The 57671-nt window shown below is 43.8% G+C and carries 53 protein-coding genes (2 of these 53 cut by a window edge); 20 read left to right on the top strand and 33 right to left on the bottom strand.

Features of this window, described 5'->3' with window-relative positions; genetic code table 11:
• The 4 genes from AC1DV1_RS05975 to AC1DV1_RS05960 form a co-directional block, all read left to right on the top strand.
• Positions 1 to 298, top strand: partial view of a BT_3928 family protein gene (locus AC1DV1_RS05975; RefSeq protein ID WP_477356548.1) — the 3' end only. 854 nt of this gene lie to the left of the window's left edge; the window shows 298 of its 1152 coding nt (coding positions 855-1152); its start codon lies beyond the left edge, outside the window; the stop codon is at positions 296 to 298.
• Between the two features lie 2 nt (positions 299 to 300).
• Positions 301 to 1359 carry an ABC transporter permease gene (locus AC1DV1_RS05970; protein ID WP_477356546.1) on the top strand — a complete coding sequence of 353 codons (1059 nt, stop codon included), beginning with the start codon at positions 301 to 303 and terminating at the stop codon, positions 1357 to 1359.
• A 150-nt stretch (positions 1360 to 1509) separates the two neighbouring features.
• Positions 1510 to 2022 (top strand): shikimate kinase, encoded by a 513-nt coding sequence (locus AC1DV1_RS05965; protein WP_477356543.1) that lies wholly within the window; start codon positions 1510 to 1512, stop codon positions 2020 to 2022.
• Between the two features lie 206 nt (positions 2023 to 2228).
• Positions 2229 to 3062, top strand: a complete 834-nt coding sequence (locus AC1DV1_RS05960) for a maleylpyruvate isomerase N-terminal domain-containing protein (protein ID WP_477356541.1) — start codon at positions 2229 to 2231, stop codon at positions 3060 to 3062.
• A 109-nt stretch (positions 3063 to 3171) separates the two neighbouring features.
• Here the strand turns inward: AC1DV1_RS05960 and AC1DV1_RS05955 are convergent, their stop codons facing one another.
• Complete coding sequence (locus AC1DV1_RS05955; RefSeq protein WP_477356539.1) at positions 3172 to 3357, bottom strand: hypothetical protein; 186 nt, start codon at positions 3355 to 3357, stop codon at positions 3172 to 3174.
• A 91-nt stretch (positions 3358 to 3448) separates the two neighbouring features.
• Between AC1DV1_RS05955 and AC1DV1_RS05950 the strand changes: the two genes are divergently transcribed.
• Both AC1DV1_RS05950 and AC1DV1_RS05945 read left to right on the top strand, forming a co-directional pair.
• Entirely contained in the window at positions 3449 to 4387 is a 939-nt protein-coding gene (locus AC1DV1_RS05950) for an SPFH domain-containing protein (RefSeq protein ID WP_477356537.1), read from the top strand.
• Between the two features lie 21 nt (positions 4388 to 4408).
• Positions 4409 to 4960 (top strand): DUF922 domain-containing protein, encoded by a 552-nt coding sequence (locus AC1DV1_RS05945; protein ID WP_477356535.1) that lies wholly within the window; start codon positions 4409 to 4411, stop codon positions 4958 to 4960.
• A 152-nt stretch (positions 4961 to 5112) separates the two neighbouring features.
• Here AC1DV1_RS05945 and AC1DV1_RS05940 read toward each other — a convergent pair whose 3' ends face one another.
• Positions 5113 to 7569: a PIG-L family deacetylase gene (locus AC1DV1_RS05940; RefSeq protein ID WP_477356533.1), complete on the bottom strand. Its 2457-nt coding sequence runs from the start codon at positions 7567 to 7569 to the stop codon at positions 5113 to 5115.
• Positions 7570 to 7880: 311 nt separating this feature from the next.
• Between AC1DV1_RS05940 and AC1DV1_RS05935 the strand changes: the two genes are divergently transcribed.
• Positions 7881 to 8351 (top strand): hypothetical protein, encoded by a 471-nt coding sequence (locus AC1DV1_RS05935; protein ID WP_477356531.1) that lies wholly within the window; start codon positions 7881 to 7883, stop codon positions 8349 to 8351.
• 88 nt (positions 8352 to 8439) lie between these two features.
• On the opposite strand, the gene xrtN is transcribed toward AC1DV1_RS05935, so the two are convergent.
• The 11 genes from xrtN to AC1DV1_RS05880 form a co-directional block, all read right to left on the bottom strand.
• A complete protein-coding gene (xrtN, locus tag AC1DV1_RS05930; protein ID WP_477356529.1) occupies positions 8440 to 9789 on the bottom strand; it encodes an exosortase N in 1350 nt (449 codons plus the stop codon).
• On the bottom strand, positions 9770 to 12268 hold the full coding sequence (locus AC1DV1_RS05925; RefSeq protein WP_477356527.1) for an XrtN system VIT domain-containing protein: 2499 nt from the start codon (positions 12266 to 12268) through the stop codon (positions 9770 to 9772). Before AC1DV1_RS05925 ends, xrtN begins: the two co-directional genes overlap by 20 nt.
• Before the next feature lie 51 nt (positions 12269 to 12319).
• Complete coding sequence (locus AC1DV1_RS05920; RefSeq protein ID WP_090641804.1) at positions 12320 to 12622, bottom strand: winged helix-turn-helix domain-containing protein; 303 nt, start codon at positions 12620 to 12622, stop codon at positions 12320 to 12322.
• Complete coding sequence (locus tag AC1DV1_RS05915) at positions 12619 to 13224, bottom strand: hypothetical protein (RefSeq protein WP_477356525.1); 606 nt, start codon at positions 13222 to 13224, stop codon at positions 12619 to 12621. Before AC1DV1_RS05915 ends, AC1DV1_RS05920 begins: the two co-directional genes overlap by 4 nt.
• A gap of 150 nt (positions 13225 to 13374) precedes the next feature.
• A complete protein-coding gene (locus AC1DV1_RS05910; protein ID WP_477356523.1) occupies positions 13375 to 13833 on the bottom strand; it encodes a GNAT family N-acetyltransferase in 459 nt (152 codons plus the stop codon).
• A gap of 310 nt (positions 13834 to 14143) precedes the next feature.
• Positions 14144 to 14716, bottom strand: a complete 573-nt coding sequence (locus AC1DV1_RS05905; protein WP_477356521.1) for a cupin domain-containing protein — start codon at positions 14714 to 14716, stop codon at positions 14144 to 14146.
• Between the two features lie 101 nt (positions 14717 to 14817).
• Entirely contained in the window at positions 14818 to 15792 is a 975-nt protein-coding gene (locus tag AC1DV1_RS05900; protein WP_477356519.1) for a YeiH family protein, read from the bottom strand.
• Between the two features lie 241 nt (positions 15793 to 16033).
• Positions 16034 to 16627, bottom strand: a complete 594-nt coding sequence (locus AC1DV1_RS05895) for an SUKH-4 family immunity protein (RefSeq protein WP_477356517.1) — start codon at positions 16625 to 16627, stop codon at positions 16034 to 16036.
• A gap of 87 nt (positions 16628 to 16714) precedes the next feature.
• Positions 16715 to 17173 (bottom strand): hypothetical protein, encoded by a 459-nt coding sequence (locus AC1DV1_RS05890; protein ID WP_477356515.1) that lies wholly within the window; start codon positions 17171 to 17173, stop codon positions 16715 to 16717.
• Positions 17174 to 17433: 260 nt separating this feature from the next.
• Positions 17434 to 18399, bottom strand: coding sequence for a hypothetical protein (locus tag AC1DV1_RS05885; protein WP_477356513.1), 966 nt, complete (start codon positions 18397 to 18399; stop codon positions 17434 to 17436).
• Positions 18400 to 18843: 444 nt separating this feature from the next.
• The gene (locus tag AC1DV1_RS05880; protein WP_477356511.1) at positions 18844 to 19890 is read right to left on the bottom strand and encodes a hypothetical protein; all 1047 of its coding nucleotides are present in this window, start codon (positions 19888 to 19890) and stop codon (positions 18844 to 18846) included.
• Between the two features lie 261 nt (positions 19891 to 20151).
• Between AC1DV1_RS05880 and AC1DV1_RS05875 the strand changes: the two genes are divergently transcribed.
• Positions 20152 to 20568, top strand: a complete 417-nt coding sequence (locus AC1DV1_RS05875; protein WP_147053680.1) for an acyl-CoA thioesterase — start codon at positions 20152 to 20154, stop codon at positions 20566 to 20568.
• A gap of 144 nt (positions 20569 to 20712) precedes the next feature.
• Here the strand turns inward: AC1DV1_RS05875 and AC1DV1_RS05870 are convergent, their stop codons facing one another.
• Positions 20713 to 20856 carry a hypothetical protein gene (locus tag AC1DV1_RS05870; RefSeq protein WP_477356509.1) on the bottom strand — a complete coding sequence of 48 codons (144 nt, stop codon included), beginning with the start codon at positions 20854 to 20856 and terminating at the stop codon, positions 20713 to 20715.
• Positions 20857 to 20893: 37 nt separating this feature from the next.
• On the opposite strand from AC1DV1_RS05870, the gene AC1DV1_RS05865 reads away from it, so the two are divergent.
• Positions 20894 to 22912, top strand: coding sequence for a M13 family metallopeptidase (locus AC1DV1_RS05865; protein WP_477356507.1), 2019 nt, complete (start codon positions 20894 to 20896; stop codon positions 22910 to 22912).
• A 781-nt stretch (positions 22913 to 23693) separates the two neighbouring features.
• On the opposite strand, the gene AC1DV1_RS05860 is transcribed toward AC1DV1_RS05865, so the two are convergent.
• Positions 23694 to 26759, bottom strand: coding sequence for a tetratricopeptide repeat protein (locus AC1DV1_RS05860; RefSeq protein WP_477356505.1), 3066 nt, complete (start codon positions 26757 to 26759; stop codon positions 23694 to 23696).
• A gap of 429 nt (positions 26760 to 27188) precedes the next feature.
• Between AC1DV1_RS05860 and AC1DV1_RS05855 the strand changes: the two genes are divergently transcribed.
• The 3 genes from AC1DV1_RS05855 to AC1DV1_RS05845 all read left to right on the top strand — a co-directional run bounded on the left by AC1DV1_RS05855 (position 27189) and on the right by AC1DV1_RS05845 (position 29900).
• Positions 27189 to 27710, top strand: coding sequence for a Pycsar system effector family protein (locus tag AC1DV1_RS05855; protein ID WP_477356503.1), 522 nt, complete (start codon positions 27189 to 27191; stop codon positions 27708 to 27710).
• Complete coding sequence (locus AC1DV1_RS05850; protein WP_477356501.1) at positions 27707 to 29026, top strand: nucleotide-binding domain-containing protein; 1320 nt, start codon at positions 27707 to 27709, stop codon at positions 29024 to 29026. Before AC1DV1_RS05855 ends, AC1DV1_RS05850 begins: the two co-directional genes overlap by 4 nt.
• Positions 29027 to 29492: 466 nt before the next feature.
• Entirely contained in the window at positions 29493 to 29900 is a 408-nt protein-coding gene (locus tag AC1DV1_RS05845) for an EthD family reductase (RefSeq protein WP_477356499.1), read from the top strand.
• A gap of 404 nt (positions 29901 to 30304) precedes the next feature.
• On the opposite strand, the gene yiaA is transcribed toward AC1DV1_RS05845, so the two are convergent.
• Entirely contained in the window at positions 30305 to 30775 is a 471-nt protein-coding gene (yiaA, locus tag AC1DV1_RS05840; RefSeq protein WP_477356497.1) for an inner membrane protein YiaA, read from the bottom strand.
• Positions 30776 to 30909: 134 nt separating this feature from the next.
• On the opposite strand from yiaA, the gene AC1DV1_RS05835 reads away from it, so the two are divergent.
• Positions 30910 to 32424 (top strand): hypothetical protein, encoded by a 1515-nt coding sequence (locus AC1DV1_RS05835; RefSeq protein ID WP_477356495.1) that lies wholly within the window; start codon positions 30910 to 30912, stop codon positions 32422 to 32424.
• Positions 32425 to 32774: 350 nt separating this feature from the next.
• On the top strand, positions 32775 to 33923 hold the full coding sequence (locus tag AC1DV1_RS05830) for an AI-2E family transporter (protein WP_477356493.1): 1149 nt from the start codon (positions 32775 to 32777) through the stop codon (positions 33921 to 33923).
• 394 nt (positions 33924 to 34317) lie between these two features.
• On the opposite strand, the gene AC1DV1_RS05825 is transcribed toward AC1DV1_RS05830, so the two are convergent.
• From AC1DV1_RS05825 to AC1DV1_RS05810, 4 genes are all read right to left on the bottom strand, one after another.
• Positions 34318 to 34716, bottom strand: coding sequence for a DoxX family protein (locus AC1DV1_RS05825; protein ID WP_477356491.1), 399 nt, complete (start codon positions 34714 to 34716; stop codon positions 34318 to 34320).
• 435 nt (positions 34717 to 35151) lie between these two features.
• Positions 35152 to 36555, bottom strand: coding sequence for an aminopeptidase P family protein (locus AC1DV1_RS05820; protein ID WP_477356489.1), 1404 nt, complete (start codon positions 36553 to 36555; stop codon positions 35152 to 35154).
• 195 nt (positions 36556 to 36750) lie between these two features.
• The gene (gene crtD / locus AC1DV1_RS05815; RefSeq protein ID WP_477356487.1) at positions 36751 to 38238 is read right to left on the bottom strand and encodes a 1-hydroxycarotenoid 3,4-desaturase CrtD; all 1488 of its coding nucleotides are present in this window, start codon (positions 38236 to 38238) and stop codon (positions 36751 to 36753) included.
• Positions 38231 to 39244 (bottom strand): dipeptide epimerase, encoded by a 1014-nt coding sequence (locus AC1DV1_RS05810; RefSeq protein ID WP_477356485.1) that lies wholly within the window; start codon positions 39242 to 39244, stop codon positions 38231 to 38233. The genes crtD and AC1DV1_RS05810 overlap by 8 nt, the downstream gene beginning before the upstream one ends.
• A 27-nt stretch (positions 39245 to 39271) precedes the next feature.
• On the opposite strand from AC1DV1_RS05810, the gene AC1DV1_RS05805 reads away from it, so the two are divergent.
• The gene (locus AC1DV1_RS05805; protein ID WP_477356483.1) at positions 39272 to 40288 is read left to right on the top strand and encodes a hypothetical protein; all 1017 of its coding nucleotides are present in this window, start codon (positions 39272 to 39274) and stop codon (positions 40286 to 40288) included.
• On the opposite strand, the gene AC1DV1_RS05800 is transcribed toward AC1DV1_RS05805, so the two are convergent.
• The 4 genes from AC1DV1_RS05800 to AC1DV1_RS05785 all read right to left on the bottom strand — a co-directional run bounded on the left by AC1DV1_RS05800 (position 40257) and on the right by AC1DV1_RS05785 (position 43825).
• Positions 40257 to 40886 carry a rhomboid family intramembrane serine protease gene (locus tag AC1DV1_RS05800; protein ID WP_477356481.1) on the bottom strand — a complete coding sequence of 210 codons (630 nt, stop codon included), beginning with the start codon at positions 40884 to 40886 and terminating at the stop codon, positions 40257 to 40259. The two genes, AC1DV1_RS05805 and AC1DV1_RS05800, sit on opposite strands and share 32 nt — an antisense overlap.
• A complete protein-coding gene (locus tag AC1DV1_RS05795; protein WP_477356479.1) occupies positions 40887 to 42632 on the bottom strand; it encodes a M14 family zinc carboxypeptidase in 1746 nt (581 codons plus the stop codon).
• An 81-nt stretch (positions 42633 to 42713) separates the two neighbouring features.
• On the bottom strand, positions 42714 to 43070 hold the full coding sequence (locus AC1DV1_RS05790; RefSeq protein ID WP_477356477.1) for an MmcQ/YjbR family DNA-binding protein: 357 nt from the start codon (positions 43068 to 43070) through the stop codon (positions 42714 to 42716).
• Positions 43067 to 43825, bottom strand: a complete 759-nt coding sequence (locus tag AC1DV1_RS05785; RefSeq protein WP_477356475.1) for a hypothetical protein — start codon at positions 43823 to 43825, stop codon at positions 43067 to 43069. Before AC1DV1_RS05785 ends, AC1DV1_RS05790 begins: the two co-directional genes overlap by 4 nt.
• Positions 43826 to 43899: 74 nt before the next feature.
• On the opposite strand from AC1DV1_RS05785, the gene pepT reads away from it, so the two are divergent.
• From pepT to AC1DV1_RS05770, 3 genes are all read left to right on the top strand, one after another.
• Positions 43900 to 45150 carry a peptidase T gene (gene pepT, locus AC1DV1_RS05780; RefSeq protein ID WP_477356473.1) on the top strand — a complete coding sequence of 417 codons (1251 nt, stop codon included), beginning with the start codon at positions 43900 to 43902 and terminating at the stop codon, positions 45148 to 45150.
• 70 nt (positions 45151 to 45220) lie between these two features.
• Complete coding sequence (locus AC1DV1_RS05775) at positions 45221 to 45715, top strand: N-acetyltransferase family protein (RefSeq protein WP_477356471.1); 495 nt, start codon at positions 45221 to 45223, stop codon at positions 45713 to 45715.
• 331 nt (positions 45716 to 46046) lie between these two features.
• On the top strand, positions 46047 to 46598 hold the full coding sequence (locus tag AC1DV1_RS05770; protein ID WP_477356469.1) for a DinB family protein: 552 nt from the start codon (positions 46047 to 46049) through the stop codon (positions 46596 to 46598).
• Positions 46599 to 46701: 103 nt separating this feature from the next.
• On the opposite strand, the gene AC1DV1_RS05765 is transcribed toward AC1DV1_RS05770, so the two are convergent.
• Entirely contained in the window at positions 46702 to 48342 is a 1641-nt protein-coding gene (locus tag AC1DV1_RS05765) for a 2-oxo acid dehydrogenase subunit E2 (protein ID WP_477356466.1), read from the bottom strand.
• Between the two features lie 120 nt (positions 48343 to 48462).
• On the bottom strand, positions 48463 to 49458 hold the full coding sequence (gene pdhA / locus AC1DV1_RS05760) for a pyruvate dehydrogenase (acetyl-transferring) E1 component subunit alpha (RefSeq protein ID WP_477356464.1): 996 nt from the start codon (positions 49456 to 49458) through the stop codon (positions 48463 to 48465).
• Between the two features lie 505 nt (positions 49459 to 49963).
• Between pdhA and AC1DV1_RS05755 the strand changes: the two genes are divergently transcribed.
• Positions 49964 to 50554, top strand: a complete 591-nt coding sequence (locus tag AC1DV1_RS05755) for a C40 family peptidase (RefSeq protein WP_477356462.1) — start codon at positions 49964 to 49966, stop codon at positions 50552 to 50554.
• 40 nt (positions 50555 to 50594) lie between these two features.
• Entirely contained in the window at positions 50595 to 51749 is a 1155-nt protein-coding gene (locus tag AC1DV1_RS05750; protein ID WP_477356460.1) for a CapA family protein, read from the top strand.
• Positions 51750 to 51754: 5 nt separating this feature from the next.
• Here the strand turns inward: AC1DV1_RS05750 and AC1DV1_RS05745 are convergent, their stop codons facing one another.
• The 7 genes from AC1DV1_RS05745 to accC all read right to left on the bottom strand — a co-directional run.
• A complete protein-coding gene (locus AC1DV1_RS05745; protein ID WP_477356458.1) occupies positions 51755 to 52483 on the bottom strand; it encodes a hypothetical protein in 729 nt (242 codons plus the stop codon).
• A 4-nt stretch (positions 52484 to 52487) separates the two neighbouring features.
• Positions 52488 to 52997 carry a phosphoribosyltransferase family protein gene (locus tag AC1DV1_RS05740; protein WP_477356456.1) on the bottom strand — a complete coding sequence of 170 codons (510 nt, stop codon included), beginning with the start codon at positions 52995 to 52997 and terminating at the stop codon, positions 52488 to 52490.
• 107 nt (positions 52998 to 53104) lie between these two features.
• Positions 53105 to 53503 carry a hypothetical protein gene (locus AC1DV1_RS05735; RefSeq protein WP_477356454.1) on the bottom strand — a complete coding sequence of 133 codons (399 nt, stop codon included), beginning with the start codon at positions 53501 to 53503 and terminating at the stop codon, positions 53105 to 53107.
• 127 nt (positions 53504 to 53630) lie between these two features.
• Positions 53631 to 55037: a 23S rRNA (uracil(1939)-C(5))-methyltransferase RlmD gene (gene rlmD, locus AC1DV1_RS05730; RefSeq protein WP_477356452.1), complete on the bottom strand. Its 1407-nt coding sequence runs from the start codon at positions 55035 to 55037 to the stop codon at positions 53631 to 53633.
• Between the two features lie 140 nt (positions 55038 to 55177).
• Positions 55178 to 56458, bottom strand: coding sequence for a replication-associated recombination protein A (locus AC1DV1_RS05725; RefSeq protein ID WP_477356450.1), 1281 nt, complete (start codon positions 56456 to 56458; stop codon positions 55178 to 55180).
• Positions 56459 to 56696: 238 nt separating this feature from the next.
• Positions 56697 to 57563: a twin-arginine translocase subunit TatC gene (tatC, locus tag AC1DV1_RS05720; RefSeq protein WP_477356448.1), complete on the bottom strand. Its 867-nt coding sequence runs from the start codon at positions 57561 to 57563 to the stop codon at positions 56697 to 56699.
• Between the two features lie 75 nt (positions 57564 to 57638).
• Positions 57639 to 57671: the 3' end of an acetyl-CoA carboxylase biotin carboxylase subunit gene (gene accC, locus AC1DV1_RS05715; RefSeq protein ID WP_274211099.1), read on the bottom strand. It continues 1302 nt past the right edge of the window; 33 of the gene's 1335 nt are visible here — the last part of the coding sequence; its start codon lies off the right edge, out of view; its stop codon occupies positions 57639 to 57641.

Below are 57671 nucleotides of genomic sequence, written 5' to 3'. Positions count from 1 at the left end.
TAAAACCGACGAAGATGCGATAAACAAACTAAACGCACTTGCAATAAACGCCACCCAAAACTTTAATATCCGCACCATGCTGCTTACCGCAAATTCGCCGCAAAGCGCGCAGGCGTTCGTGAAAAAGCACCGGATGATCAGCGAGGTTTTTTATGCCGATGGCGTACCGCTTAAAACCATGATTCGCTCCAATCCGGGTGTAATCCTGTTAAAGAATGGCTTCGTCGTTAATAAATGGCACTACCATTCGGTACCTAAGTATGACGATCTGGCGAAAACGTATTTTCAAAAACAATAACCATGATCAGCTACCTCATCCGCAAATTATTTTACGGTCTGGCCGTAATGCTGGGGGTGGTGCTGGTGGTTTTCTTTTTGTTTAATATTTTACCCGTTGATCCTGCCCGCATGACGCAAGGGCAACGCGCCGACGTGCAATCGTTACAAGCCGTACGCAAGGAATTTGGGCTGGATAAGCCAAAGCCGGTACAATTCCTATATTACATTAATGATCTTTCGCCCGTAGGCATCCACCTGAATACTGCCGAAGAACAGCAACGCTATCGCTACGTAAAACTATTTTCGGTAAGCAATACCAAAGTGCTTGGGCTAAAATGGCCTTACCTGCGCCGATCATACCAAACCCGTAAGGATGTGGCGAGTTTGCTGCTGGAGGTTATTCCTAACACCATGGTATTGGCCACTACGGCCATGATCTTTGCTATTGTTATTGGCGTATTTTTAGGCGTGCTGAGTGCCGTTCATAAAGATACCTGGATTGATAAGCTGGCAATAGGCTTTTCCACTTTGGGCATCTCTGCGCCGGCTTTTTTCGCAGGCATCATTATCGCCTGGATATTTGGTTTTGAGCTGAGTAAATACACCGGCCTCAACATGTCGGGCAGTTTGTATAGTTACGACCCGTTCCGTGGCGAGGTGATGACGCTTAAAAACCTGGTGTTGCCCATGATCACCCTCGGCCTGCGTCCGCTGGCTATTATTGTTCAGCTCACCCGTAATGCCATGCTGGATGTTTTGGGGCAGGATTATATCCGCACGGCCAAAGCCAAGGGATTAAGCAATAATACCATCGTTTATAAACACGCGCTAAAAAACGCGCTAAACCCGGTAATAACCGCCATAGCCAACTGGTTTGCATCGCTGCTGGCCGGATCTTTTTTTGTGGAATACATTTTTGGCTACAACGGCCTGGGCAAAGCTACGGTTGATGCGCTCGAAATGTCGGATTTTCCGGTTGTGATGGGTTCAATACTCTTTATTGCTTTTATATTTGTAGTGATTAGTATCCTGGTAGATATAATTTACGTTTGGATAGATCCGCGGGTAAAATTGAGTTGAAGGTATAGCAAGGACTTTTTTTAGAATGAAAGATTCCAGACAAATGAGTAAGTACATTTTCACATACGCATCTGCATATTTGAAACGGCGAAGCCCTCAACGAAGTTAATCTGCACACCTGCACATCTATTTTTTAGGAGAAAAAATATTATGAAGTACTTTTTAGTGGGGTTTATGGGATGTGGCAAAACCACCTGGAGCCGTAAGCTGGCTGCCAAATTAGGCTACGAGTTTATTGATCTTGACCACGCGCTGGAAGCTAACGTAGGCATGAGCATAGCCGAATATTTTTCGAGTTTTGGCGAAGACGCCTTCCGCCAGATGGAATCAGATTTGCTGAAGCAAACCGAATATCCCGAAAACGTAGTGGTATCAACCGGTGGCGGCCTGCCTTGCTTTTTTGATAATATAGACTGGATGAATGCCAATGGCAAAACCCTGTACGTAAAACTATCGCCCAAAACACTGGCCGACAGGCTGGAAAACAGCAAAACGGTTCGCCCGGTACTGCAAGGCAAAAAAGGCGATGAACTGGTTGAATTTATTACCGGCAAACTGGCCGAGCGGGAAAGCTTTTATATGAAAGCACACCACCATGTAGATGGTATCGACATGTCGGTTGAAAAACTGGAAGGTGCGTTGGGATTGGGCGAAGTGGTATAGAAGATTCGAAAATTGCTGCAGATTTAATATATGAAATTGTCATTTCGAACCCTTGGAGGGTTGGCCAATGCGGGGAAAGGGTGAGAAATCTTCGACATCCTGCATTCACGAAGCATGTTGTAATAGTATATCGCAAAAGATTTCTCCTCGTACCTCGTTCGAAATGACAACGGAGTTATTCTTATTGGAAACAAATATTTATCACCATGGAAAACCGCGTTGAAGTAAGGCATCTTTTTAAACCACTGGATGGAAAACTGATGGAACTGCTGGAGTCATTAACCCCGGCAGATTGGAACAAGCAAACGGTGGCCAAAGCCTGGAAAGTAAAAGATGTGGTATCGCACCTGCTGGATGGTAACATCCGCGCCTTATCCATTCAGCGCGATAAATATTTTGGCGATCTTGCCCCTGCCAACAACAACTATTACGACCTGGTTGACTGGCTGAACAAACTCAATGCCGATTGGGTGAGCGCTACCAAAAGAATAAGCCCCGATATATTGCTCCTGCTGCATAAAACAACCGGGCGGTTGGCATCTGCTTATTATGAATCATTGAACCCTAATGACACCGCCATATTTTCTGTGGGCTGGGCGGGCGAACAGGAAAGCCTTAACTGGATGCACCTTGCCCGTGAATACACCGAAAAATGGCATCACCAGCAGCAAATAAGGGAAGCCACAGGCCGCGATGGTATCATGACGCGCGAGTTTTTTTTTCCCTTTATAGATACTTTTTTCAAAGGATTACCCCATACTTTTAAAAATACTGGAGCCCCGGTAAATACCCTCATAAAAATCACCATCACATCCGGCATTGGCGGTAACTGGTACCTTAAGAAAATAAAAGACGGATGGCATTTATTGAAAGATGCCGATACAGAAAGCTTTACAGCTACCGTGAAAATTCCGCCTGACATAGCCTGGAAGTTGTTTTCTAAAAGCATCCGCCCGGACGATGTAAAAACGCGGGTTGAAATAACCGGGAACGCGACACTTGCCGGGCAGGTGCTTCAAATGGTATCAGTGATGGCTTAGCGGAAAATCCAAAGTTCGAAGTCCAAAGTCTATAGCCTTTAGCCGGAAGTTTGAAGTAATGCTATTATTTTTTGACTAAAGACTCCCGGCTTTGAACTTAAGACTATTATCAGGCCTCGTCTTTAGTATTACGCACCAGGCTGATGCCCGTAAAGAAAAATAAAATAGCTATTATACCAACCACAATTAGTGTGGTAACCTGGCTACTATGGTTTATAATACCAATGCCTGCATAAATTAAGCCTATGATACCGAGTACGGTAAGTATGGCTCCGAAAGTACGTTTTAAGTTCATGATAGTGTATGCTGTTTTAATAAGCTTTTTTATAAAAACAAATAGCACACCAATAATTTACCTATATTTATTTAATTAATAATAAGCCCTTATGACAGGTTCAATCATCACTTTACTCATTGTATTTATTATTTTGGTAATCGTACTATCATCCTTTGTGTCTGTAAAACAGGGCACAATAGTGGTAATTACTGTATTTGGCAAGTATCGACGCATACTTACGCCGGGGCTTAATTTTAAGCTGCCATTTATCGAAAACATCTACTCCAAAATCTCTATCCAGAACCGCTCGGTGGAACTGGAATTCCAGGCGGTAACTTTTGACCAGGCTAATGTTTACTTTAAGGCAATGCTCTTGTACTCGGTTCTGGACCAGCAGGAAGAGACCATCAAAAACGTAGCTTTTAAATTTGTTGACGAACGTAACCTGATGCAGGCGCTTATCCGCACCGTTGAAGGTTCAATCCGTGCCTTTGTAGCTACCAAACGCCAGAGCGAAGTTTTAATACTCCGCCGCGATATTGTGGAGCATGTTAAGGAACAATTGGATGTGATACTGGAGGGCTGGGGCTACCACCTGCAGGATTTGCAGCTGAACGACATCACTTTTGATGATGTGATCATGAAATCGATGAGCCAGGTAGTAGCATCAAACAACCTGAAAGCTGCCGCCGAAAACGAAGGCCAGGCCCTGCTGATCACCAAAACCAAAGCTGCGGAGGCAGAGGGTAATGCCATCAAGATTTCGGCCCAGGCTGAGCGCGAGGCTGCACAGCTGCGCGGTCAGGGTATAGCCTTATTCCGCGAGGAAGTTGCCCGCGGTATGACGGTTGCCGCCAAAGAAATGGCCGGCGCCAACATGGATACCTCGGTAATATTATTTACCATGTGGACAGAATCTATCAAACACTTCTCTGAAAACTCAAAAGGGAACGTGATTTTCCTGGATGGATCAACCGATGCCATGCAGCATACATTAAAAGAAATGATGGCCTTAAACCTTTTACATACCGACGACGTCAAAAAGTGAAAGTTTTAACCCCTGCACTTAATGGAAGTACGATTAGTGAAGTTGATTGGCACAGCCGCCATATGTTTAATGACGATAACCGCCAGCGCGCAGCAGTATCAGCGTTATCATCCCCTAACTGTAAATGACTTTTTGGGCACCCCACGGGCAAATGCCGGTGGGGTTGTAGCCTATACCAACTGTACCATCGATTTTAAATACGAGGCCAGCAACCGCAGCGGGTCCTATATTCTTACGGCAACCGTAAACCTGCTGCTCAATAACTACAAATCATGGCTCGACAGGAGCCGGGTAACATCGCAGGTGATGCTTTCTGAAATACTGAAGCACGAACAGGGCCATTACCTGATTGCCTACCTGGAGCAGCAGGAAATACTAAGGCAGATAAGCAAAACCCGTTTTAGCTACAATTACCGCACTGAGGCCATGGCGCTTTTTAACCGCATAGATGCCAAATACAAGGAGCTTAACTCCAATTACGACGAAGACACCCAGCACATGACCAACCGCCAGCAACAACACAGCTGGGATTTATACTTCCAAAAACGACTGGAGTATGAACCGGAGGAGTAGTAGTCATTGGTCATTGGTCATTGGTCATTGGTCATTGGTCATTGGTCATTGGTCATTGGTCATTACGGAAAGTTCCCTTGACGTATGATTGTTTTAACCATTTAACATAATGCCAACTCAGAACTCAGAACTCAGAACTCAGAACTTAAAACTCAAATTCCCGGCTTACTCAGTAAATTCACAAACAAACGATACGCGCCTGGCACACCTGCGGGTAATTCCCTGAAAAAGGCCAGCGAGGTATAAACAAACCTGCCTTTGCCATAATCGCCAACTATGAGCGATCCGTTAAGGGGCGATTCTCCTTTATCATTCATCTGGAAGATAGATTTGTATTTGGGGTCTGCATCGCTTACAAAGTATAGGCCGCGTTCCTGTATCCAGCCTTTAAAATCATCCTGGGTAATTTTGTTAGGATAGTTGAGTACCGCGTTTGGTTGGTCTAAAACAGTTACAACCGCATCCTCGTCGGTAACCCTCCTGTTAACTACGGTAAAGGGATATGGGCCAATTTGTTTGGTAACCAGGCCCGAATTATTGTTGTATTGCACTACCAGGTTACCGCCATTTTTTACGTATTCCATTAGCTTAGGCTGCTCAAAAGCAAGACGCTCGTTTACGTTGTAGGCACGCACCCCGGTAATAATGGCATCGTAAGTTGATAAATCGCCGTTCATGATCTCGTTTTCTGATAGCATGTGCACATCATAACCTACCTGGCGCAGCGCCTCGGGCATCAAATCGCCGGCACCGGCGATGTAGCCTAATTTTTTTTTCCCGGTTTTCAGGTCGAGGTTTACCAGTTTAGCTTCGGCCACGGGGAACAGGGTAATAGCAGGCACATGATCATACCTTATCCTGCGTAACGATAGGGAATACGGCTTGCCGTTTACCATCACAATAACCTTCAAGTCGGCAGTTTTTGGCTTATTATCGGCCGGTGCTACTGTAAAAGAAACCGTCCACTCATCGTTTTTATTTTTATCGCTGAACTCGATTTTCTCCGGGCTTATTTTCCAGCCGTCTACAGGTTTTATGCTGATGTTACCGCTGGCCACAGTAAAGCTTTTAAGTTTAACCTGGACGCTTTGCGGTTTCTGGCTGTTAAAAATGTAGTCTTTCCCGTCGATATTAGCGGTAACCGGCGGTGTAATTTCCAATGGCTGATAAACTTCGCCGCGTACCGGGTCAACATATTTGTATACCAGGCGGCGCTCAAAGTTTACCGGCTTTCCCTCAATAATAAACTGGAAACTGACGGTAAGCAGATCCGGATTTTCGGGGTTGCCTGCCATTGCATCATCAGCGATATTGTAGGTGCCTATCTTATGATCTGATGCTAACCAATAAGGTTGTGTTATTTTATCGGCTATAGTTGAACCTTCAAAGCTCTGCTGCTGGTTGGCAGGGATAACTTTCGACCCCAGGTCCAACACATCGCTACCAACGCCTATTTTATTAATCTTCACTTTATCATTATACCTGTTCACCACTACCGACCGGACCTGGATCTTGTCCCCTACCGCATAAGTAGCCTCGGCGGCATAAGCCTCAAACCACAAGCCTGCACAGGCTGCTATTAAATCGCCCAGTTCTTTTGTCTTCTGTGTGCGCCAGTATACGTCTGATACCTTTTCAACCTTACCCAGTAATGCCACTAAAGGGGTTACCGATTTTTCGGGCGCTTCCGCATCAAAATTCCGCCTGATCACTTTTATCGATTCGCCAATATCCGCGCCGTCTTTAACACGCTTCCAACCGGTTTCTACGCCATCCATCAGGTCGGTTTGCGGGGCATCGCCCAAAATAGTTTTAAAATATTCAAACGATTCGCCCCTTTGCTTAGCCGAGCCAAAGCCCTGGGTTTTATGGTTGCTGCGGCTTTCGGCGGCTATTTCGCCATAGCTTTTGCCAAGGGTGGTGTTGTATACGCCTACATCAATCTTAAACTGATCGGCAGCGGTGGTGTTGGTGCTGCCGAAGTTAAAAGTGTTCCACATGAGGCGTTTGGCCTGCCATGGTTTTACATATTTTAATTGTTCGGGATACCTGGCTGGGTCGGCAGCGGCGCTAAAAGCCTCCTGGGCCAATATCGCCGACGAGGTGTGATGCCCGTGGCCGCCCTCGCCTGTAGTAGGGAAACGGCAAATGATCACATCCGGCCTAAACTTGCGGATAACCCAAACCACGTCGCCCAAAACTTTTTCTTTATCCCAAATTTTTAAAGTTTCTTCGGGCCCTTTGGAAAAACCAAAGTCGTTGGCACGGGTAAAAAACTGCTCTGCACCATCAACCCTGCGGGCGGCCAGCAGCTCCTGCGTACGGATAAGCCCCAGCAATTCGCTTTGCTCGTTGCCTATTAAATTTTGGCCACCATCACCACGGGTGAGCGATAAATAGCCCGTGCGGTAATGTTTTTCCTGTGCCAGGTAGGCCAGCAGGCGGGTATTTTCATCGTCGGGATGAGCGGCTACGTACAATACGCTGCCGAGGGTGTTAAGCTTTTTTAGGTTTTGCTGAATAGTGCCGATATCGGTAGGCGGCGACGTTTGGGCAATTACACAGGTATAAAAAAATAATAAGGCTACAAAAAGGGCGGTACGCTTCATGAAAACAAATATATTGAAAGATACCTATTTACAATTTTCTGTATCAATAATATAACAATAGGCCGACTTTTGGTGAGCCTACCCTGTTAATAATCTGCAACGCACAATAGCGCAATCCAAATTATCTTTATTAAATTACAACTGTAAACTGATACTGGGGATGACCAATCAATTCTCTTTGGCAATTCATCCGGGCATTGTTCCTAAATTTAGCTTCCTTATCGGCAAGCCGGTTTATGCAAAAACTGGCAGTAGAGCCAAAGTAAAAACTTGATTAACAGTAAATGCCTTTCATATATCCGGCTAAAAAAATGAAAAGACTCCCTTTGTTATTTGCATTCTTGATCCCGCTTTTTGCGATATTGCTGTCCTGCACGCACAAAAGTAGCCCAACAAACCCTTACAATGCGCGTATCGAATTCCGGTTTGGCACAAAATTTTACTCCATGTATCTATGCAAATGGGGAACGGCTTACGTAGTTAAAGGAAAAGGAACAAATTATACCTCGCCATTTGCTATCATATCATCAGATACAAGTAAAGTGTTTAAAATTGATTCGCTTAATGTGGCTTACAACTTCTTCGACAAGCTTAAAGCCAAACCAATAATTGACACGTCGGGCACTACAGACGCGCCAAGGATCGAGATTTATTATGAGGATAAAAAAGTGTATGATTCGTTCAAATGGAACAGCGAAATTTGGGATTTATTCCGCCCCATGCTGACTAAATTACCACAAGGCTATAATCCGTTTTTGGGCGGCGAGCATCCGTTTGATTAATTAGATTCAGACTTGCTTTACTGATAGTGATATATCTATCAAACTTCATCTATTGATGCCTGTCAGTAGTACTCAATCGGGATTCTCATCATCTTATCCCCGGCAACCCCGCAACCGCCTTTAACAATCCCGCCTCGCTTGTGGCGTTCACATTCACCAGGTAAAATGGCTTGCTACCCTGGGCTGCTTTCCATCGCCATTCAAGCTGGCTAACGGTTTTAAGGCGGCCATTATCAAACCACCAGGCCGAGTAAATCTTATCCGCGCCTTTGGTAAGGATCCCCGCATATACCAAGCGCCCGGCTATGGTTTGCTTGCGGATGCTGGTAAAATTGTATCCACTACCCTGCCAGCAAATCATGGGGTTATGTTCGGGGGCATAAAAGGGTGTGGGCTTCAGGTACACCAGTTGGCCGGGCTTATCAAACTTGATAACGCCGCTTTGCAGCAGTTGCTTTTTGTAGCCACCCAGGATTACCGCCTCGGTCTCTTTATTACTCAGTACATCCATGCTTTTTAAATTGAATGAGATAACAATGAGTATCCCGGCAAATAGCAAATGAATAAAAGGATACCTTACCTCATCGGGCACCAGCCGGATAAGTTGCTTTTGGCGCGGGTGCTTCTCCACTTTTGCCGATTTTTTCAGGTAAAAAATACCCAGCCACAACAAGGGGAGTATCACATATACCAACAGGCAAATAACGCCTGTTACATCATGAAAAACACTGGCGGGCGGTATTTTAAATAATACCAGCAGCATAATACGGCACAGGTTGGCTGCAATATTCAGCAAAAAGGTAAGCGCCAGCAGGATAGCAATTTTTATAAAACCAAGTTGATTGACCGTTTGGCGCTGGCAATGGGCTATTATAAACAGGCATATAATAAACGACATGCTTAGCATATGCAACCCGGCACAGGCCTGGTCTACAGAAAATTCTGAGCCGTTTAGCTCAATAATATTGCCCGATGCATGCGCGGCAATTCCAACGCTGCTTAAAATACCGGCCACCACCTCGCTCAGCCAGATCCTGATGGGGAAGCTGATAGCATTTCTGATATACATAAACAGCGGCGAAACCAGCAATAGCAGGAAAAACAAAACCAGGTTCACTTTTCCTTTAAAATTCTCAAAAAACAATAATACGGCAAACAACAAGGCAACAAACAGCGTGGTTTTAACCGGGAAAATAAGCGCGATAGCACTAAATACCAAGGCCGGCAAAAAGTACCGCATGGAGTATTCCCCTGCCTTTACACGGCATATATAAGGGGCAAGCGCTATCGCCATTAACAGATCGGCATTCCACAAAAAATAAATGGAAAGTAATTTAATGGCGATAACGAGATACACCATGCAGCAGCCGTTTATCAGCAAACGACTGCTGCCCCAGGCCCTGCCCGCAAAAGGAGGCTTAAATATCCTTCTTAGCATATTTGGCGCGGTATACTAAAAAGTTAATTACAGCAAGCGCTATCAGCACCAACAGCCACTCGCCCGGTTCGGGTACCGCACCTGATGATTTCATGGAGGCATTTTTAAGGCTATCCTTATTTTCATTGATGCCGAAACGATCATAATCTGCCTGGGTTTCCAGCACAATGAGGCTGGATACCGGCGAGGCTATATAGGCCTGTTCGGCCTCCCGGATGATATCCGGCTGCACATAGGTTTTATCAAAATAATGCGGACCAACCTTTTTCATGATATCATTATAGGCAAACAAACGCAGCAAATGATCGGGGGCATTACTTTTCAGGGTATCGGTAGTTTGACTGATGATAAGGCCCGATTGATCAAGCACCACATGCCCGGCATCTTCCTGCGATTGAATAAACCGGTGCTGGTTAAGTTTATCTAACAACACTGGCAACTCGCCACTATCATAAACAAACACCCGCATTTCTTTTAAAGCTTTTAGGTAAGGGGTTATTTTGGTGCTGATATTGAACACCCGCAATGGTTTTGCGGTTGCCAGGTACGTGGTAAGCCGCCGCTGAAATTCCGAGTCGTCCAGGTCGCCAAGATTGGGTGATATATCGGGACATTTGGTAATTAGCAAGGCCTTTTCGGCATCTTTAACCTCGTTAACCGGGAACAGGCTAAAATTCAGTTTCTGCGCCCTGGCAAATACTTCGGCCTTGTTTTTTTCCGTTACTTCTTTTAGTTCCCCATCATAGTAATACACCTTTTTTGTTTTGATGGCCTGCCATACGCTATCAAAGTCGGTTATATTCCAGGAGCTGTTCAAATCAAGGTACACGGCCGCAGGGTCGAAAGCGGTATACTGTGGCTTATAATTCTCCAGCTTGTACCCTGCCCCTGCAAAGGTAAATGGCGCATTGGCCAGCGGCGGTGCTGTAAAAACAATCTCGTCGTCGGCCCGGTATTTTCTGTCGGCTGTAAAAACGCCTTCTGTCAATTCCTCAAAACCGGGCATACTAAGCAGCGGTGGCTTTTTTGAAAAGGCGACCTGGATAGTTTCATCGGCGCCGGTAGTAGGCGGCCCGTCAAAATAAATACTTTCGTAAACCAGCTGTGTGCCCTGCTGCCCGAGCGGACTAGTAACGCCTATCCTGAACTTCCGGGCCTCGGTTGGGGTAACCGGAAAAACCCGTACGCTCACGGTATTACCCTCCTGCCAATGAATTACCGATGGATCGTGCCGCTCTACCCCAACAACAGTTTTATAAGCCGAATCGGCTTTAGCCTTAGTAGTTAACCTCGATTTTGCCTCCTTGCCATCTATCCATAATGATAACGAACTCACAACCGAGCCTTCGGGCAGGTGAAAGGTATAAATGGCCTCTTTGCTGGGCCACCAGGCGTGGGCTTCACTGCTTTTTATAAACAAGGTTTTTTCGGTATATGCCAGCCGGTATTCGGGGGATATTTTAACGTTTGTTACTACCGATGTGGTTTTCAATTTATCGCCGCTCCATAACCTGTCCTGCGCCTTGTGCCGGGAATCGTACATGGCCTCCAGTATTTTAATGCGCTCGTGCTCCTCTAAATTGGTCTGGCCGCAAAATAGGCTGGCCAATACCACAAGTGGATCGTGCTTTAAAGGCTCATCGAAAGATGCTTTATGAAAATCAGTGTTCCATAACCAGTTTTCCTGCAGGTTTACGGTTTTGTAAACCAGGTTGGCTTTAATAATGCGCTCGGCTATGCTGTTTTTAGGAATATTTTGACTGATAACCACCCACGACGGCAATTTACCTTCGGCCAAAGTATTGTGGTTAACGGCCAGGTTAACCTGTTTGTTGATGCTGTGCCATTGCCATATAAACAGGGCACAAACTAAAACCGAAACAAATACACCCGCGGCAAGCGCCATTTTTAACGACCGGCTGCCCGCTACATTCCGTTTAATGACGATAAAAGTAACCACAGCCAATGCAACAGGGGCAAAAACATGCAGCGAGATGCCGATGGCTATGGCGGCTATAAGGCCAATAATATACATGGAGGTAAGGTAAAGGCTGTAATAAACAAACAGCAAAAAAGCCGCCCCCAACAAAAACATTACCACGTGTTTACCCGCGTTAGTCAATTGGTCCATAAACAAGGAGAGCATTAACGCTATGCACGATAGGCAAATAACCACACAAAGCCAGGGCACCGAAATATCAAACACATTAAGGCTGCGGTTTAAAGCAAACGCGCTGATAAACCAAAGCATAAAAAGCAGTACCCAGTAAGCCAGCCGCTTTGGCCGTTCAAATACTACAACAAAAAAATAGGTTACAGAAAATAAATAGTTGATAAAAAACACGCCAAAAGCGCCTCCATCATTCAGTTCAAACAAGCTGGTTTCGGTAATACCAAACAAGGCAGCCGAGGCCAGTATCAGCACCAGCCCGATTTTAATCACCCTATCTTCGGATAAAATTGCTTTAAGAATTTTCATTTTTTGTTAATTTAAAAGAACTTTGAAATGCAAAGTATATAGATAAAAAAATTACAGCTTTTGCTGTTTTATTAAATTTTCGAGGGCAAGCAGGTGCAGCCTGAATGCTGCGCGGCCTTTCTCGGATGCAAGGTATTTGGTATTGGGCTTGCGGCCAATAAAACTTTTTTGCACCTGGATGTACTCTTCCTTTTCCAGCGCTTTCAGGTGCGATGCCAGGTTGCCATCCGTAAGGTTAAGCAACTCCTTAAGTGCATTAAAATCATAACTTTCATTGGCAACCAGTACGCTCATAATTTGCAGGCGTATCCGGTTTTCAAAAGCTTTATCAAATTGTTCTAACGAGATCTTCACTTATCGTATTTAAAATGCATTACCGTACCGTAAATAATGTGGAGCAAACCAAAACCTATTGCCCAGCATCGCAAGCCATAGCCAGGCATCAATGCGCACAGCAAACCTAATAAAATCTCAATTATTCCAAGGCTTTTTACGCCCGAATAGGTGTAATGACTTCCTGCAACCAGCGCCAGGCCGTAAAATATCAGGGTAGCCGGGGCAACAACACCGTAATAACCGCGATATATGAGTATAAATGTAAATAAACCACCCGCAACCAGCGGTATGGCCATATTGATAAGCAAGCGCTTGCTACCTGTATTCCAAAAGGGTTGTCCGTTCTTTTTAGCTTTGCGAATGGAGAGCCAGATGCCTGTTCCAATTGACAGCACCAATACCGCGAAAGCCACCACAATCAACTGAATGATTACTTCTGTATCATTGCGTAAAAGCCCCTGGCTTTCATGCGTTAATATTTCCCAACCTAAAAATGCGCCGATGAGCGCATAAATACCAGCCATTACGCCCGACAGGCCGCTCAGCGAAATAAATTTGGCCGACCGCTCCATCAGGTCCCGGATAGAGCTTAATTCTGCATGAATGTCTTGATCTTTCATTAAAAGCACTTTGTTTTTCAAAGCTACATATTAAAATCAAAAATGCAAGTGGTGGGGAATGTTTTTTTGAAGAAAAAGGAAGATTTTTTTTTAAACTTATGCGGATGCTTTTTCTGAGCCAGTCATTGACAACAGCTCTAAAAAAAATGGTTACCTAGGTTTTGCGTCCAACACCATCTCAATATGCTCAATGCCATCTTCGTCATACACCTCGCCTTCCGAAACAAAACCGAGCGACTGGTAAAACGAGAGCGCATAAGTTTGCGCCCCAATGCGGATGGGCACCGGGCCAAACAGCTCATGGCAGCTTTGAATGGCAAGTTCCATAATCTTGCGCCCAAGGCCGGTGCCCCGGGAACCAGGCGATGTAACTACCCGCCCTATCGAAATTTCGGGGTATGATATGCCTGCAGGTACCAGCCGGCTATAAGCCGCAAGTTTGTCATCGGCGTACAACAAAAGATGGTAGCATTGCTGGTCTTTATTGTCCTGATCCAAAAACACGCAGTTTTGTTCTACAACAAATACTTCGCTGCGCATGCGGAGCAAATCGTATAATTCATTAACGCTGAGTTGACCGAAAAGCTTTATTTGATGAGTTAAGTTCATGGGGAATATGGATAGCACAAAGTTAATTGTTTGGCTGACTTTGAGGCAGCGCTCAGGGTGTTTTCGATAAAATAAAACAGGCCGTACAAACCCTCGCGATCTGTACGGCCTAACCTAAACTTTATAAAAAAATTCTTCAACTATGAAAGAACATTAATAACAATTCATTTGCTGTGCCAATAGGTAAAGGCCTCCTAAAACAGCGGGAAAAGAGGTTTTTAACACGGTCTTTTTCCGCTTTTTGGAAAAAAAAGCATTTTTGGGAAGATATTCTCTGTCAGTTTTATTGCTCTTTAACTTGTAGGCAGGGCTATTCAACTTTAAGCGGAGGGCCTACCAGCTGCATTTCATGATCGGCGAAAATTTTGGCAAGTTCAGTAGTCGATGGTTCGTGATCAAGCGATTGCATAGCTACAAAAAACTCTTCGAGTTTACCGGCAGGCTGAAAAGTTACGGTCATTCGTCCCTTGTCGCTTACCTGGGTCCAGGCATGCGGCACATTCCTGGGTAAAAAGATGCTTTCGCCGGTAGTTAAATGAAATTTATCCTCGCCAACTTTAAAAAAATACGATCCTTCCAATACATAAAATATTTCATCCTGTGTAGGGTGGATATGCAATGGCGTTCCCCTACCCGGCGACAGGCTGGTTTGCTCAAAAATAGCCAGGTCGCCGTCGGTATCTTTCCCGGATATTTTCACGTCTAAAATATTGGCGTTTACGCCTTTCAACTTAATATGTCCATGTATGCGGCCTTCACCGGCCTGTATTTTAAAACCCTTGCTTGCGCGGGTTATACTTTTCTTTTGGGCTATGGCCGCAAACGGTGCAAACGGAACGGCGGCAAATGTTAATACTGCCGCAATGAATTTATTCCTTTTCATAAGTAGGTTTTTAATTTATAGGCTGATATAAAGTTAGTTATAAAAACAAACCGATCCATCATCAACCTAACTAATTAAAACTACAAAAGCACTTCGTTAAATTAAGCCAGGTGCATAACCGCATACAAAGCAGCTACTGAAATAATAACCCATAGGGCAACGCCCTGAAGCAGCGGCCCGTAGCCAACGGAAGCAAGCACCTTTCGGGATAACCCGGCACCGATCAGGAATAGCGTGAGTGTTAACCCGGCTTTGGCAATGATAACCATATACGGGCCAACCAGCTTTGTAGCCGGAATATAGGTATTGGCAACCATTGCCAGCACAAACAAGGCAATGAAATAAGGGATCCTGATTCTTTTCGATTGGTTTTTAAAAATAAAGGTTGATATAAAAGCTACCGGTATAATCCATAAGGCCCTTGCCAGTTTCACCGTGGTGGCCACTTCCAGCGCATGGTTGCCATATTTACCCGCAGCCCCAACCACCGAACTGGTGTCATGTATCGCAATAGCGCACCATAAGCCGAACTGCGTTTGGGTAAGGTTAAAATGATGCCCTATTAACGGGAACACAAACAGGGCTACCGAATTGAGGATGAATACGCAGCCTAATGCAACGGATATTTCCTTCTCCCCTGCCTTAATCACCGGCGATATAGCCGCAATAGCGCTTCCGCCGCATATGGCGGTGCCCGAGGATATCAGGTAGGATGTTTTCTTTTCAATGTTTAACCATTTCCCTATAAAATGCCCGAATATAAATGTGCAGGTGATAGATGCTATGGTGAATAATACACCCTCCCTTCCGGCCTGTAAGGCACTATGCACATTCATGCCAAAGCCTAAACCTACTACAGAAATTTGCAGGAGCAGGTGCGTGGCTTTGTGATTGAGGTGCAAATAAGGATGCCCGGTAAATTGGGCGACAGCCAGGCCCATTACCAAAGCCACGGCAGGGCTTATATAGGGTGTAATACAAAGGAGAATACAGGTTATAAAAATGGCTTTACGGATATTTTCATCGGTGTTTAATATTAGTCCGGCAGGCGCAATTGATGGTGAAGTTGTATTCATTATTCGTTTTTTGACAGCGCAAAACTCCATAATCAAATACCCGGTTTTTCATCACATTATGCAATGTTCGATAACTAAAAGTTATCGAAGGCAGAGGATACCTATGCCAAATTCAGTAGCGTGCAAACACGGAAGCAGGAAAATCTGCGAATTGGATTCAATAACAATAAGGAATAAACTGCTGTTGGGGACAATCTTAGCGCTATTTGGCGCTCTTAATCAAGGAGGAATGGAGTCAGCCTTACAAAAATTCCTCTTGTCTAAAAATAAGCATCAGCTCCAGTTCTTCATTCCAAAAACCCCTTTCTGTTACTGCCCCGCTATCTGCCGAATACATTTTACTTTTAAGCCGTTCAAATTGTTCGTTTGTGAAATTATAACACTGAAAATTGTCGTTGGGGTCTTTCCCTTGTAATACCTCTGTTTCAAAGTCCCGGTAAAGAATTAAAAAGTCGGCCAACGTTTCTACCGAACTATTAAAATACATTGACGCGAATGAATCCTCGTGGTCAAGCTGAACAATTTTGTCATTATCATCTGTATCAATAGCAATAACATCTCCATCTCGGCACGAGCCAATTACAATGTATTTAGCAAACTGCGGTTCTTCTTCCTCAAAATCATATTGTTCGGTCAGTTTACTTATGCCATAGTAAATATCGTCGGTATCGTTGGCAAAAGACAAGTGTGGTTCGCAATAACCTGGCAGGCCCGCTACGCGAAAAAAATCAGAAGTCGGCTTCTGTAAATTAAACCTGTCAAGCCTTGATTTGCTCAAAGGCGAAAGCGGTTCGTCTGTATTTGTCCAGCTATTTTTAAATGCCTGAGGGGTCATGTTGTTATTACAAGTAGTTTGTAATTATATAAATAGAAGATAGTATATCTATCCGATTCCCGGTAAATGTTTGTTTTTAACGTGTTGCTACGATAATTCTGAATTCTGTAAAGAATTTTCAATTAGGCTAATTACTCGTTTTTCCTGCGCCGAATCTTTTTCCTCCGATAAAACAGTATAAGTTACAACTGCCATTAAGTTTTCGCCGCGGGTGAAATTTATTAATTTCCATGTTATAAGGGTAATACGCTTACTCCCTTCGATAGATTCCCCATATGTTGGATCGGTTAAAAGAAATCCTTTTGAAGTAGTTACATATGGTAAATCAGCCGTCAGCGATTTTATGTCTTTTTCAACAGTTGTTCCTTCGGGAGGTAGTGCCTTAATAATATGTAAACGCAACGTACTTTGAGATTTTGGATCAAAACAAGCTTCCTGATCTCCTTCCTCAAGTTCATATTCCCAATTCGAAGGAAGAGAAATGAGCAAATTTTTGAATCGATGATTAATAAAAGTTATTTGTTTTTTTTTGAATAAATTGAACATAATTAAATTCTAAACTAAGAAATCTCCTGTTATAAGGGTTGCCGCAATGATTTGTTCAAGTTTAATTAATTTTTTAAGATTGATAAAGCAGTTTCGCCGAATTTGAGGAATTATGTACATCCCGATGCTTGCTTCCTATGACATATTTACTAAAGCATACACCTAAATACAAATTCATTTTCGACCGCAATTTGCCTGTTGTAACAATACCAACAGGGGTTGGGCGGCAACACCAACAAGGGTGGATATATTCTTAAAACTCAATGATCCTCATCAAGATTAAGATGAGCGACTACAACGACCAAAGCATTCTGAAGTTCAGGTCCGTCAACATTTAAATTAATTACATTTGAAAGTCCTACCTCACGTAATAACATACGATTTAATATTGAAAGGTCATTGTCAGCAATATGGCCATATACGCTAACTAATTCTCCGATGTTGAATAATGTCCAATTTCTAATAAACTCTATAATGTTCAGAGAAACGCTGTTATTGTTCAGGAATGGAAAATCCATTAGTGGAAAGCCATATTTTGGAAAATGTTTTAAATACCTATAAAACATCTCATCAAAATACTGATAATCAACAAATGGAAACGAACTATTATTGTTTGCTGAATAATTTGGAAATTTTCTGATATCCGCAAGTGAAATTTTTTTGTCCAATTGAAGTTTATAAACGGTTAAAGCCGTTAGTAAAATCATTTCTCCCGGGCTTTGGAAAAGGCCATAGTTTCCGAGTGAGTTTGAATGATTCAGAAATGCGACTTCATCAGAAAAGTTATGTTTAAAAATTCCTTTCTTCCCTTTAAAAGTAGGGAAATTATGCAGAAGATGAAGTTGGTCTTGGTCAATTTTCCAATTTGCTATTGTGTCTTCTTTTTTATTTTGAACAAAAGCGGTTTTCTCGTAAATGATTTCCCTGTTCTTAGTAGCAACCGAAATGATTACCATATCCGCCAGCTCTGTAGTAACAGGTTTATCTTGGTTATAAAACTCAACAAATGAACGTGTTCCATGAATTTTCTTGGTGTAAAATTTCAATCCATCAAAGGTTTTACCATTTATGGTTTCACACATCTCAGTCACCGTCTTTACTTCATTGTATGAGTTTGAATATGAAGTTGCAAGCGAGTCATAGATCTCTTTCGCAAAGTTATTCTGAAATTTTCTGAAGTCTGTCCTGTTATAATAGTTCGAAATTGTTCTTATCAGATTTTCCATTGGTAGCCATTTATTATTTCCTGTTTTAAGGGGTACTTGTTAACGATTGATCCTTTCTTCATTTCTATTTACGCTCCCCTTCTATAAGGTCATTCGATATTTATTTAGATGTGTTTGTCGTTATTGAATAGGTTTAGATATATAGTGTATGCTGAGTTCAAAAAGAAAGTTAAATATATCCAAATCAATTTATATAAACAGTATAATTTATTTCTGTGTATAGCAATCATACACAGCCGGGTTATCTCATTATATCCATAGCTTTTTGCTACCCCGGTTTCGCGTTAGTGATTGTACCGGATACCGACCAATGAGCGTAATGCCTGCAGGCGTATGAGGGGAAAGCACGACCCCGCTTCTACCTGCGGGGAAACGCCCTACTTAGATATGAGATGTTAGATAGGATATTTGAGATTGTTGGAACAAGGATTTATTTTATTACCATCACTTCCTGTAAACAACAAACGGCAACGGCTGGCTGCTTTTGTTTTTTGTCCATTTGGCAATTATCGAATCAGCGGTTACCCTGCCTGTAATGCGCGGCTTGGTTTTAAGGCCGCTGTTTTCTTGCTCTACATCTATTTGCCCGTTTACAAAATCGCCCCGCACAGTAATTCCCCTGCCATATTTTTGGTAGCAATAAATGCCTTCGCATGTCTTTCCCTCGGGCCACAGCACAAATAATATGGCGGATTTGTCAATTTTACCTGTAAAAAGCTGGTGCAGCGATTTTGATTTGTATTGGGCTACCGGGCCGCTTTTTAGCCCGAACACGCATTTCCCATAATCACTCAGGTACTTGCTGAATGAGGGCAAACTAAACTGAATCACCATATCCCAGCCTTTTTGATTTTTCGACAGGCGGTTTTCGCCATCTAAAATGATGGAGTGGCCTTTGATATAAAAATCGTCGGTAATATCGTTGTTCAAATCGTCGATGACTTCTTGCCATACGCTGTCCTGCACGCCGGCGTCATGAATTTGTTTTTTAAACGCGCTTACACTTTTCTTAATAGCCTGGCTTTTAAAATGTTTAAATCCGGCTGGGGTAAACAGGTCTGGCAGTTGCACCAGGTCGCCATTGCCGGAATTAAAGTTATAATAACGTACCCAATAGGCAGTAGTCATTCCGCTGCTTGCTTCATCAAAACCAAAGCTCAGTACCTTGCTGTTATTGGTATACACGGTATAGGCCATGTCCGTTTTGCCGCCGTAGATTGTACCGTTGTCATAGTTAACGCGCTCGAATATGGTTTTGGTTTGATACCCTTTCAGCATTTCCAGTTCGGATAGCTGGAGTAGCTGGTTTATTTTTGCAGTAGGTAACGCGTGTGCCGAATCGCTGTAAAACACCGGCAAATGAAGTTCGCGCGCAAACCCTTCATATTTAACAGGTTTAACAGTAAAATAATGATTTTGAGCGATGGCGCTTTTAGGCGCAATTGTGCAAAGCAACGGGGTGATGAGCAAAAGCCCGGATAAAGGTTTCATGTTTACTATTCCCGGTAAAAGGCCGTGAAATATGATTTAAATATAATGAAATTTACACGGCGAAAATCGAGGCCGAATAAAAACTTTCACCTGATAATATTCTACAATTTGGGCGGATACCATATAACAGATTGCCATATATTTGCGGGCTACCGGTTAAGTCATGAGTACTAAGTGATGAGTTAAAAGTTAAATTTTTTCATTTTTAACTTAGAACTTGAGACCTCCGGCTAAAGACTAAACGATTAACATAACACTACCATGGAATACTCAAAAACTTACGTTGCCAAAGACGAGCACATAGATGTGCAGCAAATTATGGATGGCCTATACTACCCGTTTTATATGGAATACTGCCGCCATGATTATATCAGGGAAGTGCTGGGTTTTGATTTTGAAACCGAGGCCAACAATGGCGTTTATATGGTGTTATCTAACTATAGCATCAGTTTTTTACGGTCGTTAAAAAAGGGCGATGAATTTACCGTTACCTGCACTTTATATACCGATAAGGCTGGCCTGCCCAAACTGCACTTTAAACAATCCATCATTTTTAATAATAAGGTAATGACCAAAGCCGTATTCACCGGCACCTGCGTACCCGCAACCGGCGGCCGCCCCTACCTGCCCGCATCGGTATTGGAAAAAATTAAAGATGCGCCGGTATTGGAAGATTAGGCAGATTGGGAATTAGTTAAGGGTTAAGACCGGTTGAATATCGAAAATCGAATAATGAATGAAAAACTTCGGTGTTGGACATTCAGCGTTCGATATTATTTCGCCCTTCTGTTTTTCTTAACTTAACATGAGTTCAGGACAACTTTATTCGCCCTTTTTATTAAGCGCTTCCTGCCGGGCTACCGCGCGTACATTTTCTTTTTTTTTAAAGATGAGTATAACACACGGTAGCTTTTTAGCTGCGGATAGGACGATGCTCCACCATTTAAAAATTTCATTCCACAACATATTCCTAAATTATTACCTTTAAACAAATTGACTGTTTATGAATAAAGTATTTTACCTGTGTGTAGCGTTAGTGGTTTTGGGTGCCTGGAAATACCAGGACGATCATAAAAAAGGTTTTGTTGATGTTGCCGGGATCGACTCCCTGACAAAACCCGGCGATAATTTTTTTCGCTTTGTTAACGGGCGCTGGTACGATACCGCCAAAATTGCTGCCGATCAATCGGGCGTGGGTTCTTATAGTTTCATGAACATTCCGCAAAAGCTACTGCTGCAAAGCATCCTGGATAGTGTTTCAAAAGCCAGGAACCCAATGGGCAGCATCGACCAAAAGGTAGGCGATTTCTACGCCTCGGGCATGGATACCGTTACCATTAACCAACGCGGATACCAGCCCATTAAACCGGTACTGGCACAAATTGATGCCATTGCCAACGTGCCCTCACTCATCAAATTTGTAGCCGCGCAGCTAAAATCCGGTAACGACCTGATTATTGGCTTTGGTATTTATCCCGACAATACAAACAGCAGCATCAATATTGCCCATGCATCGCAAACCGGCATTGGTTTGCCAGAAAGGGACTATTATTTTAAAACAGATTCATCTACGCTTGGCATTCAGCAGGCCTACAAAAAATATATAAGCACCCTGTTCCGGTTAACCGGGAGCAGCCCTGCCGCCGCCACAAAAAACGCGGCTATCGCTTACGGCATCGAGCAGCAAAACGCGGCATCGCATAAAACCAATATCCAATTAAGGGATGTTAACGCCAATTACCATAAGGTAGCGGTTTCATCCATCAGCAAAACACAGGCTAACATAGGCTGGCCACAATTCCTTGCCGAACTGGGCGCCACAACCGACTCGGTTGATATGGGCCAGCCCGCTTATTACGATAAGTTGAACGGACTGTTGAAATCGGTATCTATAACCGACTGGAAAATTTATTTAAAAGCCGCCACCCTCCAAAACTACGCCGAAATACTAAGCAAGCCATTTGTAGATGCCTCGTTTGAGTTTAATAAAGTATTAAACGGGCAGGCCGTACAAAAAACCCGCAGGCAAATCATGACGCAAAACGTCGACAGTTATCTGGGGCAGGCTTTGGGGCAATTGTATGTGAAACGGTATTTTAACGAGGACGCCAAAAAACGGGTGCTGGTATTGGTAAACAACCTGCAAAAATCGTTCGAGAACAGGATCAACCACCTGGACTGGATGAGCGACAGCACCAAACAAAAAGCCAAAGAAAAACTATACGCCATCACCAAAAAATTGGGCTACCCCGATAAATGGCGCAATTACGATAAGGTGCAGATTAACCGTACCAAATACTTTGAAAACATCCTGTGGTTGAAACAAAACGACTATCAAACTCAGTTAGCCAAGCTGAACAAGCCGGTTGATAAAACAGAATGGGGCACAACGCCATCTACGGTTACCGCCTATTACAACCCATCGTTTAACGAGGTTGTTTTCCCGGCGGGCATCCTGCAATTTCCCTATTTTGATTTTGCGGCAGATGATGCTATCAATTATGGCGGCATAGGCATGGTAATTGGCCACGAAATGACCCACGCTTTTGACGACCAGGGCGCGCAGTTTGACAAGGACGGCAACGTAAAAAACTGGTGGACAAAAGAAGATTACGAAAAGTTTAGGGCCAAAACAAAACAGCTGGCCAATTTATATGGCTCCTTTACCGTTTTAGACACCGTACACATAAAAGGCGCGCTCACCCTGGGCGAAAACACCGCCGATAATGGCGGTATTGCCATTGCTTACGACGCCTTTAAAATGACCGAACAGGGAAAAGGCAACGTTAAAATTGACGGCTTTACACCCGACCAGCGCTTCTTCCTGTCCATAGCCCGCATCTGGCGTGTAAAAACCCGCGACGAGTTCCTGCGCACCTACGTAAACACCAACCCCCACTCGCCCGCCATGTGGCGGGTAAATGGCCCATTAATGAATTTCGCCCCGTTTTACAAAGCATTCAACGTGCAGCCGGGCGATAAAAATTACAAGCCGGAAGAGCAGCGGGTTAAGATTTGGTAGGGAGGTAAGCTGGCGAAACCCCTTTTGTCATTTCGAACGAGGAACGAGGAGAAACTATCTCTTGAGCGTAGCGAAAAATCTTTTACGCCCTGCATTTCGAAAAGCCCTTTGGGATGCAAGGCGTCTAAGATTTCTCCTCGCCCCCCTGCTTTTTCCCTGCGCCTGCTCATTCGAAATGACATTTTTCTTTAACCAAAAAGATGTGGTTACGCGGTAAGCCATTCATTGGGGCGGTAACCAATAAACCAATAAAAGTTATCCCGGTTCTAAGCCCTCAACCAAACTAATTTCATGGGCGTTCCCGTTGGTAGAAACGGGCCGTGCTTTCCACCTCATACGCGCACAAGGCCTTAGGCGCGGGGTCCCGATAAAATCGGGATACAATCACTAACGCGAAAACCGTTAAACAAGAAATCCCCGATGTTATCATACATCCGGGATTTTTTAGCTTCTGGCCGGTGTTTCCACTGTACCAGCCAGGATTTGCGTTTTAAAATAGCCTTAGTTGGGAACTATTTGGTGATTGCCTTTGGCCTTCCGTGAGGCTAAATGAACGGGGCATGACACCGACCACAGGCTGAAACATGGTTAACATAACTTAACACATTTTATGTAAATTAATTATAAATATTTGATAATCAGATATTTGCAATTTATCATGGTTAACATTGAATTGATGGTTTCCGCAGTTTGGGCGCTTGTAAAATGTTTGTGTTTGTTGGTGCTAAGAGGCGCCGAAGGGCATGGGTCGCCACAATTAATACCCTGCACTTTATGTAGTTCAAACATCTTCTAAATAATATTTCATATCATCATATATTGTCCGCGCAGTATCTCTAATTTCTTCGGCAATGTTATTAAGATATTCAACACTATCTATCGTCAAGCTTTTCGTCGCTTCGTATAATGGCCGCAATTGTTGCTTAGCATTTGAGCTCTCAAAAACACGAAGTAACCCGGATCCAAAGCCATATCTCACGCTTATGGCACATGCATATTTTAAGACCTGCAAGGTATCATCAGAGACTTCAGTATTTATTAAAGCTGTCTTCCATGCTTCAGCTGCGTTACCAAAATTATTTTTAGCTACGGCGATAACTGCTTCTGTCAGCGATATGGATAAAGCATCGCCATCTAAAGTATTTCTAAATTCATCACCTATTTCTACAGCCCCCGATACATTTTGCATCAACAACCTTAATATAATGTATTTTAAGGTGTAATGCGCGTAGAAGGGACCCTCCAACAATCCCATTCGATAATATTTGTCGGCGTCTTCGTACTTGTTCAGATCAAAATGGCATAAATCTGCTAAAGGAAGTGCCGCTGGATTTTTGTGTGGCTGTAACTCAAGACTCTTAACGTAATGGATGTATGCCTTTTCAGGTTCATCGTTCATATAATGTTGGAATAGGGCTAAAAATGCCCAAGCCTTTGCATAATCGGGCGCGATCTCTGTGGCTTTAGTAAACGCATTTAAGGCTTTTTTGAACTTATGAGTTGCAGTGTAAAGATCACCAAGTTCCATCCAGACATCAGGGTTTTGATCATTTATCGTCATTAATTTTTTGTACGCTTTTTCTGCTGCTTTGTACTCATTTAAAGAATCTTTTAATAATCTTGCGAGTTGAAAAAGCGTTTTTTCATCTTTAGGAGTGATTTTTAAAGCTTTACTGTAACGTTTATACGCTAAGTCAAATTCACCGATCTCCTCCAAGGATTGTGCGAAAGCAAGCTGAAAGGCTGCATTGTCATCAAAAATGCTGGAAGTGATATTTTTGAATTTGTCAACGGCATGCTCATGTTTACCTGCTTCTGCAAGCGCGACAGCCAATAAATATTGAACATAGTCATAATCGTCTTTAAACTCTAAAAGGTGCAAAGCAGCTACACTTTGCAACTCATCTAATTTTAATTGCTCAGCAAGTATCACCAGTAATAAAAATGCAAACTGTTTTGAGTCCGGTTTCTCATTTTTTCTTATACGTAAAAAATCTTCCGCATCGTTATAGCGTTCTGCTTTTCTCAAAAAATTGATGTATGATACAGAAACATAAGAGACAGTGTTAGGATTTACCAACGCTATTTGATATGCTTCTTCGGCGGCAGCGAAATCATTGCGCTTTTCTTGGATCAAAGCTATCCCCAGCCAACTAAGAGAGTCGTCCTCTCTAATCGCGATTGTTTTTTGATAATATGTTTCGGCTTCATCGTATTTTTCTTCTTGATAGAATGCTTCCGCCATCATTCTATGTGCATAGCGATTCTTTGGATGTCGCTTTAATACGGAGGTAATAAATTGTCGTGCTTTTTCGTACTCCTTATTTTCAAAAAGGGTATTGATACGGGAGGTCCATCTTTTAGCTTCCGCCACTAAAAAGTCATCATACAATCCTTCAGGGATACGATCTGGATTCAAATATTTTGAGATCTCGGCATGATTACCATCTGTTTGTTCAAGTATTGCCCGATAGATACTTTCTTCCATCTCGCTGCCATCTCCTCGATTATGTGCACGGGAAAGAGCCAATCCATAATTAATACGGTCTGTGTCAATATTTTCTTTCAGCAAGTTGATTATCCTAACTTTCTCAGCGGCGAGATGTTGCGGTGTATAAAAAGTTTCCAAAAAGAAAGTTAAACTCCTTAGGTCTCCTCTTTGTCGTCTACTGGCCCGACGCATGATGTACCAGATATTAAAAAAACGTTCCCGGAGGCTGTAATTTTTGATCCTTACGACCACGCGGTTCTTTTCTTCAGAAAAACGGCCAGTCCTTTCTACCCAACCATTCTTGACCAGTCTGTCAAGCTGAGAAGCTAATGTATTGTTATCCAATTTAGTAATATGAGATAACAGATCCAGATCGCATGGATCCCAATTCAGCGCCAATGCATCCACAATGATCTGAGATTGTTTTGATAGCTGTTCGAAATTACTTTTATAAAGCGGTGTAATTATATCTAATAACGCGTTTAGATTTTCAAATATTTTACTTGATAAACCATTAGCCAAAAGATGAAACATAAAGATAGCTATCCTTGGGTTGCCGCCCGTCAAACTATGTAAAGCATCTAATTGCGCGGTCTTGCGATAGATATCATCAAATATCTCGCTTTTTCCAGTTTTTTCTGCTAAAACCAATAATAGTTCCCGCATCTCGCTTTGAGATAAGCGATCTAATTGGATCTTTTCAAAATCCTTAAAAAAAAGCTGTTCTTCTTCTGTCGCTGTATCAATCTCATGGCTACTTGCGGCGATAAAAAATGGCGATCCTTTAGTCTCTATCTGCTTGGCTAAATTCTCTCTTTGCTCCTTAGATATTCCATCGAATAGAATATCAAAATTATCTATTAAAAAAACGGGCTGACGTCTATATTTCCTACAAACTTCCTGTAAGTAGTCGCAGGCACGTTGTGAAACCTTTGTCTCGTCCTTCAGGTCGGTAAGTTCCTCAATTAATTTATCGAGAAGATTCGTTTCTTCAAAATTGTTTTCCTCCTCAAAATTATCCGCTAAGGCATCTAAACTATTAAGCCAGAATTTAGATAGTCGATCAATGTTGTATTGCTCCTCCGGAAAAAGGATAGGTAATAGATGACAGCTTTCACTTTCATTTTGCATCGCGATTTCTAATCGTCGCAACAGAGTGCTTTTACCCATCCCACGGCTGCCTGAGATTAAAAAATGCTTTTGCAATTTACCCTTGACGCCAATTTCTACCTGTTGTAAAATGCGACTTAAAATGTTTTTACGAACGATAAATGTTTCCACGACATCATCATCTGTTTTTGTATGCGCATTAAAGTAATAAAGGTTGTTAACCGAAATGGGTTGTTCACGATCCATGTACAATATTAAAGAATTTCAACAAACAAAACAAATTGCAAACAAAAAATTTGACAAACAATTTTGTTTGTAAAAATAAAATTATAAATTTGCACTACAGGTAATTAATAATTTTTTAATAAGGATCAATTACATTTTTTAAAATCAAAAAAGGAGGATTTATGACGTAAAAGATACATCACTAAAGATCTGTCAAAATAAAAAGCCCGGGAGTGTGATGACCCCAGGCCTACTTTGATAGTTCATCCGCACCGGTAAGAAGGGACGAATAACGAGGTTACGAGGCCTCACTAAAATTTGTACGGTCAAATGTAATAAAAGTTACATTTCGTGCAAGTAATATTCCTGTCGTTTTCGAGACTGGTGCCTACCTCGTCCAGTAGCTGGCGGGGCTATTCAACAAATTTTTCATAAAAATTGAATTAAACCATGGCATTAAATCAAGATCAATTAAAATTTACTATCCAGCGCTATGATAATTATATCAATGGTGCCAACACAAAGGGGGCATTCCTACTCGCCTTCAACACTTTTTTATGTGGCGGTCTGCTGACCAACTACAAAACGCTCACCGAACTTGTCGGCGAACCGCATGTTTGTTATCTTAAATTCGGTATCCTGCTGCTAGTATTAGCGGGGATCAGTAGCCTGATCATTGTATTGTTGGCTGTCTACCCCTTCCTAAGCTCCGGCAACTCAACGCAGGATAAGTATCATTCGCTGATCTATTTTGGTTCTGTTTCACAATTTGCTGATGCCAAAGCCTACCATCAGGCAGTTAGCACACAGGATGAAGCAGCAGCTAATGAAGACCTGGCGCGTCAAACCTATCTGCTTTCCGAAGCGCTGCTGAAGAAATTCAAGCACTTGGAATGGGCTACTAAAATTATTTTCTTTCAACTGGCAATCGTGCTTGGCTGCGTTGCGCTAATCATTTTTAGGGGCGTATGAGGTTGTTTGAAAATTACGCCAGCGGGATCGAGGATATCCTGAAAGGCAACCAGATCAGTAATTTCAGCGGGGTAACCAACAAGCGGTCCATGTCGACCGATATTTTGAAAGGGGTACCTTCCGTTCGAATGTTCTCACAATTGAATGAGAACCAGCAGTTGACCGGTGACAAAGCTTTACTGGAATTTGACAAGAATGGCCTGCAAGAACTGTTTGGCCCAAACCGTTCGTCATTTTCAAACATCGTTATCGGATCGCATCCGGATTTCAGCGACCTGTCGCATGATAGCTGTTGTTATCACCATTGTGTCTCCATGTTTGTGGATATCAAAGGTTCAACCCGGCTGGGGCTTAAACATTCTTTAGAAAAAGTCAGGCTGATCAAAGATTCGATGCTTACCTTATGCATTCATGTGGCCAATTTTTTTGGCGGCCATATTCATCGTTTACAAGGAGACGCGGTTTTTGTCCAGTTCGTCCGCAAAGGCCATTACAAGAACGATGCAGTCATAAATGCAATTAATGCGGCCTCGGTGTTGTGCCAGTTTGTGGAAAAAGACCTGTCGGATGTTTTTAGCCGCAACGGGCTTGATCCGATCAAGATTCGTATCGGTATTGATTACGGGAACGACAAACAGGTGCTTTGGTCCCATTATGGTGTTCCCGGCTGCGCAGAACTGACCACAACCAGTTTGCATACTGACCTCGCAGCAAAACTGCAGGGTAAGGCTGGCTCCAACGGAATCGTGGTGGGCGCTAATGTCATCAACGAAATCGACCTCCCAGAGGATTACTATGGTTTTGTGTACCAGACCGGTACCAGTGGTGTTTCGGTAGAGGATCGTTATATTGTTAATGCGACCGATTTCCGGTACCGCCAGCAGGAATTCTTGTGGCGCAAGTACCTACTTTCCTATGATTTTATTAAAAAGGACGGTACTGGTAGGGGGCTAGAGATTGCCGATCGGGATTTTCGGATCAAATGTGTGATCTCCAACCCTGACGGGAGCCAAGCCGAAGAGTATCATCAGAACTCCCGGTCAATTGATAAGCGAAAAAAGATCACTTTTGTAATCATGTACCGGGGGGCACCTTATCATAAGCAAGCTTTTGAACATATCGTTTGGGAGGCAGTCAACCGGGGTACACAGGCGAAAGATGCCGGTCAGTTAGCACACAGTTTCGGTGAACTATATAAAGACTCCACGACTTGTGAAACGGAAGCCGCCTATTTGGGTCATCATTATGTGAGCTGCAAGATGGCGAGGGGGCATTTGGGCAATGTTAACCTGACCTTCCCCATCTTTGTACGTTAGAGAAAGCTTATTGCGCTTTTTAGCAGGCATCGGGAAGTCCGATGCTTGCTTTGCTTAGTTCCCTCGCTCCCGCAAGAACTTTTTTGCGCTGCTCCAGGCTTGTGTGCCCGCTGACAGGTAAACGCCATGCTAAGTATACGCCACGCAAATCCCGGATGTTATAATATATATCCGGGATTTGTATTTTTAAGCGGGGCGAAAGGGTAATATTAAAAGATTGAGGTTAACAAGTTGTGTAGTTGATTGTGCTAAAGGCATGGCGTATATTGAGCATGCGGGCGCATCCCGATGGATCGGGACGGCAGCGGAGGGAAGGAGTGACGATCACCGTTATTTAAAAATACACCAGGGGCAAAGAACGATGGTGTAAAAACCTTAAATTTTAGTCGGCATAACGTTTTGTGAATAAATACATTATGTTAATATTTGTATATAAATTGAACTCCTTCAGTTAAATAAACCAATTATGAAATTAAGGCTAATTTTATCATTTCTCCTTTTAACCATTTCTTTTACTGTGTTTAGTCAGGAAAAGCAGAACGTAACTATTGTTGAAAAAGGCTTAATTAAAGTATCTGTGATGTACCCTTATGCCGAAGGTAAAACCTTTAATATGGAGTATTATGAATTGAAGCACATGCCAATGGTAGCGCGGTTTTTAGGATCAAATTTGGTTAAATACACCATCGAAAAAGGGATTGCCAGTGGTATCCCAAACCAACCGCTGCCCTTTATGGCTATTGGCACATTTTATATAAAAAGCCTAAGCGACTATCAAACTGCTATCGCGCCAAACAGAGATACCATTCGTGCCGATTTTCCAAATTATACCAATATCAGTCCTGTCATTTTGGTAAGTGAGGTGATAAAGTAAACATAGCATTTTACAAAACGGTACCAGCTTGCCCCCCTACTCCGCAATAGGGATAGAAGTGGGTACCGGCCCTGCGCGTAATGCCTGCCGGCGTATGAACGCATAGCCCGGACCGCAGGTATTGCCACTTTTAGTATCAAGTAGCAAGTATCAAGTAGTAAGATTTTTAATACGCAAATATTTTTCTTCGCACTTTTTAGTAGCAAGTAGTAAGTATCAAGTAGTAAGATTTTGAAGGGAAAACAGAAGTAAAAACAATATCGAACATAGAATATCCAAGGCCGAAATTTTTCGGTTCATTATTGGAGATTGGATATTCGGTGTTCGGTGTTCGATATTAAATTCATTTAAAAACCCCGCAGGCCTTGTTAAAACAAGGGCGCTGCGGGGTGGTAACCGCTACGTTACAGTTCTTTATCGTCTATCAGTTTGGCGTCGCGGGTGTTTTTTTGTACGGCAATGGCCGAGAACATGCTGAGGCAAAATGCCATGGCGTAGAAACCTTTCTCGCTTCGGGCCAGGTCGGTATTCCATAGGCCGATGGTTAATAAAACCATGGCCGCGATGGTGGCAAACCAGCTGAGGCCGTAGTACAGGTCGGTAACGGCCAGCCCTTCGGCCCTGTCCCTTACGCTTTTTTGTACCGAGATAACGGCGAATAAACCAAATAATAAAATGGTGAAGTAATAGCCTTTTTCGTTCAGCTGGATAGTGGCGTTCCATAAGCCAACGCAGTAACCTATTACGCCCACCAATAAGGCAAACCACGAGGCCCCTATAAAGGCGGCGGTGGGTTTTAACGGGTTTCTTTTAATCTTGTCGCCATATTTTCCGATGGCTGAATTTTGGTCTGTGTTGTTTTGTAGCGGTTCCATGTTTGTGTTGTTTTTGGTTGTTAATATGGAAGCAAATGTGCGATGTAAAACCGGCCTGCTAAAATCAAATTATGTAAATTACTGACGATATAATTTGCAATTTAACTTACCTTTACGCGCATTAATACATTGATATGGACTCACTATCGGAACTGGTTAACCTGCTCAATAATGCCGATAAAGCACTATTCAGACAGTTTTTGCAGCGAAAAAACAAAAGGGAAGATGTAAAAAACCTGGCCTTGCTTGATTTGATAGAAACTGACGATATAGATGGCATAAACAAACTATACAAGCCCGAAAAAAATAAGGATGCCTATCATGCATTACGCAAAAGGTTGCAGGATAATTTGCTGCTATTTTTATCGCAAAAAACCTTTGAGAGCAGTCATGCCGAAACTTACGACGCTTTGCGCCTGGTGGTGGTAGGGCGTTTTTTGTTGGAGAATGATGTGTATAAGGTAGCCTTCAAATGCCTGGATAAGGCCGAAAGGCTGGCCGGGCACCTGGAACAGTTTAATTTATTGAATGAACTTTTGCTGCTGAAGCTGCAATATGCCCATCTGGAGGGAGCCGAAGACCTGGATGCCCTCGCCGCGCGCTTTATGCAGAACCAGCTGCATATGCAGCGCGAGGCTAAGCTGAACATGGCCTACGCCTTTTTACGGCAGGAACTCCAGGCTATACACCTGCAAGGGAAGATTGTGAATTTGACCAGCCTGGTGATCACCACCATTAGGAAATACAAAATCTCGGCACAGGACCTGATGACCTATAAATCCATCTACCAGATCCTTTTCATCGCCAATGAATACGCGGCGATACAGCAAAATTATGGATTGATAGAGCGTTATGTTAAACGCACGGATCAGTTTATGCAGGGCCAGGAGGGTAAAAAGCAGTCGTACCTTTTTTACCATATCTCTATCCTGTATTTTTTGGCCAACTTTCACCTGCGGCAAAAGGATTTTGTAAGGAGTGCATCGTATTTAAAGGAAATGATGGATTTAATGGCGACGGATAGCCGTTACTATGCGGTGTTTTATTTACGTTACCAGTTACTACGTGGCCTTAACTTGTTTTTTACAGGTTTTGCCAACGATGCCATAATGATATTGCAGGAATCGCTTACCAAAACCAACAACAGGAGCAAACCGGAAGATATAGAAGATGTACGCATATGCCTGGCCATGTTTTTGGCCCTGTGCAACAACCAGCAAAGTTTAAAACAGCTCATGTTACTTACCCGAACCGATGCCTGGTACGAAAAAAAGATAGGCATGTTATGGACCATCCGCAAAAACCTGATGGAAATTTTGGTGCATGCGCAGTTCTCCAACATTGATGTTGCCATGTCGCGGCTAACCAGTTTTAGGCGGCGCTATAAAAAGTACCTGTTAAAAACTTCGGAAGAGCGGGTACTATTATTTCTGAAGCTGGTTGAAAAACACTTGCAAAAGCCCGATGTGGTTTTTGAACCCACGTACCGTGACCAGGTTTTAACCCTGGCCGACAAGGCAGAAAATAACGACATTTTTACCTTAAGCTTTATAGCCTGGCTGATTGCCCGCCGGGAGAAAAAAACAGCTTATGAAGTGGTGCTGGGTTTGGTACGGGAGAAGAGTCAAGAAATTAGAATCAAGAATTAAGACAGCCGTGGGGCTACTGTGTGTACACATCTTTTAACAAAAGAAAATGTCATTTCGAACGAGGTACGAGGAGAAATCTTTAACGCCTTGCATCCCCAAAAGCCTATCAAATTACAGGACGTTTAAGATTTCTCCTCTCCCCAACACTCAAAGCCCTCCCAGTTCGTTCGAAATGACATTTTTTTTATTATTGGTACGTTTCCAAAAGATGTGTACATACAGTAGCCCGTGGGGAGGGACTTAAAAAGTCTTCCGGGCCGCAGGCATTGCCCTTTTGGAGAATAAGGGCCGCGGAGATGCATGTTATTTCATAACTTTACGCCAATGCACCACATGTGCCTGCCTTAACCATGGACCTGAAAACCCTTACTAAACTTCCGTTTTATATTAAACTGGCCTGCGTATTGTTCAGCCTGTTTGCCATTGGTTACCTGGTGATCATTGGCAAAGAGATCCTCTCGCCGTTGATATTTTCGTGCCTGTTTTCGATCTTGTTGCTGCCGGTGGCGGCCTTTTTAGAGAAGTGGCTGCGTTTGCCCCGAAGTGCCGCCTCTATGATGGCCGTAATACTGCTGCTATTGCTGATAGGCTCACTCATTTATGTCATCGCCTCGCAAATTGCCGACCTGGCGAAGGATTGGCCGCGGTTCCAGGCGCAGATAAGTCAATCTATGTGGGAGTTCAGGGGCTGGGTGCAGGATACCTTCCACGTAACGCGTGGCAAGCAGCTCAGGGTGGTCAACTCGGCCGCCAGCAAGGTGATGTCGCCCGATCCTGAAGTGGTTGGCGCAACGGTGCTATCGTTATCGTCTATTCTGCTGTTTTTGGTATTTACCTTTATTTATACGTTTTTCTTTTTGCTGTACCGCCGGCTGATCATGAAATTCCTGGTATCGGTTTTTTTGCCCGAAAATAAAACCACGGTGCATGAGGTGATTGAGCAGGTGCAGCGCATTATCCGCAAGTATATTATTGGCTTGCTTATTGAAATGGGCATTATAGCAACGGGCGTAAGCGTGGCATTTAGTTTTATGGGGGTACAGTATGCCATTTTATTGGGCTTGATTACAGGGGTGTTTAATATTATCCCCTACGTGGGTATTTTCAGCGCCCTGGTGGTTAGCGCAGTGGTTACGCTGGGCACATCGCCGGATAGTACCAAAGTTATCTGGGTGATGGTTACGCTGGTTGTTACCCATTTAATTGACAGCAACGTATTACTGCCGATTGTTGTTGGCTCCAAAGTAAGGATTAACGCTTTGATTACCGTGCTTGGCGTGGTGATGGGCGAAATGATATGGGGCATACCGGGCATGTTCCTATCCATCCCCAGCATAGCTGTGCTAAAAATCATTTTCGACCGGGTAGAAAGCCTGCAACCCTGGGGCATTATCATGGGCGATGAAGAAAAAGACCAAAATCAACTGGCCAAAGGTCTCAGGCTAAAAAAGAAGAAGGTCGTTATTGAAGATGTGGAACCATCGGTGGGCCCCACCTAAATCCTCCCCGGTAGGGAGGGCTTTAAAAAAGATGGCGGATAAAATTGCAACGGCTCCCTTTTTACAGATGCCTTTCATGACCAGTTAATGAAATGGTTTTAAACTGTTGATTATCAGAGTTATTTTTTTAATGTAGAGACGTAATACTTTGCGTCTCCCCCAGGATATTCAAAATTTACAGGCTCAATTTGCATGTGTGATTTGCATGCGGGAGACGCAAAATGTTGCGTCTCTACAAAAGCCCCGTTTACAATTATGTCATTCCTTTTTTTTCAAGCATAGGCTGGTGGGCACTCGCAATGACGGTAGTTTGGAACATTCGCTTAACTATAGTCGGGAGACCCTGACGGTACAGCAGGGCTTTCGTCAATCTGAGCGGTGTCACCCTTTGATTTTAAGCACCGGCCACGGCACTGGTATAACTTGCCGGGTATACTTTCCTGAACATGATATAAGTTATGGTTACGATGCTGAAGGCAACCAGGGCATCGATAGTGGCGGATGGGCCGATGACGATAAGCTTGGAGAAGAAGGCAAAAATGATATCGAAAAATACGCCCGCAAATACCCACTCTTTTAACCGGAGCAGTTTGTTGGGGATTAACAGAACGGTAATGCCCGATAGCTTGGCTACGCCCAGTACATAAATAAAGTAGGCCGGGTACCCCAATTTGAGGGTGATATCCCATACTATTTTATTGGTGGTAAGTTCGCAAATGCCGCTGGTGCCAAACCATAATGAGGTTAATGCTGTACCGATCCAAAAAATTGTTTTTGCTGTTTTTGTTGTCATGATTTCTGTGTGTTTTTAGTTTGATTTGAGTCAAAAATGAGGCATCTGCCTTAAAACCCACAGTGGTTTTATAGCCAATTGGGCATTATTGATGATGGCGTAGGCATTTTGAGGCATGTACCGGCACGAGAGTTGGGATTATCGCGGGGCCGCGATGTGAAAGAGCGGTGTTGCACCGAGTGGTAAAACCCCGTGGATTTTGAGGAAATGATGCCATCGTGAAAAGGGCTGTCATGGTGAGCCCCGTCGAAGCATAGCGGGCAAAGGCCTCTCCGCGCGTCTTTCGACAGGCCCAGGGTGACAGGCCTACCCCATCGAAAATAGAACATGTCATGGGTAGCCCTGTCGAAGCATAGCGGGCAAAGGCCCCTCCGCGCAACCCTTCGACAGGCTCAGAATGTAAAAGCACAATACTATGTGTAACCTGGATAATTTCTACCCCTTCAACCCCTCTATCTCCTTCAAACTCTTAGGCAAGTACTTACCCAGCAAATGGCTGCCGGTATCGGTTATCAAAAAGTTATCCTCAACACGGATGCCGCCGAAATCGCGGTAGGTGTTCAGTACATCGTAGTTGATAAAGTCGGTGTATTTGTTTTCGGCCTGCCAGCGATCGATGAGTTCGGGGATGATGTAGATGCCAGGCTCGATGGTGAGTACGTAGCCGGCTTCCAGCTCGCGCCCCAGGCGCAGGGATTTGAGGCCGAAAACGGTGGTTTCCTTTTTAAGGGTATCGGTGTAGCCTACGTAGGGTTCGCCAAGGTCTTCCATATCGTGGGTATCCATGCCCAGCATGTGGCCCAGGCCGCATTGAAAAAACATGGTATGCGCGCCGGCGGCAACGGCTTCGGCTGCATCGCCTTTCATGATGCCGGCCTGGCTCAGGCCTTCTACCAGTTTCTGGCAGGCGGCCAGGTGAATGTCTTTATAACGCACGCCCGGTTTCAGCATGCTGATGGCGTGGTCCATGGAGTTGAGCACAACTTCGTAAAGTTCGGCCTGGCGGGTGGTAAACTGTTGGCCCACGGGGACGGTGCGGGTAAGGTCGCCGCCGTAGTGCATGGCGTTTTCGGCACCGATGTCGCATAGCAGCATCTGGCCGTCCTGCAGGGTATGGCCGTAGTAATGGGTGTGCAGGGTTTCGCCGCGGGGCGTAATAATGGCCGGGTAACCCAGGCGGGAGTTGGCCGCAATGGCTACCTCGTTGGCTTTGGCTACCAGTTCGTATCCCTTAATGCCTGGGCGCGTGTTTTTGATAACGGCCAGCTGCATATCCACGCTAATGGATACGGCTTTTTCCATTTCGGCAATCTCCAACGGGGTTTTAATCACCCGCTGGGCAATTACGGCTTTAATGAGTTTTACCGAAACATGATCGGCCACATCCTGCAGGCTCACATTGAGCCAGGCAGCAAGTTTAATTTTATTTTCGGGGCGGTAAGGCGGTAGTATGTGCACCTTGCGCCCGGTGGTTTGCGCTTTGTGGATGTAGTGGGTAATATCGTTGTACGGGCGGGTTTGGCTAACGCCAACCAGGGCGGCCATTTCGCTCACGGTAGGCAATACGCCGGTCCAAATAATGTCGTCGATGCTCAGCTCGTTGCCGAAGATCAGGGCCTCGCCGGTGTCGGTATCAATCACCGCGGCCAGTCCGGCAATATCCAGCCCGAAGTAATACAGAAAACTGCTATCCTGGCGGTAGTTAAAATGGTTGTCCTTATAGTTCATGCTGCTTTCCTCGTTACCCAGCAACACAATAAGACCATCGTTGGCCATGCTTTGCGTTAACACTTGCCGCCTATCGGCGTAAACCTGCTTATCGAATAATTGAAGATCCATGCCGCAAATATAAGCCCCCTAACCCCCTGAAGGGGGAACTTTGGCTGGAAAATTTTTAATAAAAGCGAGGGTACTTTTTAAAGTGATAAAAAGTGTTAATTTTTGTAGTTTTTTTATTGAAATAATAGCAGGTTTGTGTGTGTTTTTTGCTGTTTTTAGCTATAAAAGCGCGCTTTTTTGAACAAAAAACGCGCTTTAAGAAGTTTGAGGGAAATCATCTGCAATCCACTCGCTTACAATTTTTGCCGACAGTAAACAAAGGGGTATCCCGCCGCCCGGATGGACGCTGCCCCCGCAAAAATACAGGTTTTTAATTTTGGCCGATTTATTGGCATGCCGCAAAAATGCCGCGAACCGGCTGTTGCTGCTGGTGCCATACAACGAGCCCTGGTAGGATGAGGTTTTGCTCTCAATCTGCCGCGGATCGAGGATGGTTTGGGAAAGGATGAGGTTTTCGATATCGTCGCCCAAAATGCGGGTGAGTTTCTTGAGGATGTTTTCGCGGGCGGTGGCAACCAGGGTATCCCATTCCTGCCCTACGTTGGCCGGCACGTTGATCATGGTAAACCAGTTTTCGCAGCCGGCGGGGGCATCGTCCGGCTTATATTTACAGCTGATATTAAGATAGATAGTAGGATCGTGGAAGATGTTTTTATCCTTCCAGATGTGGTCAAACTCGGCTTTGTAATCGGTACTGAAAAAAATGTTATGCAAATCAAGCTCCGGGAAGCGCCTGCTGATACCCCAGTAAAATATCAGCGCCGAGCTGCTGCGCTCCTGGCCCAGGGTTTTGTTAGGGAACAAGCCCGGATGCGATTTGAGCAACCTTTGATAGGTGAACCAAACATCCATGTTGGATATGATGATATCGCCGTTGATGCTGTTGCCGCCCACCCGTAGGCCGGTGGCTTTGCGGGCATCTAAAACGATCTCATCCACTTTTGAATTGTAGTGGAATATAACCCCTAAAGATTCCGCCAGTTTAACTAAACTGCCCGTAATGCTACACATACCCCCAACGGGGAAATAAGCACCGTAGTGCTGCTCTAAATGCGGTATCACGTTCAGCGTTGCCGGGGCAGCATATGGGTTTGATCCGTTGTAGGTGGCATACCTGTCATAAAACTGCACCAGGCGGTCGTCTTTAAAATAACCCTCGTTGGCCTTGTGCATTGTCCGGAAGGCGTCTATCCCCGGCAAACCCAAAACCGACCTTGCCGTATCCCGGCTCAAAAATGTTTTAAGCCTGTGCAGCGATTGTTCCAGGAAAACGTGGTTAGTTATATGGTAGATGGTTGCGCTGTTGGCCAGGTACTTTTTTACTGATGCAACAGGTTCGCCGGTAGCATTATTTACCTCGGCGGCAAATTGCGCTGTATCGGCGTAAGCGTTTAATTGGGTGCCGTCTTCATAAAAGTACCGGCAAACTTTATCCAGCTTTTGGTAGTTAAAAAAATCTTTGGGGTTTTTACCGGCAAGGGTAAAAAGCTCATCCACATACTGCGGCATGGTAAACAGGCTCGGCCCGGCATCAAAGCGAAAACCATCCTGCTCAAATTCAGATAGTTTACCGCCGGGATAGTTGTTAGCCTCAAAAACCTCAACCTGGTAACCCTGCACCGCAAGCCTTATCGCTGTCGCGATACCGGCTATGCCCGAGCCGATGATTAGTGCCTTAGCCATTGCGTAGTCCCAATCCGGGATCGTTATTTAAAATATATTTACCATTGGCAAAACCGGGCATCTGGTATGGGTTGTTGCTTACCAGGAAGGGGCCGTCCAGGTCAACCCAATCGCATTGGGGGGCAAGGGCTAAACCGGCCAATGCCGCGCAGCTGGTTTCAGTCATGCAACCTATCATGATTTGCAGGCCTAGTTCGCGCGCTTTGGTTATCATTCGTTTGGCCTCGTACATCCCGGCCGATTTCATGAGTTTGATATTGATGCCCGTATATACGTCTTTGGCTTTCTCTACATCCTCAAAACGCTGTACGGCCTCATCACCAATAATGGGAATGGGGCTGCGCTCGGTGAGCCATGCATTGCTGTCGGGGTCGGTTTTCAACATGGGTTGCTCTATCAGCTGCACGCCTTGCTCCTGCAGCCAGTAGGTCATATCCAGACTTTGCTGCAAATCTGTCCAACCCTGATTAGCATCTACATATAATGGCACGTCCGTAACCGAACGAATGGTGCCTATGAGTTCTTTATCCGTATCGCGGCCAAGTTTTACCTTAATCACTTTAAATCCTTCGGCTTCCTTCACTTTTTTGATAATCATCTCGGGTGTATCAATGCCGATGGTAAAGCTGGTTACAGGCATCAGGCTGGGGTTGCTACCCAAAAGCTGCCAGCAGGGCTGGCCTTTAATTTTGCCATCCAGGTCATGCAGGGCAATATCAATAGCCGCTTTTATGGCTGGGTTGCCGGGTGCAATGCCATCTAAATAACTAATGATTGCGCCAAAATCAAAGGGATAATTAAACCGGCCGATATCAACCTTACTTAAAAACTCCGTGGCGCTTTGATGGCTTTCGCCCATGTAAGGCACCATTGATGCTTCCCCGTAACCGGTAACGCCCTCATGTTTTGCCTGCACCAGCATAACCGGCGTGGTTGTGCGCGAAAACTTGGCTATGGTAAAAGCGTGTTTAAGTTGTAATTCGAAGGGTTGATATGTCAGTTCCATGTTAAAAACCAAAGCTAAAAGTTTAGAATGAATTTCGTGCTTATCTTTGCGGCCATGCCGGCACAAATTTATTCACCGTTTCAGCGTTTTAATTTCAGTAACAGCAAATGTTTCCTTACGGGCGAGGCTTTAAATTCTGAAGAAGAAAAGATACAGGTTTTTCCGCAATGGCTTATGAGCCGTTATAACCTGGAAGACCAGCCCTTTAAATTGCTTGACGAAAGTATGGCCACGTACAAGGACCTGAAACTCCCTTGCAGCGCCGCCATAAACGAGCAGTATTTGGAACCGCTGGAAGCCGAAATAGCCGCCGCGTTTGAAACGGGTTATGAAGGGGTAAAAGAACTTGATGAATTCAAACTTTTTCAATGGGCCGGCAAATTATTATACGGGATAATTTTTAACGAGATACAGGCAGGCATCCGCCAGCAGCATGCACAGGGCGAAGAGTTTAATATATCACAGGCTATTATTCACCGGTTTAGCAACCTGCACCTGATGCTTCAAACGCTTAACCTGCCTATTGAACTGGATGGCTTTAAACCCTACAGCATTGCTTTGTTTAAGGTTGACAATGCCGACAGCGTTTTTGGCTATCGCGATGAGATCAATACGCTTACCTTCTCGCTGCGGATAAAAGACTTTGGCCTGGTGATTTGTCTGCAAGATAATGGCTCGAACGGGCGCTATCACCAGGAAATGCTGGATAAAATTGCCGATCAACCGTTGCACCCCATCCAGTTTGAGGAGGTTAACGCACGGTTCTTTTACTCGGCCTACCTGTTTAACCGCCTGCCTGAGTATGAGGTGATGCCCGTTGGCGATACCATATACATAGAAGCCGCTCCCTTACGTGGCACCAGCAGCAAACCCCTGTTTGATGACTGGATGAACAAAATTTACGGCCAGGTGCTGGAAAATTTCTGGAAAAACTGGGGCTTCCTGCTGTTAGAGATCATCAAAAACCCCAACGCCCCCATGAGTTTCCTGTTTAATGCCAATGGCGATTTTGTTAGTGCAGCAACGATTGAACTTTCTCGGTAATTTGCTGAAAAAAGAAAGGAACTACGCCTGGGTGAAATAAAATAGTGATCAATAAGCCGCTTAGTGCTCCGTAAAAGTGGGCATCATGGTTTATATTATCACGGGAGTATTTGGATGCATAACTACAGTAAACCAGATATAAAATACCAAATATCACCGCGTTAATTTCGATGGGGATAGGCATTATCATCATAGTGCTAAGCGGATTAAACAGTATAGCGCTAAAAACCACGGCACTTACTGCGCCGGAAGCCCCGAGGCTGTAGTAACTATAATTTTCACGGTGTTTTATTACCGATGGCATATCGCTCAGGATAAGGCTTATCATATACAGCACCCCAAATTGAAAATGTCCTAAAACCGGCTCCAGTTGGAAGGCAAAGAAATAAAACGACATCATGTTAAAAAACAGGTGCATCCAATCTTTATGAATAAACCCGCTGGTAATGATGGTATAAACATAATGTCCGCGCGATACATTGTACGGATGCAGCATGAGCTTGCCATACAGGTTTTGGTTGGAGAAGGCTATTAAAGAAACAAGAATAGTTAGTGCAAATATTACAGAGGCAACAGGAGCCAGTATAAGGTTTTCCATCTATTTAAGGTCGAGTTTAGTATCGTTTAAAATGCGGCCCACCGGGTAGCGCATGTATGTTTTTTCAAAGTACGGCGAGTATTTGTATACAAAAAACAGCTGCGCCTGCGCACTGTTGGCCAGTTGCGGGTCTTTTGCTTTGGCGTCATCCAGCTTTTGTTTCAGGGCGGAATCTTTCTTTAGCAGGTCGGCAGCTTTATCTTCAAAAACATAGTCCGAAAAGTATTCCTTTTCGCCCAGCATCGAATCAAAAAAGTTCCAGGCAAAAAAAGAATCTACACCCTGTGGTTCCAATGTTTCTACAATATACCGGTTAATGGCCTGGTTGGTATATACAACGTAATCGCCGGCATAAAATTTTACGGCCATATCAACCGGGTTTAATTGTACGCTGCTATGCAGGTAGTGGCCTTCAAACGGGCGTGTTGGTGTTTTAATATCGCCGAAGTAATACATCTGCAGGTTTAACGTGGTATCGTGCGCCAGTTGCTGCATTTTTACACCGTTCAGCTTAAACAGATCTATCACCTTGCCCCATGCCTGTGGTATTATATAGGCCAGCGGCTTATCGGCAGTTACCGTTGTTTTATAGGTGTTGTAAAATTTGATGACTTTGGTATAAGGCTTATTCCTATCGTAATACAAGCGTTTTAGCCCGCTTACATCGCTGGTTTTGTAGCCGGCCTCGTATCCTTTAAAGGTGATGGTATCCACGGCTTTCATATCCACCTCCCATTTTAAGGGGAATGTTTTTTGGCTGATAACGGCCGCATCCGCTTTTTCCTTCAGTTCGCCTATCAGTTTAGCATCACGCTGGTTTATATCAATCAAATGCTGCATAAAATCATAAGTGGCATAAACCCGTTTGTCAAAGGCTTTTAACATGTGGGTTTCGGTAATATAACTGATGATGTTATGCTGGGCAGTAAAGCCGGTTGCAAAACGGGGAGTTTCTAAAAAGCTCACGATGCCCGAATCTGGCAGGCCTTCTTCACCCGCGCCATAAGGAATCATCTCGTAGCCGCTTTTTTTCATGTGGCTATAAAGGTATGGCGTCAGTGTTTTCGAGGTATAATCTGCCAGTATAGGGTTTTGCTTATCTTTCTGGGTTTCTATCAGTGTCATCACATACTGATAGTCGGCCCCATCACTGGTGTGGTTATCTAAAAACACTTCGGGTTTCCAGGTGGTTAATATCTGCGTAAAAGCAAGCGCGTTGCGGCTATCCGCTTTTATAAAATCGCGATTCAAATCAAGGTTGCGGTAATTACCCCTGAAACCGTAGGCCACAGGGCCGTTTTGGCTTACACGGCTTTGACCGCGGTTAAGGTTGCCATCAATATTGTATAATGCTACCAGGCAAATCACTACATCCTTTGGCAACTGGTTCTTTTTAAGCATATCGCGCACCAGCATCATGCTGGCATCAATCCCCTCCGGCTCGCCGGGGTGGATACCGTTATTGACAAGCAATACACGTTTATCCTGTTTTTTTACCAGCGCGGGATCAAAAACACCGTTTTTTGAGAGCACTATTAATGTTAATGGCTTACCTACATCGGTATTACCGTAATTAATCATTTTCATTTGCTGCGGGTACAGCTTGTTAAGTTTTTGATAGTAGCTGATAACCTCGGCATAGGTGGCCGTATAGTTTTTATCCTTGCTTAATTCAAATGGGGTTAGCTGGGCATTGGCACCTATACAGGCGAAGAAGAGAACTATGGCTAATAAAAATGATCTCATAGAATTGTGTTTGGCTCAAAGATAGGTTAGAAGAGTCAAGAATCAAGAGTTAACAATCAGGACAGCTACAAAAAAGTATTCCTAACCCAGACYGGCCAGTTCTGCCTGAACCTTTTTTGGCAGGCTTTTTACTACCTGCAGGTAGGAGTGGTCAATCATTTCGCAAAGCTGCTTACGGGTTAGCGAGCCATCCATATAAACGGTATTCCACAATTTTTTGTTCATATGATAGCCAGGAATCACCTCCGGGTATCGCTCGCGAAGTTCAACAGCAAGTTCAGGGTCGCATTTTACATTAAACCGGTTGCCTTCTGTAAGGCCAATCAACAGGAATATCTTTTCGGCAACTTTAAACACAAGCGTTTCTTCGCCAAAGGGCAGGCCTTCGGTGGTACCTGGTTTTTGCAGGCAATAATCGCGCAATTCCTCTACGTTCAATACTGAAATTTTCTGATGAGTTTAACGTACGAGGTAGTATTACCAAAGTTATATTTAAACCCAATGGTTACAAAGGTATACTGGTCCATGGCGTTGTTTTTATATTTTGATGTAGGGTCGTTATAACCGTCAAGACCTTCGCCCGGAGCAAAATAGTGTTGAACACTAATATCTATACCGTACCGGGGCTGGTCATAGTCATCAAAAAGTTTAAACTCATAGCCAAGCCTGAGAGGAAAAATAACGTTCATGCTGTTGTTTTTACCCTGGAACCCTTCAGCCGAATTGGGATCGGGGTACACTACTCCGTTTTCCGGAAATCTGTTAAAACGCTCAATGCGCGTCATGTTGTTGTATATAAAACCAATACCGGTGCCAATGTATAACCCTTTAATCCGGTCTAAAACCCAGCTATCACTATAATCAAGTATTTCGCCGGCCTGTAAATCGCCATGAACATTGAAAGATAAATACGAATTGGTAAAATACCGGCCCGAAAAATCCTGGCTTTTTAAAGCACCGCCACCAGAGAAGGTGCCCTTTTGCAACTCGGCAGTAATGGGCAAAAACGGGCTATAATTGTAAACAAAATTCAAACTAACTGCCGGATGGTAATCCTGCTTTTTTAAATCTGCTTCGGCTTTGCCATAACTTGCGCTAATACCAGCACCAAATTCATAATAGTTAAACCCACTTTGCGCTTTAACCGTTACAAACGTAAAGCCGAAAACAAAAAAAAGAATATATTTTTTCAATGTTAATTTTTATCAATATTTACAAAAGCACATACTTGTTTACAAACGGCTTTAAAATTTTACTAATATAGCTTATGAGTTTTAATTCCCCGCTAAGTTTTACTGTCACCCATCGTTTTTTGCGATATGTTACCATTGATACGCAATCAGACCCCACTTCGGTTACATTCCCATCAACAGAAAAGCAAAAAAATTTAAGCCGCTTACTGGTTGACGAACTGCTGGCCATGGGTGTTCATGACGCCCATCTTGACGAATTTGGCTATGTGTATGCCACCATTCCATCAAATACAAATAAGCAGGTGCCTGTAATTTGCTTTTGCTCGCACGTAGATACTGCACCTGATTGCAGTGGAACTGATGTAAAACCAATAGTACATAAAAATTACCAGGGACAGGATATTATATTACCTGACGACCTTACGCAGGTTATTAAACTGGCCGAGCATCCCGATCTGAAAAACCAATTTGGCCATGATATAATAACCGCCAGCGGCACAACCTTATTAGGCGCCGATAACAAAGCCGGTGTTGCCGAAATTATGGACGCCTGTTACCAGCTGATCAACCATCCCGAAATAAAGCACGGCGATATCAGGATATTATTTACGCCTGATGAAGAAGTTGGGCACGGGGTAGACCATGTTGATATTGCCAAACTTGGCGCTTACGCCGCCTATACCATTGATGGCGAAAGTGCCGGCAATATGGAAAATGAAACCTTTAGTGCCGATGGCGCCCGGCTGATAATACAAGGTGTAAGTGCCCACCCCGGCTTTGCGAAGGGCAAAATGGAAAGCGCCATAAAAATAGCAGGTGAAATTGTAGCCGCTTTGCCGGACGAACTATCGCCCGAGCACACAGAAGGAATGCAGGGCTTTGTACACCCGGTGAGTATAGATGGCCATGTAGAAACGGCAGGCATTGATTTTATTATACGCGACTTTGATGAAGCTAATTTGAAAAGCCATGCCGATGTGATTAGAAAAACAGCCGGCGAGGTTTTAAAAAAGTACCCGAATTCTGCCTATACCTTCACTATCAGCCAGCAGTACCGCAATATGAAAAATGTACTGGAGCAGCACCCCGAAATTGTTGCCAACGCTATGGAAGCCATAAACAGAACAGGCTTAACAGCAAAATTATGCAGCATAAGGGGAGGTACGGATGGCTCAAGATTATCATTCATGGGCCTGCCTTGTCCCAATATTTTTGCCGGTGAACACGCGTTTCACAGCAAGCAGGAATGGGTATCGGTGCAGGATATGCAAAAGGCTGTAGAAACCATTTTACACCTTTGCATGATATGGGAAGAAAAAGCTTAATAAAGCTTAAGGCGTAAAGCAGAAAGCCCAAAGCCAATCAACGTATTTGAGATTAACAGAAATATATAAAATGTATACTATAAGGACCGCAACAGTTAACGATGTTGATACTATACTGCAAATAGCCGATACCACCTGGTGGGCAACCTACTCGGCTATATTGGACCGCGAGCAAATTGAATTTATGCTGGCAGAAATTTACTCGGCAGAAAAAATAGAAAAACAAGTAGCCGATAACCTGCAAACCTACCTGCTACTGGAAGAAGAAGGCATACCCGTTGCTTTTGCTGGTTACTCGCCGCGCGATGAAAACTCCGACATCTATAAGCTGCATAAATTATATTGCCTGCCCCAAACGCAGGGTAAAGGCTACGGCAAAATATTGATAAACGAAGTGGCGGAAAAAACCAGGGAGGCAGGAAAAGAAATTCTCGAGCTCAACGTAAACCGGTATAACCAGGCCAAATCATTTTATGAAAAAATGGGCTTTACAGTTGCTTACGAAGAAGATATCGCCATTGGCCCTTACTGGATGAATGATTATGTAATGCGAAAGGAACTGTAAAGAGCGATGGAGTTCTATCTTTTATCGCTCCGGACACTATATATGTTCGGAAGAAATAAAAAAGAGGGGATTGTGCGATTCCTTCCTTGGGGAAGGGACAATGCTATTAAGTTAAGGAAAATATAAAAAATTCAGTTTCGCGCAAAGACGACAAGACGTTAAGAAAAAATAGGCAAATCACTTTGCGCGTCTGTGTCTTTACGCGAAAGACCTCTTAACCCAATGAAATAGGAAACGAATACATGTCGCAAATAGCCCTTAAAATGTCCATATTACCCCGGCCAGATAACATTGTCCCTGCCGATATTTGATTATCAATCAACACAGCATTATGGAGAAGCAGACAATAAACGCACCCGGCAACAATTTACCAAAACCCTTAGCTATCACGCTTGAATCGACTATTAATGAATTGATGCAAGTTATAGCATCATTTAAACCTGCCGATTTCAACCTTTTACCACAGCAGGGATCATGGACACCGGCGCAGCACCTGGAGCATCTTCGGCTTTCGTTGCAGGGCGCAGTTTCAACTTTAAACGGCCCGGTAAAAGTTACGCTACGCAGCCCCGATCAATATGTAGATGTCATAAAAGGTATATTTTTAGATTTTGATGCCAAATACCCTGCAGCACCTACATTAATACCCGATGATAAGGATTATGACAAAGCCCCGCTGGCAGATGAGCTTTCTTTGGTTTCTGACAAGCTTAAACAGATTGTCCAAAATCAAGATCTGACAGGCACCTGCCTTGCACCCGAATTTACCGGAATAGGCTTACTGACACGCCTGGAATGGGCCACTGTGGCTGTTTATCATGCTTACAGGCATGTGCATAAGTTGAATGCCGTTGCACAAGGCTTCGCGTCAGCTGGAAGCTGACACCAGGGTTACCATCCCGCAGGAGCGGGGCGGTACGCGGATATAAAAAAAGAGCGATGAAGTATTACCCCATCGCTCTTTAAATTTAAATCCGAAATCGAAATTATATCAGCAACCTAACCGGTTCTTCCAGTAACGATTTTAACGTTTGCAGGAATGCTGCGGCAGTAGCGCCATCAACTACGCGGTGATCTGCACTCAGGGTAACCTTCATTACGTTACCCGGTACCACAGCACCATTTTTAACAACCGGAACTGCCTGGATGCCGCTTACAGCAAGAATACAAGCGTTTGGTGTGTTAATAATAGCGGTAAACTCATCAACACCAAACATACCAAGGTTTGATATGGTGAAGGTTGAGCCTTCCATTTCGGCAGGTTGTAATTTTTTAGATTTTGCTTTTCCGGCAAAGTCTTTCACCTCAACAGATATGTGGCTTAATGATTTGCCATCGGCAAATTTAATAACCGGTACCAGCAGGCCTTCATCAACAGCAACGGCAACACCAATGTGGATATGCTCGTTAGTGCGTATTTTATCGCCCAGGAATGATGAATTAATAGCAGGATGTTGTTTTAAGGCAACGGCACAGGCTTTCAATACAAAATCATTAAACGATATTTTAACCGGGGCAACATCATTAATGCGGGTACGGGCTGCAATAGCCTGATCCATATCAATGCTCATGGTTACGTAGAAATGCGGAGCAGTAAATAAGCTTTCGCTTAAGCGGCGGCTAATGGCTTTACGCATTTGTGTAACTGCCCTTTCGGTAAATTTCTCTTCGCCGGTATAAGTTGGCAATACTATAGGCGCTTTTGCCGGTGCGGCAGGTGCCGATGCCGGAGCAGCAGCCGGTGTTGGCTCAGCAGCCGGTTTGGCAGCCGGTGTATATTCTTCAACATCTTTTTTAATAATGCGGCCGCCTTCTGCGCTGCCTTTTACATCATTAAGGTTGATGCCTTTATCTTTAGCAATTTTACGTGCAAGTGGTGATGCCTTTACGCGGCTGTCATCAGCAGATGTTGACGATGCTACAGGAGCGGCATCAGCAGTTTCGGTTTTGGCTTCAGGAGCAGCTTCAGGTGCATCATTGCCAGCCTGTAATAAAGGCGTAATATCGGTTCCCTCCTTACCCACAATGGCAATAATGCCATTAACAGCAACTGCTTCACCTTCTTTTACACCAATGTACAATAAAGTGCCGGCTTCATAACCAACAACTTCCATAGTAGCCTTGTCGGTTGCCACATCAGCCAATGAATCGTCTGCTTTTACTTTATCACCAACTTTAAAGTTCCATTTTTCAATGGTACCTTCCGTCATGGTATCGCTTAAAAGCGGCATGCGTATAACCGCAGCCGGTATGCTTGATAAATCAACCTTTGGCGCCGCGGTGGCTGTTGGTTTTTTATCGGCAACAGGTGCAGGCTCAGCGGCCTTCTCTTCTTTCTTCGCGGCAGGCTCGCTACCACTATCAGCCAGCGCGGTTTTGTAATCTTCGCCTTCCTTACCAATTACGGCAATAACCGCATCAACCGGAACGGCTGCACCTTCTTCAACACCTATAAATAACAAGGTGCCATCCTGGTACGATTCAAAATCCATGGTAGCTTTATCAGTTTCAACCTCGGCCAATACATCGCCTGATTTTACTTTATCGCCAACTTTTTTATGCCATTTAGCCAATACCCCTTCGGTCATGGTATCGCTCATTTTAGGCATCTTAACTACTTCGGCCATATACTTTTTATATGTGTTATAATTTAGTATTTATATAATAGTGGCAAGTTTTGAGCAGTGAGTTTTGAGTTTAAAATCTTGTTGCAGCTTTACTCAAAACTCATTACTTAAAACTCAAAACTAATCCCTAATGTATGGATAATCTTCCTGAACGTATACGTCGGTATATAGTTCAGATGCTTCAGGCCATGGCGATTCTTCGGCAAATTGAACCGCTTCGTCAACAATAGCTTTAATTTTGGCATCAATCTCTTCAAACCATTTATCATCGGCATATTGCTTTTCAACAATGGTTTGTTTGGTCATTTCAATCGGATCTTTTGCTTTGTAGCTTTCCAATTCTTCTTTGGTACGATATTTCTGTGGATCGGACATAGAGTGACCTTTAAAGCGATAAGTACGCATCTCTAAAAAGGTTGGGCCTTCACCTGCACGGGCACGTGATATAGCTTCGTCCATAGCAACGTGTACAGCGGCCGGGTCCATGCCATCAACTGCCGATGAAGGGATACCGTAAGGCAAGCCTAATTTATAAATATCAGTTTGGATGGTTGTACGCTCAACAGATGTACCCATGGCGTAACCATTATTTTCGCAAATAAAAATTACGGGTAGTTTCCAAAGCGCGGCCATGTTAAAGGTTTCAGTAAGTGCACCCTGGCGTACAGCACCATCGCCCATGTAAGTGATGTTCACAAACTCGGTACCTTTATATTTTTCGGCAAATGCAGCACCGGCACCAAGTGGTACCTGGCCACCTACTATACCGTGACCGCCGTAAAAGTGTTTGCTTTTATCAAACATGTGCATAGAGCCCCCTTTGCCTTTTGAGCATCCGGTTGCTTTACCATACATTTCGGCCATGATAGCTTTAGGCTCTACACCTTTAGCCAAAGCATGTGCGTGATCGCGGTAAGCGGTTATCATGCTATCTTCCTGTTTCATTACAGACATGGCACCGGCCAATACAGCCTCCTGCCCAATGTACAGGTGACAAAAGCCCCTGATTTTTTGTTGCCCGTATAGTTGTCCTGTCTTTTCTTCGAACTTACGCATCAACAGCATTTGTTCGTACCACATCAGGTAAGTGTCCTTAGTTATTTCGATTGAACTCATGTATTTAAACAGTCAATTTCTTGGAGTAAAGCGCAAATCTAATTATATCCTTTAAATTATCGAAACCGCAGCCAAATGTTATGCAGTTTTATTTTTTATTTTTTACTGCGTGCATTTGGTAAGCAATATCGGCAGCATTTTGTTTGATTTGCCAAACTTTATAGTGCCGATTTTAATTTTCGCCAAAGGGTTCCTGCTAACTTTCTGTGTTTGAACMGTTAAAAAACGATAATTGTCCTGTTTTTCAGATTCTTTTTTTACTCAATTTTGAAATAAATTATGATTCATGCTCAAAAAGGGTAACCATAAATATTCATCGTTCGTAATAGGATTAGCTTTATATTAATAACATTTTTAGTAAAGCCCCTATATTTATATTTTTTGAAAAAAAAGCACGTTTTATTTGCAAATTTAAAAAATATGGATAGTTTTGTATTCAACGATAGACAAAGTGTCTAATTTAATAAACAATTTGTTGGCCCTAACAACAACTTTAACGGATTAAATGAAGAAATTTGCCCTGGCTATTGCCCTAATGTTCATTGTTTTAGCTTCGCAAGCTCAAACAAAAACCACCCCAGCTGTTACCGAGGATAAAACCGACGAACAAGAGGGTTTAGCAAAAACATACCTCTCTCAAATTATGGGTGTTGCTTTATCCGCAACCTCAAACATGAAACTTTTTCACTTTGTTTATGACTGGATTGGCACCCCTTACCATTTTGGCGGAGAGTCAAGAAAAGGTATCGATTGCTCGGCATTCACCAAAGAGTTATACAGCGAGGTTTTTAACCTGGATATTAAAAGAAGTTCGCGCGATATTTTCAGCATGGTTAACCCTGTTGGTAAAGATGATTTAAAAGAGGGCGACCTTGTTTTCTTTAAAATTCACAGCCGCCGTATTTCGCATGTAGGCATTTACCTGGGTGATGGAAAGTTTGCCCATGCATCATCAAGAGGCGTGGCCATCAGCAGTCTCGACGATAATTATTACAGCCGTTACTTTTATAAAGGCGGCCGTTTGTTAGCCTCATTTAAAGACCAGCTAACCAATAGCAACGTTGCAACAAATAACGACGACGAGAATAGCAACTAAAGAAATCCAATAAAATACTTAATTTAGTCCCGTCATAAACATGAAGGGACTTTTTTTTTATACCAAACCTTGTTCACTGCCTGTTGTAACCTGCCTGGTTATACTTTTGCAGGCTTGCCAAACACCGCCACCAAAACATGTTGTGGTAAAGCAACTAAGAGCAGTGGTCGCAAAGCCCGAACCTCCAAAACCCGCGCCAATTGTACCCGATTCACTTTGTATTGCCGCCATGGGCGATATTATGCTGGGCACGTCGTACCCTAATAATGCCACCCTGCCGCCAGATAGCGCCATAAACAGTTTTAATGCAGTAATGCCCGACCTGAAAGGCGCAAACGTGATATTCGGTAACCTCGAGGGATCGCTATTAGATTCCGGCGATCCTGCGCATTACAAATTGCATCAAAAAAGTAAGGCCTTCCTGTTCAGGATGCCTACAAAATACGCAGCGGTTTTAAAAGATGCAGGCTTTAACCTGCTTAGCCTGGCCAATAACCATATCAGCGATTTTGATATTAAAGGCCGCAACAGTACCACACAAACGTTGGATAGCATTGGTATTAATTATGCGGGGCTGCTGATAAAGCCATCAACAGTTTTTGAAGTAAATGGCATTAAGTACGGCTTTTGCTCATTTGCGCCCAATGCCAACACGGTTCCTATACTCGATTTAAAAGGGGCGGCCAGCATCATCAGCGAGCTAAAGCAGCGATGCGATGTGGTTATCGTATCTTTTCATGGCGGCGGCGAAGGTGTTAATTATGAGCATGTGCCCCGTAAAATGGAAAGCTTCATTAACGAAAAACGTGGCGACGTATACGCATTTGCCCATAATGCTATTGATGCAGGGGCCGACCTCATTTTTGGCAATGGCCCACATGTTAACCGCGCTATGGAAATGTACAAAAACAGGCTAATTGCCTATAGCCTGGGCAATTTCTGCACGTACCGCTGCGTTAGCGTTGCCGGCGTTTGCGGGCTTGCTCCAATGCTAAAGATTTACGTTAATAAAAAGGGAGAATTTTTAAGCGGCAAGATCCTATCGTTCAGGCAGGCGCATGATAAAGGGCTGGAAAAGGATACCCTAAACCGTGCCGCTACCAGAATAAGGGAACTTACCGAAACCGATTTCCCTGAAGGCATACTAAATATATCTGACGAAGGCCAGATAACCGCCAATGTGCCGGAAAACTAAACGTATTATTTCTTTAAAATAAGATCGCCGCCGGTATACCTAAACTTTTGAGGCCGATCTGCCAAATACCTTACTTGGTATCCGGCAAAAGCAATACCGTTGATATTTATTGTCAGCCTGATGGTATCGGGCAGGTTGCTGGTACTTATCCTGAATGTTTTGCCTGTTAAGGCATACAGCTTTGAAAAATCGAGGCTATCCTTTTCGGATTTTAATAACCTTATTGTACCGGTGCTATCCGTACTCATGTTATCCTGAAAATAAGATAGTTTATAGCTTTTATCGCCCATCATTACACCCTTGTTGGTAAAAGTGAATGCCGGTTTGTTGTTAAATGGGAGTATAACAAAATCCTTTACAGGAGTGCCTGTTTTATCGGTTATTATAATAACCACCCGCGAATCAAGAATAGATTTGCTAAACGAAACCCGGTAAGAGATATTATCGGTTTTTTGGGGGTAGGGCGTTAACCGCACGGTATCGCCGGCTATCTGCCATTTGCCAATACTTGAAGTTGATTGTCCTTCGCAGGCATGCACCCAGGTAAACGTAGAATCGCTGTTGAGATAGATATTTTGCCCGCAAAATCCTTCACTAAAACCGTACTTTTTAGTGGATACGGGTTTCATGTTAGCTAAAGCCGGGCTGAAAACATCTATAATTTTCTGTGGCGCATCGTCATGACAGGATGCAAAAAGCATAACAGTAAGCAGGCAGCCGGTTATTCGCTTCATCGGCTTATCTCAAATAAACCGCGTCTTCTTCACCCTCTTCATCCATCACTACATCTACATGTTCTTTTATAACGGTTGATAAAGCCATCCCGGCAAAATCAGTAGTTATCGGAAAACTTTTGTGATTACGATCTATCAAAACCGCCGTGCGTAATTTTTTTAACGGTACATCCAGAAAAACGCCAAAGCCATACGCCAGTGTTTTGCCACTGTTTAATACATCATCAACCAGTATCACTACCTTGTTGCTGCAGTCATCCACGTCAAAATCTATATTAGCCTGCAGGCTGCTGCTTTGCTTATCCAGTTCGATAGATAATAGTTTGCTGCTAAATGGAGCGATGTTATCCAAAATGGCTTTCAGGCGCCCGGCTATATGGTTGCCACGGGGTAATATGCCGGCTATCAGTATCTCTTCCTCTTCAAAATTATCTTCCAGTATCTGGTAAGCCATACGGTCCAGCTTTTGCTGTATCTGTTGCCGGTTTAATATCAGGAGTTTCTTTTCGGGCATGGGAAGAAAGCTTTGTAAGTTTTAACGATGAACCGTTACAATGTTGGTTTTATGCGTGGTAAATATACAAGTCCGTTTTAAGGTTTCAAGTTTAAACGCTGCACAATCTATTTTTTATAAGGCACATAAACAAAGTTTGCGCCCTCGGGCACTACAACAAACACGCACATATATTCATTGGGATTTTTGTAGCTGTTGATAAAGCGTTCTTTCAATTCCGGTTTAATTACACCGCGTTCGGTAAATTCCTCCAGGGTTGAAGCGTGAATACTCCAATCCGAATTCAAATCGTGCCTGTCCAGTATCAATTCGCCTAATTTTAGCTCATGCTGGTGGGCTATAAAAATTGGATGTGATGATAACCCCTCCACCATAATTTCGATGGCCACCTCATGTATCGAATCCTTAAAAAATTTGAGGTCGCGCTCCAGGCTCAACAGCGGGCTATTCTTAGCGGGCTCAAGGTTCTCTTTATTACCTTCGTTTAACAAATCTTCGGGTTGCATATGTCAGAAAACTCTAAAAAATAAATTCTAAACGCTAATGGAAAAACTCTAAACTTTAATCGGAAAATTCTAAAGAAGAAAGAGATAGAGGTAAAAAATCCACCATTCCTCTTCCTGATCCCCATGCTTACCCTCTTAACACCAATAATACCACATTTTCCACATGTTGTGTATGCGGGAACATATCTACGGGTTGTATTTTTACAGTATCGTATTTCTCTTTTAATACCAGCAAATCGCGGGCCTGGGTAGCGGCATTACAGCTTACATAAACAATTTTAGGCGCCTCAATTTCCATCAGGCGGGCAACCACATCGGGGTGCATACCGGCACGCGGCGGGTCGGTGATAATCACATCCGGCTTACCGTGCTCAGCCACAAACCCGGCCACCAATACATCTTTCATATCACCCGCGTAAAATTTGGTATTGGTGATGTTGTTAATAGCCGAGTTTACTTTAGCATCCTCAATGGCAGTGGGCACATACTCTACCCCTACCACCTCTTTTACGCTGCCTGCTATAAAATTGGCAATGGTGCCGGCGCCGGTGTACAGGTCATATACCAACTCGTTACCGGTAAAGCCTGCAAAGTCGCGGGTTATCTCGTAAAGGCGCAGGGCCTGGATGCTATTGGTTTGGTAGAACGATTTGGGCCCTATACGGAATTTAATCCCGTTCATTTCCTCATGAATGTACTCGGGGCCTTTAAAGGCTATTACATCCTGGTCAAAAATGGTATCGTTCTTTTTTTGGTTGATGATGTATAACAATGAAGTTGTTTCCGGGAAACCGGCATCAATAAAATTCATCAGCTTATCCACCTCTTCCTGTTCCACGTAAGCAAATACCACAATAACCATGATCTCGCCTGTAGATGATGTACGCACAATCAGGTTTCGGAGTGCGCCTTCGTGGTTACGCAGGTTATAAAATGAATACCCCTGCTCAATCACAAAATCGCGGATGCTGTTGCGCAGACTATTTGATGGCTCAGCCTGCAGGTAGCAGTGCTTTACATCCAAAATTTTATCAAAGCGGCCGGGGATATGAAAGCCAAGGGCGTTCATGTTCAGCGCTTCATCTTCTTTGTTCTCGCCATCGTATAACCAGCGCTTATCACTAAAGGTATATTCCAGCTTGTTGCGGTAGTAACGGTCGGCCGGCGATGGGATGATATCCATGATGCCATCCACCTCAATTTTGGCTATCCGGCCAAGGGCATCGGCAACAGATTTTTGTTTGAATTTAAGTTGGGCCTCATAGGTCATGTGCTGCCATTTGCAGCCGCCGCAGGTACCAAAGTGTTCACAAAATGGAGTGGTACGGTATTCCGATGCTTGTTTCAGGTTAAAAATTTTGCCTTCGCCAAAATTCTTTTTGCTTTTGTAAACCTGTACATCTACAACATCGCCGGGAATGGCTTTATCAACAAAAAGCACAAAGTCGTCGGTTTTGCCCACGCCTTTTCCTTCTTCGGCAATATCTATTATGCGAACGTCTTCAAAAAACTTCTGTTTTGCAACTTTATTCATCAGGCTGCAAAGGTAACAATCAGAATCAAGAAGTTAGAATCAAGACCTCTAAATCTAAAAGTAAGTACTCAAACCGAAGACTTTGTAAAAGAATATAATCAATTATTCAAGATCAAAATCTCGTCTTCATTATCTCCTCTTCAATACTTATACCTATCGCCCCAAAGTTTCTTCAACTTCTCTTTTGATTCATTTTCGCGGGCATTATTACCGGGTTCATAAATTTTTGTACCGCGGATGGCGTCGGGTAAAAAGTCAAGGTCGGTAAAATTGCCTTCGTAGCTGTGGGCGTATTTATAATCTTTACCGTAGCCAATATTTTTCATGAATTTGGTAGGCGCGTTACGCAGGTGCAGGGGCACAGGTAAATCGCCGGTTTGCTTTACCAACGCCATAGCCGCGCCGATGGCAGTTGTGGCCGAATTACTTTTTGGCGAGGTGGCCAGGTAAATTGCCGTTTGCGATAATATCAGCTGCGATTCGGGCATGCCTATCTTGTTCACTGCCTCAAAACAGCTTTGGGCCAATAACAGCGCATTGGGATTGGCATTGCCAATATCCTCTGATGACAGGATGAGCATGCGGCGGGCGATGAACAAAGGATCTTCCCCGCCTGCAATCATCCGGGCCAGCCAGTACACTGCACCGTTAGGATCGCTGCCGCGCATGGATTTAATAAAGGCCGAAATGATATCATAATGCTGCTCGCCGGTTTTATCATACAGGGCCATATTTTGCTGTACGTGGTCAAGCACAATTTCGTCGGTTAAAACTATTTCAGGGCTGTCGAAGGCGTTTACCAGCAGCTCGAAAATATTGAGCAGCTTACGGGCATCGCCCCCGGAGAGACGCATAATGGCCTCGTGGTCCTGTATCGTAATGCGCTTTTCTTTCAATACCACGTCTTCCCGCATCGATTTCTCCAGCAGGTTTAGCAAATCTTCTTCTTTAAGTGGCTGTAAAATATAAACCTGGCATCGCGACAGCAAAGCCGAAATAACCTCGAAGGAAGGATTCTCGGTTGTGGCGCCTATCAGCGTAACAATGCCGCGCTCAACAGCCCCCAGCAACGAGTCCTGCTGCGATTTGGAGAAGCGGTGAATCTCGTCAATAAACAATATCGGCAGCGTTTGACCGCCTTGCTTTAGCAGGGATGCTTTTTCAATAACCTCCCGCACATCCTTCACCCCCGAGTTAATGGCACTGAGCGCAAAAAAAGGCCGATTTAAGGATTGTGATATAATATAAGCCAACGTAGTTTTACCCACGCCCGGCGGCCCCCAAAACAGCATGGATGGCAATGCGCCCGATTCGATGGCTTTACGTAACACCGCCCCCGGCCCAACCAGGTGTTTTTGCCCCACATAATCGTCAAGCGATTTTGGTCGCATCCGTTCGGCTAATGGTGGGAGGTTGGTCATATCGTAGATGTGCAAATTTCAGATTTCAGATGTGCAGATGATAAGCTGCAAATGCTGTTAAGGGTGAATCATTCAAATGTGCAAAATGCCGCTGAATAAACAAAGCCCCACCGTTATTAAACGATGAGGCTTTCATAAAGTTTTATAAGATCAGGTCATCATTTAACTATCCGACCTGTTTTTCATCTGCACATTTGAAATCTAAAATCTGCACATCCAGCCTTAATCTGCGCATCTATTAAGCTAAGCCGTCTTCCTGTGCGCGTTTCAGTTTCCGTTTTTCAACTACCGCCGATACCAGGATGCCAACTTCGTACAAAGCAAATAATGGGATACTTACTACGGTCATGGTCATCATATCCGGGGTAGGAGTAACTACCGCTGCTACTATCAAAATAATTACGATAGCATAACGCCTGGTTTCTCGCATAAATTTGGCGGTAAGGATACCCAGATTTGACAATACATAAACCAATATGGGTAATTCAAATACTATACCGGTGGCCAGTGTTAATGTAGATACTGATGACAGGTAGGAGTCGATATCAAATAAATTTTCGATAGTTGAACTTACCGTATAACCCGAAAGAAAGTTGATAGATTCGGGGGTGATCACATAATAGCCAAATAAAACCCCGAGTAGAAACAAAGCGGTGGCATAAAACACAAACCCCGATGCAGCTTTACGTTCTTTTTCGTGCAAGGCCGGACGGATAAAACGCCATAACTCAAACAACAGGTACGGAAAGCCCAATGTAAGGCCAATAATTAATGACGAGTTGATTTGCAGGGTAAACTGCCCGGCCATTTCCGTATTTATTAAATGGATATGGATTTTATCGATACAAAAACCCGGACGGTGCAAAAGGTCGCCCAGTGCGCAAAGCATCCGGTATGTCCAGAAGGTTGGTTTACTTGGCCCCATGATGACCGTATCAAAGATCCATGAGTAATAATAAAACACAACGCTTGTAATTACTACAATGGCTAAGGCAGATCGTATCAAATGCCCCCTTAAGGCTTCCAGATGGTCGAAAAAGGACATTTCGGCCTCCATCGTTTTGCCTTTATCTTTTATGGCTTTAATTAATTTATTGTCGCTCATTGTATGTTAAATACCGCTGTATAAACGCTATTGTGCTAAGTACGTTTTATTGAATGAAGATAGTTTGAATTTATTTTACATTTCAAACGTTTCCATAAACTTGGTGGT

The sequence above is a fragment of the Mucilaginibacter sp. P4_D1 genome (genome assembly GCF_056401935.1).
Note: the sequence above shows the minus strand (reverse complement) of the source record. Positions and strands in the feature narration are given on the sequence as shown.

Excerpts from the sequence above, each read along its gene's own strand:
- AC1DV1_RS05970 (WP_477356546.1), top strand. The coding sequence starts at position 301 with ATGATCAGCTACCTCATCCGCAAATTATTTTACGGTCTGGCCGTAATG.
- AC1DV1_RS05965 (WP_477356543.1), top strand. The coding sequence starts at position 1,510 with ATGAAGTACTTTTTAGTGGGGTTTATGGGATGTGGCAAAACCACCTGG.
- AC1DV1_RS05960 (WP_477356541.1), top strand. The coding sequence starts at position 2,229 with ATGGAAAACCGCGTTGAAGTAAGGCATCTTTTTAAACCACTGGATGGA.
- AC1DV1_RS05955 (WP_477356539.1), bottom strand. The coding sequence starts at position 3,357 with ATGAACTTAAAACGTACTTTCGGAGCCATACTTACCGTACTCGGTATC.
- AC1DV1_RS05950 (WP_477356537.1), top strand. The coding sequence starts at position 3,449 with ATGACAGGTTCAATCATCACTTTACTCATTGTATTTATTATTTTGGTA.
- AC1DV1_RS05945 (WP_477356535.1), top strand. The coding sequence starts at position 4,409 with ATGGAAGTACGATTAGTGAAGTTGATTGGCACAGCCGCCATATGTTTA.
- AC1DV1_RS05940 (WP_477356533.1), bottom strand. The coding sequence starts at position 7,569 with ATGAAGCGTACCGCCCTTTTTGTAGCCTTATTATTTTTTTATACCTGT.
- AC1DV1_RS05935 (WP_477356531.1), top strand. The coding sequence starts at position 7,881 with ATGAAAAGACTCCCTTTGTTATTTGCATTCTTGATCCCGCTTTTTGCG.
- xrtN (WP_477356529.1), bottom strand. The coding sequence starts at position 9,789 with ATGCTAAGAAGGATATTTAAGCCTCCTTTTGCGGGCAGGGCCTGGGGC.
- AC1DV1_RS05925 (WP_477356527.1), bottom strand. The coding sequence starts at position 12,268 with ATGAAAATTCTTAAAGCAATTTTATCCGAAGATAGGGTGATTAAAATC.
- AC1DV1_RS05915 (WP_477356525.1), bottom strand. The coding sequence starts at position 13,224 with ATGAAAGATCAAGACATTCATGCAGAATTAAGCTCTATCCGGGACCTG.
- AC1DV1_RS05910 (WP_477356523.1), bottom strand. The coding sequence starts at position 13,833 with ATGAACTTAACTCATCAAATAAAGCTTTTCGGTCAACTCAGCGTTAAT.
- AC1DV1_RS05905 (WP_477356521.1), bottom strand. The coding sequence starts at position 14,716 with ATGAAAAGGAATAAATTCATTGCGGCAGTATTAACATTTGCCGCCGTT.
- AC1DV1_RS05900 (WP_477356519.1), bottom strand. The coding sequence starts at position 15,792 with ATGAATACAACTTCACCATCAATTGCGCCTGCCGGACTAATATTAAAC.
- AC1DV1_RS05895 (WP_477356517.1), bottom strand. The coding sequence starts at position 16,627 with ATGACCCCTCAGGCATTTAAAAATAGCTGGACAAATACAGACGAACCG.
- AC1DV1_RS05890 (WP_477356515.1), bottom strand. The coding sequence starts at position 17,173 with ATGTTCAATTTATTCAAAAAAAAACAAATAACTTTTATTAATCATCGA.
- AC1DV1_RS05885 (WP_477356513.1), bottom strand. The coding sequence starts at position 18,399 with ATGGAAAATCTGATAAGAACAATTTCGAACTATTATAACAGGACAGAC.
- AC1DV1_RS05880 (WP_477356511.1), bottom strand. The coding sequence starts at position 19,890 with ATGAAACCTTTATCCGGGCTTTTGCTCATCACCCCGTTGCTTTGCACA.
- AC1DV1_RS05875 (WP_147053680.1), top strand. The coding sequence starts at position 20,152 with ATGGAATACTCAAAAACTTACGTTGCCAAAGACGAGCACATAGATGTG.
- AC1DV1_RS05870 (WP_477356509.1), bottom strand. The coding sequence starts at position 20,856 with ATGTTGTGGAATGAAATTTTTAAATGGTGGAGCATCGTCCTATCCGCA.
- AC1DV1_RS05865 (WP_477356507.1), top strand. The coding sequence starts at position 20,894 with ATGAATAAAGTATTTTACCTGTGTGTAGCGTTAGTGGTTTTGGGTGCC.
- AC1DV1_RS05860 (WP_477356505.1), bottom strand. The coding sequence starts at position 26,759 with ATGGATCGTGAACAACCCATTTCGGTTAACAACCTTTATTACTTTAAT.
- AC1DV1_RS05855 (WP_477356503.1), top strand. The coding sequence starts at position 27,189 with ATGGCATTAAATCAAGATCAATTAAAATTTACTATCCAGCGCTATGAT.
- AC1DV1_RS05850 (WP_477356501.1), top strand. The coding sequence starts at position 27,707 with ATGAGGTTGTTTGAAAATTACGCCAGCGGGATCGAGGATATCCTGAAA.
- AC1DV1_RS05845 (WP_477356499.1), top strand. The coding sequence starts at position 29,493 with ATGAAATTAAGGCTAATTTTATCATTTCTCCTTTTAACCATTTCTTTT.
- yiaA (WP_477356497.1), bottom strand. The coding sequence starts at position 30,775 with ATGGAACCGCTACAAAACAACACAGACCAAAATTCAGCCATCGGAAAA.
- AC1DV1_RS05835 (WP_477356495.1), top strand. The coding sequence starts at position 30,910 with ATGGACTCACTATCGGAACTGGTTAACCTGCTCAATAATGCCGATAAA.
- AC1DV1_RS05830 (WP_477356493.1), top strand. The coding sequence starts at position 32,775 with ATGGACCTGAAAACCCTTACTAAACTTCCGTTTTATATTAAACTGGCC.
- AC1DV1_RS05825 (WP_477356491.1), bottom strand. The coding sequence starts at position 34,716 with ATGACAACAAAAACAGCAAAAACAATTTTTTGGATCGGTACAGCATTA.
- AC1DV1_RS05820 (WP_477356489.1), bottom strand. The coding sequence starts at position 36,555 with ATGGATCTTCAATTATTCGATAAGCAGGTTTACGCCGATAGGCGGCAA.
- crtD (WP_477356487.1), bottom strand. The coding sequence starts at position 38,238 with ATGGCTAAGGCACTAATCATCGGCTCGGGCATAGCCGGTATCGCGACA.
- AC1DV1_RS05810 (WP_477356485.1), bottom strand. The coding sequence starts at position 39,244 with ATGGAACTGACATATCAACCCTTCGAATTACAACTTAAACACGCTTTT.
- AC1DV1_RS05805 (WP_477356483.1), top strand. The coding sequence starts at position 39,272 with ATGAATTTCGTGCTTATCTTTGCGGCCATGCCGGCACAAATTTATTCA.
- AC1DV1_RS05800 (WP_477356481.1), bottom strand. The coding sequence starts at position 40,886 with ATGGAAAACCTTATACTGGCTCCTGTTGCCTCTGTAATATTTGCACTA.
- AC1DV1_RS05795 (WP_477356479.1), bottom strand. The coding sequence starts at position 42,632 with ATGAGATCATTTTTATTAGCCATAGTTCTCTTCTTCGCCTGTATAGGT.
- pepT (WP_477356473.1), top strand. The coding sequence starts at position 43,900 with ATGAGTTTTAATTCCCCGCTAAGTTTTACTGTCACCCATCGTTTTTTG.
- AC1DV1_RS05775 (WP_477356471.1), top strand. The coding sequence starts at position 45,221 with ATGTATACTATAAGGACCGCAACAGTTAACGATGTTGATACTATACTG.
- AC1DV1_RS05770 (WP_477356469.1), top strand. The coding sequence starts at position 46,047 with ATGGAGAAGCAGACAATAAACGCACCCGGCAACAATTTACCAAAACCC.
- AC1DV1_RS05765 (WP_477356466.1), bottom strand. The coding sequence starts at position 48,342 with ATGGCCGAAGTAGTTAAGATGCCTAAAATGAGCGATACCATGACCGAA.
- pdhA (WP_477356464.1), bottom strand. The coding sequence starts at position 49,458 with ATGAGTTCAATCGAAATAACTAAGGACACTTACCTGATGTGGTACGAA.
- AC1DV1_RS05755 (WP_477356462.1), top strand. The coding sequence starts at position 49,964 with ATGAAGAAATTTGCCCTGGCTATTGCCCTAATGTTCATTGTTTTAGCT.
- AC1DV1_RS05750 (WP_477356460.1), top strand. The coding sequence starts at position 50,595 with ATGAAGGGACTTTTTTTTTATACCAAACCTTGTTCACTGCCTGTTGTA.
- AC1DV1_RS05745 (WP_477356458.1), bottom strand. The coding sequence starts at position 52,483 with ATGAAGCGAATAACCGGCTGCCTGCTTACTGTTATGCTTTTTGCATCC.
- AC1DV1_RS05740 (WP_477356456.1), bottom strand. The coding sequence starts at position 52,997 with ATGCCCGAAAAGAAACTCCTGATATTAAACCGGCAACAGATACAGCAA.
- AC1DV1_RS05735 (WP_477356454.1), bottom strand. The coding sequence starts at position 53,503 with ATGCAACCCGAAGATTTGTTAAACGAAGGTAATAAAGAGAACCTTGAG.
- rlmD (WP_477356452.1), bottom strand. The coding sequence starts at position 55,037 with ATGAATAAAGTTGCAAAACAGAAGTTTTTTGAAGACGTTCGCATAATA.
- AC1DV1_RS05725 (WP_477356450.1), bottom strand. The coding sequence starts at position 56,458 with ATGACCAACCTCCCACCATTAGCCGAACGGATGCGACCAAAATCGCTT.
- tatC (WP_477356448.1), bottom strand. The coding sequence starts at position 57,563 with ATGAGCGACAATAAATTAATTAAAGCCATAAAAGATAAAGGCAAAACG.